This is a genomic window from Acinetobacter sp. TSRC1-2 (assembly GCF_049895885.1).
Classification (GTDB): Bacteria; Pseudomonadota; Gammaproteobacteria; order Pseudomonadales; family Moraxellaceae; genus Acinetobacter.
Genome location: NZ_JAFCTF010000001.1, coordinates 329,766 through 387,436, shown reverse-complemented (window position 1 = coordinate 387,436; position 57,671 = coordinate 329,766). Strand labels below are relative to the sequence as shown.

The window sequence follows — 57,671 nt, the reverse complement described above, 5'->3', positions numbered from 1 at the left end:
GCCGACTTGTTGCGCGACTACTTCACCATTTTTGAACATTAATAGGGCAGGAATGTTACGGATGTTATAATTTACGGCAGTTGCTTCACAAGCAGTTACGTCAACTTTAACAACCTTAACTTTACCTTCGAATTCTGTAGAGAGTACTTCTAATACAGGTGCAATGGCTTTACATGGCGCACACCAGCCTGCCCAGAAATCGACAAGTACAGGAACGTCAGATTGTAAAACGTCAGCTTCGAAGTTTGCATCAGTTGTGTTTACGATATTGCCAGACATGGATATGCTCCAAATAAAATTTTAAGATAGTTTTATAACTATAAGTATTACATAGCCTCGTTTAACTATGTAGTGCGATCTGTAAATTTTCAGTCATTATGTTGAGTTTGTCTAATTGATGCTCACGATATTGATGATCGTGTCATGCAATTGCGGCATCACTTAAAAAAATAAAAAACTCATCTATTTGCCTTGATAAATGGCTTTTAAATTAGAGGTAGGTGAATTACTCTAAGCATAATTCTTATAGGTTCGTTGAATAATGTCGGATTTTTTGATTGATGAAGAGTTACTTGCTGCCATCGATATGGGGTCGAACAGTTTTCATCTTGCTATTGCACGTGTAGATCATGGCGAAGTGAAGAAAGTGGCTTCAATGTCAGAAAAAGTGCAATTGGCTGCAGGTCTGGATGAAAATAAAAACTTGACTGAAGCCGCACAGCAACGGGGATTAGCCTGTTTGGCACGCTTTGTCGGCCGTTTAAGTTCAGTACAAGCAAACCGGATGCGAATTGTAGCCACCAATGCTTTGCGTCAGGCCAAGAATGGTCATGAATTTATTCAAAAAGCTGCTGAAATTCTCCCTAAACCGATTGAAATTATTGCCGGTCGTGAAGAAGCACGTCTGATTTATTTGGGTGTCTCGCATACCATGGCCAATAGTGGCCGTCGTCTGGTGATTGACATTGGTGGGGGTTCTACTGAGCTGATTATTGGTGAAGAATTTGAGCCCATCCATACCGAATCTTTACAAATGGGCTGCGTCGCCTTTACCAAAGCTTATTTTAGCGATGGTGAGATTAATCAGAAAAATTTTGATAAAGCCGTGGTGGCTGCGCGTAAAGAACTTTCAGGTATTGCCAACACCTATAAAACAGCGGGTTGGGATACAGTGGTCGGTTCAAGCGGCACCATTAAAGCCTGTCGTCAAATTACCGTAAATATGGGCTGGAGTGATGCACAAGAAAACTTGACTCGTGAAGGTTTAGAAAAGCTCAAAGAAAAATTACTCAAATTTAAGCACATTTCAGAAGTTGATTTTGATGGTTTAAAAGAAGACCGCCGAGCAGTTTTGCCAGCAGGGGTTGCCATTTTATATGCTGTGTTCGATGTGCTTGAGTTGAACAAGTTGGTGTATTCCGATGGCGCATTACGTGAAGGGGTGATGTATGACTTGCTCGGGCGTTTCCAGCATGAAGATATCCGCGACCGAAGTGTACAAGCTTTGATGGGACGTTATAATGCAGATCCTAAACAGGCTGAACGTGTAGTGGCAACTGCGCAGCATTTGTTTGAGGGTGTTGCTAAGTCGCTGAATTTAAACAGTGAAGATAGTGACCTGTTGCGTCGTGCTGCCTATTTACATGAAATTGGTTTGGCGATTAGTCATGGGGGTTATCATCGTCATGGGGCGTATCTACTACAACATTCAGACATTGCAGGCTTCTCTCAAATTGACCAAAATCATCTTTCACATTTAGTTGCGCATCATCGTCGTAAGCTACGTAATGATGGCCGCATAGATGTAATGCGGGTGGGTGGTAGCAAATTAGTTTACTTAAGTCTATTGCTTCGTCTTGCAGTTTTACTTAATCATAGTCGTAGCGATGAGATGCTTCCTGCCATTGAATTAACTGTCGACAATGAGCAACAATGGCAACTAAGCGTTTCTGGCGATGCCAAACAATGGCCTTTGCTTGTAGCAGACTTGCATGATGAACAAGTGCAGTTTAAGCATTGGGATATTGAATTGAATATTCAGTCGGAACAATTTATCTATTAACAAGTTATTGGTTAACAAACTATTGTTAGTTTTGGGATAATGGTCGACCTATGAAAAATAAAGCTGCTAAATCTAAGGCATGGACAACGGTTCAAATTGCACGTCATCCGGAACGTCCGCAATTTTTGGATTATGTTGGTGAAATTTTCACTGAATTCGATGCTTTACATGGTGATCGGTTATTTGGTGATGATGGTGCAATGATCGGTGGTTTGGCACGTTTTAATGGTCAGGCTGTGATGATTGTGGGACAACATCGTGGTCGTAGCACGCGTGAAAAATTGCAACATAACTTTGGGATGAGTAATCCTGAAGGTTATCGCAAATCACAGCGCTTGCTGGATATGGCTGAACGTTTTAACCTGCCAGTCTTTACTTTTATCGACACCATGGGTGCATATCCGGGTGTAGGTGCAGAAGAACGCGGTCAGGCAGAAGCGATTGCCACCAGCCTTGCACAACTTTCAAGTTTGAAAGTTCCTGTGATTGCCACAGTATTGGGTGAAGGCGGTTCAGGTGGTGCGTTGGGTATTGGTGTAGCGGACCGTGTAGTGATGCTGTCGCACAGTATTTATTCAGTGATTTCACCTGAAGGTTGTGCATCCATTTTGTGGAAAACAGCAGAGAAAGCTGAACAAGCCAGTGAAGCATTGGCATTAACTGCTGAAAAACTAAAAAAAATGGGTATTGTTGAATATGTAGTGGATGAAGGTGAAGGCGCGCATTTGCAGCCTGAACAAGTCATGCAAGATCTTAAAGATGTGTTACAACAGGCTTTAGAAGAATTGCAATCGATGGATGCGAATGAGAGATGCGAAGCACGTTACCAGCGTTTAATGAAGTTTGGCAGCGACAATTTAGGTCTGGCGTCTTAAATCAAATCCAGTGCTTTACTCTCGATAGCACTTTTTTAATTGGATGTAGTGGCGGCATGGATTCCATGCTGCTGCTGCATTTAATGTCTTATTTATCTCCTGAAAAAATTCGTGCGATCTACATAGATCACCAATTGCAAAGTATGAGTGCAGATTGGGGACAGTTTGTGTCTGATCAATGTACTGCGCTGAATATTCCTTGTATTGTTGAACCCGTCGAGGTACAAGCAGGAAACTTGGAACATCAGGCACGTACTGCACGTTATCAAGCCTATTTAAAACATCTAAAACCGAATGAAATTTTAGTTCTGGCGCATCATCAGCAAGATCAGGCTGAAACCTTAATGTTGCGTTTGCTCTCAGGTGCAGGCGTGCATGGTTTGGCTGCAATGAAACAGGTCGATGTGCGTGAGCAATTCACCATTTGGCGACCATTGCTGGATATCTCGCGTGAGCAGATTTGCCAATGGGCTGTCCAACTGAATGTGCAAAATATTCAAGATCCCACCAATTTAGATACCCATTATGATCGCGCCTGGTGCCGTCATGAATTGTGGTCAGTCTTACAAAATCGCTATCCTAAAATGCAGCAGGCACTCAGTCGCACCAGCTATTTAATGCAAGATGCTGACGAAATTCTGCAACAAGTATTACAACAGGATTTAGCACTTTGCGGAACAGCGACTGAACTCGATTTAAAAAAACTGTCGCAACTCTCTACTGCCCGCCAAAGACAACTGTTATCTGCCTGGATGAAAGGGCAGGATATTTATCGCCCCAGTTTTGAAATGGTGGAACGCCTTTTGCATGAAGTGATTGCATCCAAATCAGATGCACAGGCAGCATTGCACTGGAACCAATATTATTATGTGCGTTATCAGCAAAAGCTTTATCGTTTAAGTCCAGAAGAATATCTGGCTGAAAAAAATGAAAGCCATATTTCCGAACAAACCGTCTGTCTGGAATTGGGTCAAAAAATTAATGTCCTTTCAGGAGAGTATCTGGCTGAAACTGCAAAAATAGGTTTGTCAGCATCATTACTGGCTAAAAAACTGAATTTGGTGATACGCAAAGGTGGTGAAAAAATTCATTTATATGGACGAGTGGGGGCTTGGCCGTTAAAAAAAGCCATTCAGGAAGCACAGATTTTTCCTTGGCAGCGTTATAGAATTCAAATATTAAGCATAGATAATGTTATGCTTGGTGTTTTTACACCGAAAGGGTTTTGGTTAGCTCAATCTGAATATTGTGAAGTCGGTGGTTGGCAACCAAATTTGATCTCTTAGTTAAAAAATTCTAATTCGAGTATGATTCATGAATGCAGCTTTAAATTGTAATATTTGTTTTATTGGTGGCGGCAATATGGCTCAAGCCTTAATTGGCGGGCTGATTTCGCGTGGTTTGCCACCAGCACGTATTACAGTTTCTGATCCGGTCGAAAAAGTACGTCTTTTATTAGAAGAAAAAGATGTGCATGTGACCGATGATAATATTGCTGCCATTCGTGATGCCGATATCGTCCTTTTTGCGGTAAAGCCACAGGTGTTGGCAAGCGTATTAAAACCACTCAAAGGTTTATTTGACGGTAAATTGGTGATGTCGATTGTTGCGGGGGCTGAAATTGCCACGATGGCAAATCTGTTGGACACTGATCGAATTGTTCGGGTCATGCCGAACACACCTGCTTTGGTACAAACAGGGGCACATGGTTTGTATGCGACTGATGCGGTGGATACAAAAGATCGTGAGCTTGCAAGCCAGGTTTTGGCTGCAACGGGTTTAACCCTTTGGGTGAATTCAGAAGCACAGATTGATGCAGTCACTGCAGTGTCTGGTTCAGGTCCAGCCTATTTCTTTTATATGATGGAAAGCATGATTCGTGCAGGGAAAAACTTAGGTCTAGATGAGAAAGTGGCGACAGCCCTGACTCTGCAAACGGCTTTAGGTGCTGCACAAATGGCGATCACCAGTGCAAATTCACCTGCAGAATTACGTAAAAATGTGACCTCTCCAAACGGTACAACTCAAGCTGCACTCGAAGTCTTTGATCGTGCACAAATCTCTCAAAATATTCAGGCCGCTTTGGCTGCAGCACAGAAGCGCAGTCAAGAACTTGCTCAAGAGCTAAGTGAAAGTAGCAAATAACCCGTTTTTATTTAGGAAAGTTCCAGTATGGGTGCAAACTCTGCGCTAATTTTTGGCATTATCATTAACGTAGCGATTTTGCTCGTATTCTTCCGTTTTCTCATGCAGTTGGCAGCGGTGAATGCTTATAATCCGGTGGTAATGTCTACAGTAAAAGCCACGAAAATCGTTGATGTCTTTGGTCGTATTTTTCCCACTGTCGCTAAAGGTCGTGTCAATTTAGCGGCTTTAGCTTTGGTGGTGATTTTATATTTACTCAAAATTTTTGGGGTAATGTATCTTTCCGGCGCCATGCCGAATAGTCCTGTGCATCTGGTGATTTTGACTTTTGTCACCATGATTCAGGACTTGATTCGTTTCTGCCGTTATTTAATTTTTGCGACGATTATTTTAAGTTGGGTAGTGATGTTTACCCAATCTCGCTCACCTTATATTGAAGTGATTCAGGAGTTGGCAGAACCTTTACTGGCTCCGTTCCGTCGTATTTTGCCGAACATGGGCATGATTGACTTATCGCCAATCATTGCATTTTTGACTTTGTATATTGCCGAAATCATTATGAATGAAGTCGCAATTGCGCTTTTGACTGGTTTATAAAATTGGCGAAATAAAAAAGGACTCAATGGAGTCCTTTTTTATTGAGAAAAAATATTTTCAAATCAGGATATTGGTAAATGAATAGCGAACTTGAACCCCAATTTATGCTTATTGATCATGAAGCTGACACATATGTGGCAACGACAAAAATCGCAAGAGAATCATTGGACATTTTTAAAGAAAACTTAGAAAAAATATCTGAGGGGGATTTTGCATGTGTCAAATTTTATATTCCAGAAAGCCGAGGTTCCGAAGAGGGTGCGAATATCTGGCTAATGACTCCATTTTTTGAAGATAACTTCTGTTTAGCACGTCCTTTTGAATTACCAGAAGAGTTTACATGGATTCAGATTGGACAGTGGTTGAAACTCAGTGAATCTGATCTTTTGGATTGGTACATTTTAAAGCAGAATGGAGAAATGATAGGAGGATATTCATTACGCCATCAGCGCTCAAAGCTTTCTGCAGAAAAGCAGGTAGAATTTGATCAGCGTGTAGGGGTAAGCAGATTTATTGATTTTTAATCATTTTTCTTTATGAAATGGAAATCACACTAGACTGAATTAAAAAGATTTCTTCATTACATATAGAGTATGTGCTGTAAAGGGAAAAGTTCTTCAGGTTGATTAAAGAACTTCTCCTTTGTGCACTGAAAGTATATTTTGAGGAGACTCATCGTCTATAAAGATAAAAAATGAATCTCCCCCTAACCCCTCTCTATAAAGAGGGGGAACTTTCTGGATTAATGCGCCTCATCCCAGTTCATGCCTTTGCCCACTTCCACAATCAATGGAACAGAAAGTTTCACTACCGATTGCATTACTTCAGCCAGTTTCGGTGCCAGTTCATCGGCAATCTCAGCATCGACTTCAAACACTAATTCATCGTGTACTTGCAGCAGCATTTTCGCCTGATCTTTCGGCAACATTTTATCGACTTCAACCATCGCCATTTTAATGATGTCGGCTGCACTGCCTTGGAGTGGGGCATTGATGGCTGCACGTTCAGCACCTTTACGTACCATCATATTGCGGGCATCGATATCAGGGGTATAGAGACGACGTCCAAAAATGGTTTCCACAAAACCTTGTTCCAAGGCAATCTGACGCGTACGTTGCATGTACTCAAAAATGCCCGGATAACGGTGGAAATACTGTTTGATATAGTCTTGCGATTCTTGGCGGGTGAAGCCCAGCTGACGAATCAAACCAAATTCAGACATGCCGTATAACAGACCGAAGTTAACCGCTTTGGCTTGGCGACGTTGGTCATGGGTCACATCTTCCAGGGCAATGCCCAATACTTCCGCTGCTGTACGGCGATGCACGTCTTGACCATGATTAAAGGCATCGACCAAGGCTTCATCTTGAGAAAGATGCGCCATTAAACGCAGTTCAATTTGTGAATAATCGGCTGCCAGCAAGACCCGACCTGCAGGTGCCACAAAGGCTTTACGAATTTGACGACCAATTTCGGCACGAATCGGAATGTTTTGCAGGTTGGGATCGGTTGAGGATAAACGCCCGGTTGCGGTTAATGCTTGATGATAGCTGGTATGTACACGTCCGCTGTCATTATTGGCTTGTTTTTGCAAACCATCGGTATAGGTACTTTTCAGTTTGGAAAGACCACGGTATTCCAAAATTAAAGCTGTTATTGGATGATCAATTTTTTCTAAAATACTTTCACTGGTGCTGTATTGTCCAGTCGCCGTTTTCTTGCCACCTTTCAGCCCAAGCTTATCAAATAACACCTCACCGACTTGTTTCGGTGAACTGACGTTAAAGCTTTGTCCTGCCATTTCAATAATCTGGCTTTCCAGATTTTCAATGGTATTGGAAAAATCTACACTCAATTGATCCAGAAATTTCAGATCAAGCTCAATGCCGTTTTCTTCCATCATGGTTAGTACACGAGCCACCGGCATTTCAATATTATGCAAAATACTATCAAGTTCCGGCACGGCTTGTAATTTTTTAGACAACACTTCGTAGAGGCGATAGGTGACATGCGCATCTTCAGCGGCATAATGTGCAGCTGTTTCAATCCCGATTTGATTAAAGGTTTTCTGTTTGACCCCTTTACCGGCCACTTGTTCATAGGTGGTGGTCAAATGACTCAGATAAACACGCGCCACATCATCCATGCCGTGACGGGTTGCCACAGAATTTAAAACATAAGAGGCCAGCATGGTATCGAAATACCAGCCTTGTAATTCAATCCCGTGATTGTGCAAGATGTGGGCATCATATTTTAGATGGTGCCCAATTTTTTCAACACTCACATCTTCTAAAATCGGTTTGATTTGCGCAAGGATGGTCTCACGATTCAGCTGTTCAGGCGCGCCTTCATAATCATGCGCAAGCGGAATGTAATAGGCATCATTTGCATCAAATGCCACTGAAAAGCCAACCATCTCGGCAATGCGATAATCCAGACTGGTGGTTTCGGTATCAAAGGCAAAACGTTTTTCAGTACTTAAACGAGTAAACAGGTTGTCCCAGTCAGCCTGAGTTAAAATGGTATGATAATTGGCTTTTCCGAGTTGATCATCAACACTGGTCAGCTCTGCTTCATCTTCGGTATTAATTACCACTGCAGTATCTACAGCGCTTTCAATTCCTTTGGAGGTCTGTTTATAAACTGAATTATTCGGATTATTGGGATGATCGAGCGACTGTAACTGGTTACGGAATTCAAGTTCGGTATACAAGCGGCGCAGTTCTTCGACATTCGGATCACGCAGTTTAAGATCTTCATAGGTCAGTCCCATATCCAGATCACAGACGATACTCGCTAGCTGATGATCGAGAGTAATGCCTTCGACATTGTCTTTAATACTTTGACCAACTTTACCTTTAATCTTATCGACATTTTCTAAAATGCCACCAATGGAGCCATATTCGGTCAAAAGTTTAGCCGCAGTTTTAGCCCCCACGCCCGGTACCCCACGAATACCGTCGGAAGCATCGCCCATCAGGGTTAAATAATCGATAATTTGATTCGGCCACACCCCGAATTTTTCAAATACGCCATCGACATCCATTGGCCTGTCTTTAAAGCTGTCTTCCAAAGTCACTTTGTCGGTGACCAATTGAGCCATGTCTTTATCACCGGTTGAAATCAATACCTGATAACCGGCTTTTTCAGCACGTTTCGCCAAGGTGCCAATCACATCATCCGCTTCAGCCCCAGGCAGGGTATGCAAAGGAATACCCAAAGCGCGGATCAGGTTGTGAAGATAGGGAATTTGTTGCGACAGTTCATCCGGCATACTCGGACGGTCACCTTTATAAATTGATGAAAGCGCATGACGGAAAGTCGGCTCAGGTGTATCGAAAATCACCGCCATATGCGTCGGCTGGATACGGCGCATCAATTTTTGAATCGCAGAAATGGCACCACGAATTGCGTTGGTCTGTAAACCAGTCGAAGTGGTTAGTGGTGGCAGTGCATGGTACGCACGAAATAAAAAATATGAGCCATCGACCAAAACAAATGGTGGCATTGAAAGATTCCTAATTCAAATATCGGGCTTATTGTACGTGATTTTGCGCATGAACATAGACACATCATCAAACAAGCGTGTTACCGAATATCTGATGAATGCTTAAAAATCAAAGCCCGAGCTGTTGTATGATCGGATCAATAAGAATTGAGAACGAGATAAGATGCACAAAGGGCAGAGCGAAATCCGGATGATTTGGCTGATGGTATTGATTATTGTCGGTGTGGGGGCCTGGTTTTTAGATGTACACATTTTTACTTATTTGTGCGGCTTAGCCTTTGTAATGAGTCTGATGCAATATGTCGATGCCATTCAAAAACCGGTAGCCCAAATTGCTGCAGAAACAAATTTTTCTTATCAAGAAGCCTCTAAAGTACCTTTATATCTTTCTTCAATTATTGCCATTGTCGGAGGGGTAATGGATTGGGGTTTTGTGGTGGGCGTGGGGGTTACTTCTTGGATTTTTTTCTTTCTCAGATGGTTACGCCGTTTAGAGGGTTTATTGAGTCAGGTACAAATACGCTTATCTCAGACTGAACCTTTACCTTATTCTGTTGTAACTTCTGTAGAAAATCCGTCTCTTCCACTTCCTAAATCTCAAGCTACACCGCATTCGATCGGGTTAAATGACCAGTTAAAGCAGTGGATCTTTCAAGGGAATCCGGTATTAAAAGCAGCAATATTGGTGCTGGTGATTGGCATCGTATTATTATTACGCTTTGCGACCGAACATTGGCAACTCAGTCTGGCATTGAAACTGGCAATAGTTGCCATGCTCAGTGGAGCCGTGGTCGGACTCGGTTACTGCTTACAGGCTAAAAATCGTAGTTTTGCTTTAGCCTTAGAAGGCTTGGGCTTGGCAGCATTATTTCTGACCTTATTTTTTGCTTATTACAATGCCGTGATTCCGACATTGGGAATCGCGGCAGTGTGTTTTGCGGCAATTATGTCCGTGACCCTGATTCTCAGCCTAAAGCAGCAATCGATTGAACTGGCACTGATGGCCATGATCATTGCCTATATTGCACCGTTTACCTTGCCGGTCCGTAACGCGACAGCAGTTGAATTGATTGCTTATTATGTGGTGATCAATCTGGCTGTTGCGATCTTAAGCACATTACGTCCCTGGAAAATCCTGAATCAGATTGCCTTTTTAATGACAGTAATTGTGGGGGGAGGCTATGCCTTTTATCAGGGTGAGGAAGCAGAACAAAATACTTTGACGCTATTGGTTGCTGTGCATACCGCAATATTTGTCTGGCTGAGTTTTCGTTTTAGCCAGCTCATTGCCAAAGAAGATCTTATCCAGTTCAAACTTAAACCTGCTTTAGATATTGTCCTGATTTTTGGCGCACCCATTGTCGGCTATGTTTTTATTTACTTAATGCATTTTGAAGAGATGCTTTGGCAAGCAGGAGCGAGTCTGGTCTTTGCAGCCGTTTATGCCGGCCTGTATCAACTTTCAAAACGCAATCAGGCAGTGCAGCTGATTTCACAAAGTTATTTTAGTTTAATGCTGATTTTTCTGGCTTTGATTCCACCTATTTTGCTCGCTGAACAATGGAGTGTGATTGGTTGGGCGGTTGAAGGGTTGATTATTTTTAGCTATGCCTTATACCGAAAATCGCAGATCAGTCGTTATCTGGCCATGGGTTTACTGATTGTGGCGGGTTTATCCAGCCTTTATTATCTTGTCGAGCTGAATGAATTTCCACGTGAGATGTATTGGGGATTATGCCTGAGCTATTTTGCTGTGGTCCTAGTCGCCAATAGCCGAGAGACTTTTAGAAATCAGCTGAGCAATTCCACCATCGCTTTTCACTGTTTGCAGATGCTGTCTGCAACCACGATGTTGATTGTGTTATTGCTCGATGAAATTGACGGTCCTCATCAGCAGGTGATGAGCCTGTTCATTGTGAGTGGATTCTATCTGCTGATGAACGAGGTCATGCTACGCTGTAAAGCGACGTGGTCTTGGTTATTTCCTAAATGGCTCGGTTTAATTCCCGTCTTCGTTTTTGCACTGATTATTGTGATTGATCAAAGCAAGCAGGGGATCATTGTTTGGGAAACTACATTCAATCGGGTGGGTTTTGCACTTTCTGGTTTAATGTTAACGATGTTATGGCTGCGCCCGATGTTGGGGGTACGGACTGAAAAAGAATGGGTTAGTTTTGGGACTTTAATCAGTCTTGCCATGACCAGTCTAACCTTGCTTCCGAGTATGCCTTATATCAGTGTCGTGATTTTGCCTTTGCTGTTCTGTGCTTGGTGTTATTGGCAGATAAATAATCCGGACTGGAAAATGTTCTGGCAAGCGCGCAGTACTTTGCTGCTGATGGCAACCTGGATTATTTGTTCGCAACTGTTTACCGAGCAGGCTTTTCAAGGCTATTTCTTACCCATTTTGAATCCATTTGATTTGGTGAGTATTGCCATGCTGGCCGGCTTTATCTGGATGTTGTCCTTGCAGGTTAAATCAGGTCTGGATAAAGGCATTGTAGCGGTGTTGATGGTGCTCAGTCTGCTTTGGCTCAGCAGTTATATTGTGCTACGTGCATTACACATGTATTTGGGCACGCCGTTTAACAAACTGGCTTTATGGGAAAATGGCACGGTCCAACTCAGTCTGACTTTGCTGTGGGTGAGTTTAGCCTTTATGACCATGAGCCTTGCCAGTCGTAAACAATTGCGTTCAATGTGGATTTTAGGGGGCAGTATTTTGGTGATGGTGACCTTGAAGCTGGTACTTTTTGATTTATCCCATATCGGGACGTTGACCCGCGTAATTTCATTCTTGGGTGCGGGTTTTGTGATGCTGATTATTGCCTATATTGCGCCGATGCCTGAGGGGGAAAGAATTTAATATTTTAGCTCTCCCTTGCGAACTCAAAATATATTTTGAGGATCTTCATCTCCTAAAAGAGAGGAATTGTTTCCTTCCCCCTTTGGGATGAGGAATATATTCCGCAAGGGGGAGGACATAATTTAAGAATTATTTTAAATCCGCCTCTCGTTTCGCTTCTTTAGCATTGGCATATTGATCAATATCTTCTTCAGTTAAAGGCTGCACAGTCGCCGGTCGGTCGACAAAGCCCATTTTTGGTACCGGGATTTCAATTTGATTGTCCAAGAAACCATTACGGATGCGTTCCTGGATTTCATCACGAACTTTTAAAAAGTTTTCATGATCACACCAAATCGCAAATAACAGTTCAATGGAGGATTCACGGAAAGCGGTTACTGTCACTGCCGGTTTGGGGTCAGCTAAAACCAGTGAATATTTATTTGCCACATCCAGCAGCACTTCGCGCACTTTAATAATGTCTTCATGAAAGTTGATGGCTAGGGTAATAGGAATACGCCGAATCGGAAATTTGGACAGGTTGTAAACGGGCGCGCGGATCAGCTGTTCATTCGGCACACGCACATAGACATTGTCCTGAGTCAGAAGTTTCACCGAGAGCAGGTCAATGGAAATTACTTCACCTTCAATGGTATGACCACGAATCAGGGTCATTTGTACCGTATCGCCAATTTCGAAAGAACCTTCTCCAATCAAAAATAAGCCACTGATTAAATTTGAGGCAGAGGTTTGTGAAGCAAAACCCAAGGCTACCGTTAAAATACCGGCCGCGCCTAAAAATACACTCAGTTTAAAACCGGCTTCTTTAAGACTTGCCATTACAAAAATCAAGAAGATGAAATAGAAAATACCACGTCGCCAGACCAGACTTTGGTGCGCATTAAAACGTGAACCAATGGTGCGAATAAAGGCATTCGATATAAAGCGGGCAATCAGAAAACCAATCAGCGACAAAATTACGGCCACTAAAATTTCAGTCAGGCGTTCAGTATTGATGTTGGTGAAAATGCCTTTCACGCTTTGAGTAATTTCTTTTGGAATATTGGAATCTGCCATAGTACCCCCTAGAAAAATGAATCAAACATATTAAACAAGGCAATCGCGGGAGCACGAGGCGGATGTACATACATCACTTCACCTGCATGCGGCGGTGTGCGGTTTTCAATACGAATGCGCGGGGGACGATCCAGACCTTCATGCAACACTTTAATTTGTGAGGTCCACAGCCGCCCGGTACTTTCACTATAAAATAGCGGCAAGGCGGGAACAGGCACATTCATCCGGTCAAAGCGTAATTGTTGATGACTGGTATTATGAAATTCAATCGGAGTCACAGCACGAAAGGCGCGAGGTTTTAATTGATGCAACTCTGTACGCCCATCCACCGCTGTGGCATAGCAAATTTCCCCCGTACGATGATTTGGACCAAACCAGGTATCTTTAGGTAAAATCACCGGAATATCAAATAACGGCTCGCGTTGCCCTTCGACAAAACCGGCAATCCATAACGGGGTACTGATATACAGCGTACCGCGTTGTCCGGCAGGAATATAAATCGGATCCACCGGTTTGATCACCACCGAACGGTCAGCTAAACGCGGCATCAATTGAATCTTATTTTTGGTCGATTTGAACATATAGCGTTCCACTTTGACAGGTTGTGGAAAGCCAAAATTCGGATCTTCAATTTCATGCCAACTTTGCTCATAGTCATATTGAACTTGTGGGCGATGAATCTCCATACGCCATTCCTGCAGACCGCGGGTCAGACGAAACAACAGTGAACCAAACTGCCAAGCTTTAGGCTGATTGAGTTCAAAGGTGTATTCACCCCACCATTTTAAATTTGGATATTCCGGTTCGATCAATTCATTGCTTTCAGACAACGGCATATTTCCTTTCTTGCTTAATCGGTAAAAACAGACTTCACGCTGTCTTATGCTTAGAGTACACTCAAATCAATTTATCCATCATTATAAACTTTGATGCAAATACTTAAACAATTACAAATACCCTATAGTTTTGCCAAACGTCACGGCATATTGCTTCGTTACGAAGGGGATCAGGCTTTTATTGTACGCCGTGAAAATACTTCCATGCTGGCGATACAGGAAGCGCGCCGTTATTTAGGTCATCCAGCGCAGCATCAATTGTGTAGCGAACAAGAATTTCACCAACTGCTCAGTTCCAGCTTTGCCGGTGATACTGGTGAATCGCAACAGGTGGCAGCCGGTCTGGAAGATCATCCCGATTTACTCAGTTTGGCAGACTCGGTACCTGAAGCCGAAGACCTGATGGATCAGGAAGATGATGCACCCATTGTCCGTTTGATCAATGCATTATTGTCTGAAGCGATTCGCGTCGGCGCATCCGATATTCATATCGAATCATTTGAAAAAAAATTATCGGTGCGTTTACGTGTCGATGGACAACTTCGAGAAATTGTCCAGCCACGCCGTGAACTTGCGCCACTTTTGGTGTCACGGATTAAGGTTATGGCCAAACTCGATATTGCCGAAAAGCGTGTTCCGCAAGATGGCCGTATCTCTTTAAGACTGGCAGGGCGTGAAGTCGATGTCCGTGTTTCGACTTTGCCTTCGTCGCATGGTGAACGTGTGGTGATGCGTTTGCTGGATAAGCAAGCCGGGCGTTTGAATATGACCCATTTGGGCCTGATGCAGCCTGATTATGAGCGTTTAACCCATTTAGTGCATCGTCCTCATGGCATTATCTTGGTGACTGGACCTACCGGTTCAGGTAAAACCACAACCTTATATGCGGCATTATCTGACCTGAATGATGGCTCAAAAAATATTTTAACTGCTGAAGATCCAATTGAATACCAGTTGGAAGGTATTGGGCAAACCCAGGTGAATACCAAAGTGGATATGACCTTTGCCCGGGCTTTAAAAGCGATGTTGCGTCAGGATCCCGATGTGGTAATGGTCGGAGAGATTCGTGATCTGGAAACTGCAGAAATTGCGGTTCAAGCATCCCTTACAGGTCATTTGGTTTTGTCTACACTACATACCAATACTGCGATTGGTGCGGTCACGCGATTAAAAGACATGGGGATTGAACCATTCTTGCTGGCCAGTTCTCTGATTGGGGTAATTGCCCAGCGTCTTGTCCGCACTTTATGTCCACGTTGTGCAACATGGCATGATGCTGATGCATTTGAAACCGAAATTTTTCGGCATTTAGATGTGTCAACTGAACTTAAACTGCCTCAACCGAAAGGCTGTGATCACTGCTCACATACCGGATTTATGGGGCGTACGGCTATTTATGAAATTGTCCCTGTAGATGATCAAATGCGCCGTTTGGTGCATGGCAATGCTGCAGAATATGAACTGGAAGCTTATGCACGTAAGCAGTCAGGCTCGATTCGTGATGATGGTTTACGTAAAGTATTGGCAGGAAAAACCACTTTGGAAGAAGTACTTCGCGTCACCAATGAAGCAGCAGATTAACGCGAAATACTTTTGCCTTTCATTTTTTGATCAATTGCTGAACTTACCAAAGCTCGGCAATTTTTTTCATCAGTTGTGCACGAAATGGAGCCGTTGGATTACCTGCATTCCGCTGGGTTTCATTTTCATAAAATTTCTGCCAGGTTTGAACCATCTCTAAAGTCACTTCTTGGGTTTTAAGTTTTTCGACATCTTCTTTGGTTATGTTATTTAGTCGCTTTTCTGCACCTGTAGGCCCAGTTCCCCAGCCAATAATCCCTTGTCCAAATTCAGGTAATTTCATGTTGTGCGGTGTAGGAGGAATTTCTAAACGTTGAATGTCTGGATTGACTAGAGATTTGACCGGAGGTCTTATTTTTTCAGAAATACTGATCTCTGCAAAAGATGTGCTTGCGGTAGAAAGCAGGAGGGAGCTAATCAGAAGATATTTAAACATGAAGAAAACTCATTATTGCAAATAGGAATCATTATATATTGCAAGCTTGGCTTTTTATATTTCTTTTAATTATTAAATTGATGAATAAATCCTATCCTAAAATGATCAGGTCGATTTTAGGATAGGATTAGATTTTGCTTAAGTAATCACATTGCGGGTTACATCAATATTGCCACGTGTCGCGTTGGAATAAGGGCAAACAATATGAGCAGCATCGACCAGTTTTTGCGCTTCAGCCTGATCCATACCTTCTAAGTGAATATTCAAGGTTACTTCAATTCCGAAACCTGTCGGGATCGGGCCGATTCCGACTTCCCCCTCAATATAAGCATCTTTGCTGATATTCAATTTATCGCGGTTGGCAACAAATTTCATCGCACCGAGAAAACAAGCTGAATAACCTGCTGCAAAAAGTTGTTCAGGATTGGTACCCCCACCTGCACCGCCCATTTCCTTCGGTACAGCTAATTTAACATCTAAAATTTCATCGGATGATGTTGCACGTCCATCACGTCCGCCTGTTGCTTTCGCTTTTGCTGTATAGACCGCTTTTTCTAAAGCCATTTTTATGATCTCTATGAATTTGATATGAGCTGCTATCGTGTAGGATTTTGATGAAAGAATAAGCAGTGATTTTGTAATTTTTAGATGGAAAAATTTAGCTTTTCAGGAAAAGATAATTAGAAACTCATGATTTTACGATGCTGAATTAAAGGCATGGATGTCCGGACAGCGTCTTGTTCAGCCAAGTCAAAAGGTACTGTAATTAAACTCGCGCCTTCGCTATGGATGATATCTAAAATTTGACCACGACTATTGCTGGCACCCGCATGTCCCCAAGTCTGACGTTTTGCTCCATGCCAACCTTGTTGGGCAGCACCTAAGACATAGCATTGACTATCCATCGCACGTGCCTGAAGGAGCAATTGCCAATGCATTTGACCTGTAGTGTAGGTGAATGCCGCAGGTGCGGTCAGGATATGTGCATCTTGACTACGTAAAGTGAGTGCTAGCTCTGGAAACCGCAAGTCATAGCACACCATTAAACCAATATTACCGAAAGGTGTTTTTGCAACGACAATATCTGTACCAGGTTCAAAGAATTTCGATTCCTGATATCCCCCAACAGCATCACCGACTTGCACATCAAACAAATGAATCTTGTCATAACGCGCTTCAGTACGTTCTGGGCTAATACATAAACTCACCGTACGTACACGACCATCAGTAATAACCGAGCCATCTGGACGGAACGGGCATGGGAGAGTGCCGGCCACAATCCAAATTTGATATTGATGCGCAAGTTTTTCCAGACGCTGTTGAATGACTTCAAACTGCGTTGCTGTTTCACGCTGTTTTCCACCTGCAAAACAAATAAAGTTTTCAGGGAAAACAATCAGCTCTGCACCATCTGCTTTACTCTGTTGTATGAGTGATTCGATCACGACGAAATTGGCTTCAATATCATCTTGGGAATTCATTTGTACAACAGAGAGTAAAGTCATGTGATGGCTCTAAAAAATAATTTTTATACGTTTTGTTGAGACACTCTTTCAATAGTATCTTGTTCTTTTTGTAGTTGCTTAACCAAAGGCTCAAACATGTTTTGGTTATTTTCGTTCAACTGCATCAGGGTTTTATGCGCATCTAAAACAGTGGTTAACATTGCATTATGAGTAATGTGTTCTTCCATTAATTCAAGCGTGCATACTTTCGGATCACCGCAGTAATTCAAGATCACAAAAACCTGCCCCAAGCCCATGCTATTGGCTAAGGTGGTAATATCCGGATTGGTAGATAGCATGACTGCCTGAATTTGGTGAGTTTGCTTCAACTTTAAACCAAGCTTGGCAAGTATGCCTAAAACAGTACTGTCAATGAATGTGGTTTGGGTTAAGTCTACGATTGCCCCAACGACATTTGATTGCTGTTCAATTTTACTAAGGAGTTTGTCTAGACTGATACAAGATTGGGCACGCACTTCGCCAATAAGCTTAAAAATATGCGTTCCATTCAAGCTTGCATATTCAACATGACCTGTTGACATATAAATGCCATTTGCAGAGAAGGATTCTAAAATTATCACATAGGGCCACTACAGACTCAAGTAGTCTAGGGTCGTATATCGCTTACTTGAAAGTTAACGTATTGATTATATGATTAATTCATTCGGCGCAAACTTAGGATCGCAATGTCGTCTGCAACATGTTCCGGTGCCTGGAAGGATTGATTCTGTAAGTGGAAGACTAATTTTTCAAATTGTTCATTCAATCCACCATCAAAAGGTTCAAGAGCGCCATCTGAACAAATAATAAACCGGGCATGACGATTCAACACGCATTCAAACTCTTCAACTTCAAGATCTTCAGTAAGTCCCAGAGGGAAACTGCTGGTATTTAAAATTAGCGGTGGTTGGTTCGGTTCAAAGATGATCGCAGGAGGATAATGTCCGGCACTCGACCAACGCAATTGATGCGTTTCTAAATTTAAAACCCCTGCAATCATGGTAATATGTTTTTCGATATTTTCTTGAACCAGCATTCCGTTGAGCTTTTTAATCAACTCGCGCGGTGTTTTAGAGCGGCCATGAAAAGCAGCCATCCAAGAAGTCAATAAACTACTGGCGACGCCATGCCCAGAAACATCCGCCAGATAAAACATAATTTCTTTATCGCTAATTTTCCAGTAATCATACCAATCACCTGACAGATATGCAGAAGGTTGAAACAAGGTTTCAACTTTATAATTTATCAATTCAATGGGATTGGGAAGCAAGCACTGTTGCAAATATGCCGCTGAGGGGAGGTCCCGACTATCTTGATTACGCTTGTATTGCGCATCAATTTTAAGTAACGAATCTTCTGGATCACTCGGCAATTTATTCCATATCCAGCCCGCTAAAGCACCCAACTCCCAAGCTTGGGCTAAAGGGGTGCCTTCATTTTCAAAAGCCAGCACAATTGTGGGTAGCGACCACTGATGCGTCAGATAGTCTTGTACATCCGCAATCGCTAAAATTGTGGGATCATACAAATCAATATCATCTATGTGAATCATTTGCACACTGGGAAGCGTACTTAGAACCTGATCTAAATAAGGAATATTGCGAGTCGGTTGAATGAAATACATAAAGAAATTGTATGTTCCTTAGGGTGATAACGAATAGCTTTACTATAACAATCTAATCATCAGCAGAGAAAGATGCTCTGCTGATTATATGCTAATAAATAAAAAGACTTATTTGCTTGTTGAATCTACATCTTCTTGTGGTACTTCGTCTTCAGGGGTGTCTAGATCATCTTCAATGAACATGGTTCCAGGTTCGAGTCCTTTCTTTTCAGCAATAGCAAAATTTTTACGTTGCAGATAAATATCACGAATTGCAGCATATTTATCACCTTGTAAAACATCTTCTATATCTAAAAGTTGTGAACGGGCATCAATACCACGTAAAGATTGCTCTGCCCAATAAAGACCATCATGATCTTCCAGAAGGTATTTTTGTGGGCGTGCTTGACCATCTACAACTAAACCAACAGTATCGCGGAAGGTACTTGGGCCGAAAACAGGCAAGACTAAATATGCCCCAGAAGGGATTCCATAATAACCTAATGTTGTACCAAAATTTTCTTCTTCAGTAGATAAACCAAGACGTCGAGCAGGGTCGGCAAAGCCTAAAGTGGTGACAGTGTTAATGGTAAAGCGTCCTAAAGATTGTGCAGCACGAAGAGGGCGACCTTGAATCAGCTGATTTACTACATTCCAAGGTTCACCTAAATTTTTGCGGAACTGGCGATATGAGCCTCGAACGTCAGTGGGTACTTTATTCTTATATTGAACGGCTAAAGGACGAGCCAAATGACGATCTAGAACATCATTAAAAGCAAAAATCTGTCTATTTAAGGGTTGCAAAGGATCTTTCTGGCTGTCCGGTTGAGTAGCATTGGCATTTACTTTTAAATCTTTTGCAGTAACATTTTTTAATTCTTTTAAGGCTTGAAGACGTGGATGCTGAGCAGGCTGGATTTGTTGTGTAGAAGAAGACTCTAAATCTGTTGTAGTAAGAGATTCAGGATTATCAAGTGAATCATTTGCAAATACCGGAGCAATCAATCCAAAAGAGAACAGGCTAGCCCAAAAAAAACAAGTGTGACGCATAAAAAATCCTAGAGCTCGATAATAAGCCGGTGCTTAAAGCTAAAAATACGTAATAAAGTATATTAACAGTTCTTTGAGAGAGGGTATTAAAACAAATTTGATCAAAATGTGTAGGAAAAAAAGATAAAATGATTAAAAAATATCCTGACGATGTGAAAAGTTAAAAAAAGGTATTGCCAGCCCTCTGAAATGCTGTAGAATGCACATCCATTGGCGGTGATGTTGATTAAAACTTGTTGAGAAACAAGGGTTTAGCCTAAAGGGTTTGAATCTGGAAGTCTTGAAGAGGTTTAAAGTAATCAATAAAACCTGTTGACTTTCTTGAGATAGAGAGTAATATAGCCGACCTAGCTTGCTGCTGACGAAGTGGCAAGACACTCATTAAGAGATTATGAAGAACAACTTGTGTGGATTTTTACTGGTTGATCGATCGAAATTATTTTCATTGATTGATGGTAGAAATGACTCGAAGTTTATTTGAGAAATATTTGTCAGAAAATTGATGAGCCAAGATTGGTGCCCTTTAAGGCACTAAGCAATATTAAACTGAAGAGTTTGATCATGGCTCAGATTGAACGCTGGCGGCAGGCTTAACACATGCAAGTCGAGCGGGGAAAAGTAGCTTGCTACTTGACCTAGCGGCGGACGGGTGAGTAATGCTTAGGAATCTGCCTATTAGTGGGGGACAACATTTCGAAAGGAATGCTAATACCGCATACGCCCTACGGGGGAAAGCAGGGGATCTTCGGACCTTGCGCTAATAGATGAGCCTAAGTCGGATTAGCTAGTTGGTGGGGTAAAGGCCTACCAAGGCGACGATCTGTAGCGGGTCTGAGAGGATGATCCGCCACACTGGGACTGAGACACGGCCCAGACTCCTACGGGAGGCAGCAGTGGGGAATATTGGACAATGGGGGGAACCCTGATCCAGCCATGCCGCGTGTGTGAAGAAGGCCTTTTGGTTGTAAAGCACTTTAAGCGAGGAGGAGGCTCCCAGTATTAATACTACTGGAGAGTGGACGTTACTCGCAGAATAAGCACCGGCTAACTCTGTGCCAGCAGCCGCGGTAATACAGAGGGTGCAAGCGTTAATCGGATTTACTGGGCGTAAAGCGTGCGTAGGTGGCCAATTAAGTCAAATGTGAAATCCCCGAGCTTAACTTGGGAATTGCATTCGATACTGGTTGGCTAGAGTATGGGAGAGGATGGTAGAATTCCAGGTGTAGCGGTGAAATGCGTAGAGATCTGGAGGAATACCGATGGCGAAGGCAGCCATCTGGCCTAATACTGACACTGAGGTACGAAAGCATGGGGAGCAAACAGGATTAGATACCCTGGTAGTCCATGCCGTAAACGATGTCTACTAGCCGTTGGGGTCTTTGAGACTTTAGTGGCGCAGCTAACGCGATAAGTAGACCGCCTGGGGAGTACGGTCGCAAGACTAAAACTCAAATGAATTGACGGGGGCCCGCACAAGCGGTGGAGCATGTGGTTTAATTCGATGCAACGCGAAGAACCTTACCTGGTCTTGACATAGTAAGAACTTTCCAGAGATGGATTGGTGCCTTCGGGAGCTTACATACAGGTGCTGCATGGCTGTCGTCAGCTCGTGTCGTGAGATGTTGGGTTAAGTCCCGCAACGAGCGCAACCCTTTTCCTTATTTGCCAGCGGGTTAAGCCGGGAACTTTAAGGATACTGCCAGTGACAAACTGGAGGAAGGCGGGGACGACGTCAAGTCATCATGGCCCTTACGACCAGGGCTACACACGTGCTACAATGGTCGGTACAAAGGGTTGCTACCTCGCGAGAGGATGCTAATCTCAAAAAGCCGATCGTAGTCCGGATTGGAGTCTGCAACTCGACTCCATGAAGTCGGAATCGCTAGTAATCGCGGATCAGAATGCCGCGGTGAATACGTTCCCGGGCCTTGTACACACCGCCCGTCACACCATGGGAGTTTGTTGCACCAGAAGTAGGTAGTCTAACCGCAAGGAGGACGCTTACCACGGTGTGGCCGATGACTGGGGTGAAGTCGTAACAAGGTAGCCGTAGGGGAACCTGCGGCTGGATCACCTCCTTAACGAAAAGATTGACGACCGGTAAGAATCCACAACAAGTTGTTCTTCATAAAGATGTATCGATGGGTCTGTAGCTCAGTTGGTTAGAGCACACGCTTGATAAGCGTGGGGTCACAAGTTCAAGTCTTGTCAGACCCACCAAGTCTACTAACTGAAGAATTGAAAGATGAAAATCTGGAGATGAAGTTACAAACGAAAAGATACATTGATCTCATGATAAGCTGGGGACTTAGCTTAGTTGGTAGAGCGCCTGCTTTGCACGCAGGAGGTCAACGGTTCGACTCCGTTAGTCTCCACCAAATTTTTGGATAAAAAAGCACGGCTTTTTCCAAAAATTTAAAGCAAACAGCGATGCTGTGCGCAGGCACAGATCAGATGGAGCTTTAAGCTAAAGATGACAGAACTTAGTAAGTTAAAGCTTATTAACTTCTGTGATTTATCACGGTATTAAACCTGACCTGACGAAGGCAAGTTTATTCATTAACAGATTGGCAAATTTGAGTTGAAATAAATTGTTTAACTCGTTTCAAACAACCTAGCAAGCAATTGTGAAAGTTGAATGAAATGAGAACTAGCGATTAACTGAATCAAGCGTTTTGGTATATGAATCTAATAGAAGCTGTACTGTAGTTCAATCTACAGGCCACAAACTGTATGGAGAAGATGAGCAATCATCTGCTTCTGTCTTGACACTACTTGTAGAGTGTTAACGACTGTTTGGGGTTGTATAGTCAAGTAATTAAGTGCATGTGGTGGATGCCTTGGCAGTCAGAGGCGATGAAAGACGTAATAGCCTGCGATAAGCTCCGGGGAGGCGGCAAATATCCTGTGATCCGGAGATTTCTGAATGGGGAAACCCACTTAGCATAAGCTAGGTATTGCATGATGAATACATAGTCATGCAAGGCGAACGAGGGGAAGTGAAACATCTCAGTACCCTTAGGAAAAGAAATCAATTGAGATTCCCTTAGTAGCGGCGAGCGAACGGGGAAAAGCCCATTAAGTCATATAAGTTCTAGTGGAATGCTCTGGGAAGTGCAACCGTAGTGGGTGATAGTCCTGTACACGAAAGGGCTTATATGATGATGTCGAGTAGGGCGGGGCACGTGAAACCTTGTCTGAATATGGGGGGACCATCCTCCAAGGCTAAATACTCCTGACTGACCGATAGTGAACCAGTACCGTGAGGGAAAGGCGAAAAGAACCCCTGTGAGGGGAGTGAAATAGATCCTGAAACCGCATGCATACAAGCAGTGGGAGCCGACTTGTTCGGTGACTGCGTACCTTTTGTATAATGGGTCAGCGACTTACATTCAGTAGCAAGGTTAACCGTATAGGGGAGCCGTAGGGAAACCGAGTCTTAATAGGGCGTTCAGTTGCTGGGTGTAGACCCGAAACCGGGTGATCTATCCATGAGCAGGTTGAAGGTTGGGTAACACTAACTGGAGGACCGAACCCACTGTCGTTGAAAAGCCAGGGGATGACTTGTGGATAGGGGTGAAAGGCTAATCAAACTCGGTGATAGCTGGTTCTCCCCGAAAGCTATTTAGGTAGCGCCTCGGACGAATACCATTGGGGGTAGAGCACTGTTTCGGCTAGGGGGTCATCCCGACTTACCAAACCGATGCAAACTCCGAATACCAATGAGTACTATCCGGGAGACAGACTGCGGGTGCTAACGTCCGTAGTCAAGAGGAAAACAATCCAGACCGCCAGCTAAGGCCCCAAAATTATAGTTAAGTGGGAAACGATGTGGGAAGGCACAGACAGCTAGGAGGTTGGCTTAGAAGCAGCCACCCTTTAAAGAAAGCGTAATAGCTCACTAGTCGAGTCGGCCTGCGCGGAAGATGTAACGGGGCTAAAACTATATGCCGAAGCTGCGGATTTACACGTAAGTGTAAGTGGTAGGGGAGCGTTCTGTAAGCCGATGAAGGTGGATTGAGAAGTCTGCTGGAGGTATCAGAAGTGCGAATGCTGACGTGAGTAACGACAATGCGAGTGAAAAACTCGCACGCTGAAAGACCAAGGGTTCCAGTCCAACGTTAATCGGGGCTGGGTGAGTCGACCCCTAAGGCGAGGCCGAGAGGCGTAGTCGATGGGAAATTGGTTAATATTCCAATACTTCTGTGTAATGCGATGAGAGGACGGAGAAGGTTAAGTCAGCCTGGCGTTGGTTGTCCAGGTGAAAGGTAGTAGGCATGCATCTTAGGCAAATCCGGGGTGCTCTATGCTGAGAACTGATAGCAAGCTGCACTTGTGCAGTGAAGTGGCTGATACCATACTTCCAGGAAAAGTCTCTAAGCTTCAGTTACACAGGAATCGTACCCGAAACCGACACAGGTGGTCAGGTCGAGTAGACCAAAGCGCTTGAGAGAACTCTGCTGAAGGAACTAGGCAAAATGGTACCGTAACTTCGGGAGAAGGTACGCTGTCGACGGTGATGGGATTTACTCCCTGAGCGGTTGACAGCCACAGAAACCAGGCCCCTGCAACTGTTTATTAAAAACATAGCACTCTGCAAACACGAAAGTGGACGTATAGGGTGTGATGCCTGCCCGGTGCTGGAAGGTTAATTGATGGGGTTAGCGTAAGCGAAGCTCTTGATCGAAGCCCCAGTAAACGGCGGCCGTAACTATAACGGTCCTAAGGTAGCGAAATTCCTTGTCGGGTAAGTTCCGACCTGCACGAATGGCATAATGATGGGGGCGCTGTCTCCAGCAGAGACTCAGTGAAATCGAAATCGCCGTGAAGATGCGGTGTACCCGCGGCTAGACGGAAAGACCCCGTGAACCTTTACTGCAGCTTGACATTGAACTTTGATCTTACTTGTGTAGGATAGGTGGGAGGCTTTGAAACCAGGACGCTAGTTCTGGTGGAGCCAATCTTGAAATACCACCCTGGTAATATTGAGGTTCTAACTCTGCTCCATAATCTGGAGCGAGGACCATGTCTGGTGGGTAGTTTGACTGGGGCGGTCTCCTCCTAAAGAGTAACGGAGGAGTACGAAGGTGCGCTCAGCGTGGTCGGAAATCACGCGTAGAGTATAAAGGCAAAAGCGCGCTTAACTGCGAGACCCACAAGTCGAGCAGGTACGAAAGTAGGTCTTAGTGATCCGGTGGTTCTGTATGGAAGGGCCATCGCTCAACGGATAAAAGGTACTCTGGGGATAACAGGCTGATACCGCCCAAGAGTTCATATCGACGGCGGTGTTTGGCACCTCGATGTCGGCTCATCTCATCCTGGGGCTGAAGCAGGTCCCAAGGGTATGGCTGTTCGCCATTTAAAGAGGTACGCGAGCTGGGTTTAGAACGTCGTGAGACAGTTCGGTCCCTATCTACCGTGGGCGCTGGAAATTTGAGAGGATCTGCTCCTAGTACGAGAGGACCAGAGTGGACAAACCTCTGGTGTACCGGTTGTCACGCCAGTGGCATCGCCGGGTAGCTATGTTTGGAAGGGATAACCGCTGAAAGCATCTAAGCGGGAAGCCTACCTCAAGATAAGATTTCCCAAGGACTTTATGTCCTCTAAAGAGCCGTTGAAGACTACAACGTTGATAGGTTGGATGTGGAAGTGCAGTGATGCATGAAGCTGACCAATACTAATTACTCGTGAGGCTTGACTATACAACACCCAAACAGTTGGTGTTTCTAAAGATTTCTAAGCAAAATGCTTGATTTGGTAAAGCGCTAGTCAGACAATATTCAACTCAAACAGCCCAGTCTGTCAAGATTTGGAAAAAGCAACGGCATAAGGAACACTGTTCCGCAACTAAGACCCAAGCAAGTATCCATAAACAGTTGTGCTGGCGACAATAGCAAGAGTGAACCACCTGATCCCTTCCCGAACTCAGAAGTGAAACCTCTTTGCGCTGATGGTAGTGTGGGGTTACCCATGTGAGAGTAAGTCATCGCCAGCTCATTATTCCAAAAGCCCCTGCTCTGCAGGGGCTTTTTTTATGCCGGAAGAAAGAGAAAGCGAAAATAAAGCTAAACTAAAAAAGACAAGAAAACTCTATCCGTACGTTCAGCTGATCCCAATCTACACATTCACGCTCCTGTTGAATGATTCTATAGAGACGACAAGTTTTTGTTCAATTTACGTGTATTGTATAAGCCAAATAATACACAGTAAACTTATGCTAATCACTTAAAGGGTTATAGCTATTCAGATATATAATTAATTATTAATCTTTCTTATTAAAGTATTCTTAGAACTTTCAGATAGTTTTAATTTAATGTGTTATAGCAATTTGCTACATCCTGTATATGCTTTGTTTCAAAATGCAGTTTTTGATTTTATTCATAAAAGGTCCTTGTATAACTAATAAGTAAGCTAAATATTGAATAACATAGAGGAAAAATCATGACAAATGAAAATAAACTAGATAACTTAAAGAATAAAGCAACTGATTTAGGTGAAGACCTAAAATACAAAGCTAAAGAAGCAAAATTGCAAGGTGACAAAACAGTTAATGATCTAAAACATAAAGCTGCTGAAATTAAGCTTGAAAGTGAAAAGGCACTTCATAATTTAAACAAGGAAACTGATGCTAAATATACTGAGGGTAAAGTGTCATTTGATGAAAAAATAAATGATGCAAAAACTGAAACTTCAGGGACAGAAAATAGGGTGCAGGATAAATTAGAACATTTAAAAGCCGAAGCTAGCCATAAATTTGAAGAAGCAAAATTAAAAGCGACTGAATTTAAGCAAGAAGCTTCAGTTAAGTTTGATGAACTGAAAGCGCAGGCAAGTACTAAATTTGATGAGTTAAAGAAAACTGCAACAGACACTCTCCACAAATTTAAAAAAGATGACCAAGGTTGATTTGGTTGAGTTTTAATCAAATATTCCAGCTAGATCATTTTTAATTTAGCTGGAATGATTAGAAGTTAAATAAGGATTTTTTAAGAAATAAAAAAAGTTATTGGGTTATTCTATCTTTGATTTCCTGATCAGTATTGAGCCATTCAATTTTCTTTACACGATCGTGGACAATGGTGATGGTATACATCATATTTTCTATTTCATATTTATATTCCATTGCTAAATAACGATTTTCACCTTCTTTGAGTTCACGTGTAATCATTGAGTTTGGAGATAACTTAAGACGACTTTGCATATCTGTAAAAGTATCGCCTAAACTGATTAGTTGTCCTTCGGGCGTATTTATGGAAAAAGTTTCATTTGCTGCATGGGTAAAGGATATAGCAGTCAATAAAATGAATGGAAGCAATTGTTTTAGCAAAATATATTCCCCAAATAAAAAATTGTTAAAAAAATAATGTGTAGATAATATAAAGAACAAAATATAGGCATGTCTGCATAATAATTGTTAAAAAAATAATCGTTATTTATATAGGTCAATCAAAAAATTAAATTTTTAAAACTGTTTCGAATCTATCTAATTTAGCTTGTGCTAGTTGATGATTTAATAAAAGTATATTTATAGATGAATCAATAAAAAGTATTTAAGATCCTTATCAAAATAAAGAGTTAAGCCCTAAAACCTACTAATTAGGTTGGGTTTTTAGCAGCATTCATAAAGCAATGTCGAACTTTGCTTAACCTTCAGTTCATTTAAAGCTAAACTATGATATTCAGTTGTATGTCCGTACTTGGAGTAAACTTATGTCATGGCTTTCTTCGCTTAAATCTGTTTTTTCACCCTCGCAGGAGGTGAAGGAGGAAGACATCCAGAATGTGCTACAAGGCTATATATTGCCAAATTCAAACAATGTATTAAAAGACCGAATTACCCAAGTGAATGTTGAAGGACGAGTATTACAAATAACGATTAATACTTATCCTGAAGAAGTGGATCATTTACAAAAAATCCATGATGATTTGGCTGATGCCTTAGAAAAATGCGGTATCCAAGAACTTAATATGCATGTGATCCAGCAAAAACATGCACAAGGTAAAAGCTGTTCCAATCATGATCATGGAAAAGAAGGCCATAGTTGTTCTAGTAAACCTCAGGGTAAAAATGAAACTTCTCAAGCTCAAAAACTTCCACCTGTAGTGGATGCTTCAGGCAAAACAGCTTCAGCTGAAGTAAAAAATGAGCAAGATGCAAACAATCCACCGATTCAAAAACCAGCACCACAACAAAGAGATGTACCTAAGCATCCTCGTATTCAAAATGTTATCTTGGTTTCTTCAGGTAAAGGTGGTGTGGGGAAATCGACTACCACTGTAAATCTTGCATTAGCATTGCAAAAACTAGGTCTAAAAGTTGGTGTTTTAGATGCCGACATCTATGGTCCAAGTATTCCGACCATGTTGGGTAATGCAGGACGTACTCCGATGATTGAAGCGGAAAATTTTGTTCCGATTGATGCTTATGGTATGCCGGTTCTATCGATTGGACATTTAACGGGAGATAACAATACTCCAGTGGCTTGGCGGGGTCCGAAAGCAACAGGTGCCTTGATGCAGTTGTTTAACCAAACATTATGGCCTGACTTAGACGTTTTAATGATTGATATGCCACCAGGCACAGGTGATATTCAATTGACACTGGCACAGCGTATTCCTGTGACGGCTGCTGTCATTGTCACTACTCCACAAAATGTGGCATTAATGGATGCGACTAAAGGAATTGAACTATTTAATAAAGTTCAGATTCCTGTCATGGGTGTCATAGAAAATATGTCGACCCATATTTGTTCGAACTGTGGTTATGAAGAGCAAATTTTCGGTACCGGTGGTGGTGATAAATTATCTGAACAATACAATATTCCTTTACTGGGTCGTTTGCCTTTAAATGTTCAAATTCGCGAAAATGCAGATGCAGGTAAACCGTCGGTGATTGCAGGAGATGATGCAGCAGAGAGTTATATGGCTATTGCTCAAAAAATTGCAGATCAATTGCCAAAAGTAGAAAAGCCGCAAAATAGAATTTTCTAAATATCAAATACAGTTAAATATTCATGTAAAAGTCCAGCCTACGTTGGACTTTTTTATGCTGTATTATTTTGGTCGTATTCATTCGGCTTACACTAAGAAGCTAAACTCAAAAATAGTAAAATAAAATTATTTTATAATTATCTAATTTTTAAATAAGTGTATAGATAGCATTTCTAATCAATTATTCAGTTCTATGGGGTAGATCGACGACGTTTATAATGTTAAATAATATTCCAGCGCCAAAACAACCGTGTAATCACAAATAATATGACGGCAAAAATTAGCGCTTCTAATAATAGACCAGATAATAAAATTTTCGCCAAACTGAAGTCAATATGTCCATTTCCAAAGTGGGTAATCCAGTGACTGATCTAATGCAGAACACCCAAGATCATATCTTGATCAATCATATTTACTTGGAACACTTTTGCCCCTAACCAAAAACCAATATATAAAATGGGGACAAGCGTGAAGGGATTGGTCAGCCAAGCGAGACATAAACTTATAGGTAAGTTGACTTGAAAAAGTAATACCGTCAAGACAATCAAAATGCTGTGAAAAGGCAAAGGCAGCATACCCCAAAATGTGCCAATAAAAATGGCTTTTGAAATAGACTTTCTGTTCACATACCATAACAAAGGATTTAAGGTGCGTTGACCAAAAATCTTCATTAGTTTCATCTCTGCGACTTTATGAGGAGAGGGAAGCCTGGATTGAAAGAATTGTTTTGTCATAAATATATGATACTTAAATAATAATGTATTTTACTCGAATTGGTTACCTCGAAGCAGAACAAGTATGACTGAATGTCAATATTAGTGCTTAAAAAAGTGCTCCCTGAAATTTTTTATAACAAATGACTGTCTAGTTGTGTTGAGGTATTTGACGTATAGATTTATGATTTATATATATTTTTTAGATTAATTTTAGAATTTCTGGAAACATATGAAAAAACGTATTTGCTAAGTACAATAAACTCATTTACTCTTCGCGCACTCTATAGAGAGGTCGCATATGATTTCATGGCTGTTTATCGGTTTAGTCGTCACTATTTTATTGACACCTGGCCCAACAAATACATTGCTTGCATCTTCTGGTATACAGGTAGGTGTGCGTCAATCATTACGGCTTATCCCGGCAGAATCAATTGGTTATTTAATTTCAATTACTGTTTGGGGAATTATTATTGGTACAGTTTCAAGTCGATTTCCTATTCTCCCCATATTTTTGAAGTTATTAAGCGCGCTGTATATTATTTTTCTGGCTATTAAACTCTGGAAAACAGCAGATATTCAAGCCAGTTATAATCAGCCGACCATTCGTGCACGTGAATTGTTTTGTGCAACTTTATTGAACCCTAAAGCATTACTCTTTGCTTCTGCTGTTTTTCCAAGTTCAGCATGGCTAACAGTGCATAATTACTTAGTTCATATTGGCATATTTCTCATTTTAATTGTGCCAATTGCCTTGTTTTGGACTTTTATCGGTTCTATCTTGGCCACTAATAAAGTACGTTGGCTAAATCAAGCTAACTTACAAAAAACAGCTTCTTTGGTTTTGGTCAGTTTCTCTATTCCACTGGGTTATTCTGCTCTTTTAAGTCTTTAAGTTAAGATGATGAAAATATGCATGGGGTAAAAAATGATGTCATCACCTGATCATCATTTCCATTGCAGCCAATTTCAGTTAAAGTACAGCGCAATAATTGATTTAACTATTTTTGGATATAGAAATAATGGCAATTAAGTCTGATCGTTGGATTCGTGAAATGAGCGAAAATCACGGCATGATTGAACCGTATGCAGAAAACCAAGTGCGTTATGATGAAACAGGTGAAAAACTCATTTCTTATGGTGTTTCAAGCTATGGTTATGATGTTCGTTGTGCGCGTGAATTTAAAGTATTTACCAATGTCCATTCAGCAATTGTCGATCCAAAAAACTTTGATGATAAAAGCTTTATCGATATTGAATCGGATGTATGCATTATTCCGCCAAACTCATTTGCATTGGCCCGTACAATAGAATACTTCCGTATTCCACGTAATGTTTTGACGATATGTTTAGGTAAATCGACTTATGCACGTTGCGGTATTATTGTAAACGTGACTCCGCTTGAACCTGAGTGGGAAGGACATGTTACCTTGGAATTTTCAAATACAACTAACTTGCCTGCCCGTATTTATGCAGGTGAAGGTGTGGCCCAAATGTTGTTCTTTGAATCAGATGAAGTATGTGAAATATCATATAAAGACCGTGGTGGTAAATACCAAGGTCAGACTGGTGTGACTTTGCCAAAAGCATAAACAGTATAAATAATTGAATAAGCGGATCATTTTGGTCCGCTTATTTTTTATGAAATTCATTCATCGGAAACTGGGTTCATTCGCCCATTTTTTTTTGCAATTGAGTAAATATTCAGCATAATAAAAAGTTATACAAACTTGGTAAGAACATTGTTGTAATGACAAATAAATAAAAGAGATATACCAAGCCTAGGATGAATTAAAAATAATGATGCGGAGCATCTGATAAAAAGGAAGGTCGTGATGACTCAGAGTTGGAATAATGCAAGATTTAAAAAGTCTTGTTTGGCGGGTCTAATCGCAGTTTTACTTAGTCCGTCCATTTATGCGCTTGAATCTTTGTCAGATAATAACCTTTCTGAAACTACCGGTGAGGGGATCGCATTATTGCCTGAAAATTTTAAGATGGTTTTTCAGGGACCGAATGATATTTCTACTGCTTCAAGTTATAACAATGCCACTATTTCTGCGGTGGATAAACCTAAATACGATACTGGTTTTATTCGTATTATTCCAACAGGTGAAAATTACGAATTACTGTATCAACGTGCATACGATAAAATTTATAAACAGAATTACAATTCAAACTATGCGTATGCAAAAGCCAACTTATATCAGGGTAGTTATAACTCGACCTATGATACTGTTTATAATGGAATTTATCAAAATGGCAGTACCACTACAACAACCTATACAACGACTTATGCCCAAGTAAAAACAAAAAATGAAACCACGTATCGTAATCAGGAAATTTCACCTTATTTAAAACAAAAAACTTATACAGATTATTATGATCAACGTTACGACCAATATTATTGGAACGCTCCAGCATTAGTTCCTAATGATGGTACAACAAGATATAGTGGTGGCTGGTTAAATGAAGAGAAGGCAGCAGAAAATGCTCGGTTAAATACCATTGAAAAGATTGAGGCAGCATATGGCTCCACCATTACTACCGCAGTTAATAATCATTTAAAAGAAACTACCCTTGCTGAGATTAGAGCATCAGCAAATAGTACTGCTACTCAGCAAGCAACCTCTGCTGCAAATACCACTGTCGACAATTATGCAAAAACCAATGCGATAAATGTGGCAGATACAACAGCAACTGGCGTTATAACCAATGCCCGCACTAAAGCCGATGTTTTTATTTATGGTTTGGCCTTGTCTAAAAGTAATGGGAACTTAAATCAGCGTTATAGTAATGTAGGTTTAAATTGGGGAAGTGCGGCTAATCCTTGGTTATTCCGTGCAGGTACAGCAAAAGACATTCAACAATTTTCAGGTGCGAACAAAAGTGATATTGGTTATCTGGCTTTAGAAGCACCTTTGGCTCAGGATGGCGTCGACACAACAAGTGACCGAATCAAATTGGGTTTTTGGACCGATATTTTCTCTCGGTCTTTTGATTCAATTCGTATAATTAATGCTGTTACAGGTGCACCAACGAGTGGGCTAGATAAAGACTATCGCTTAAGATCACAATTTGTGGCCAATGGCCTGAGTATTAATGGTTCACAGCTAAGGTTATTCCAAACTCAAAATGATGATGTCAATAAACTCTATGATGAAACATTAGGGATAGCTGCACTATTACGGATAAATACTAATGATAATCCGTCCACATTAAAATTTACTGATACGAACCTGGATGAAAAAGGAATTCGTATCAGTACTGCTGCTAAAACTGATGCAGATGATGGTACAGCAGTAACGCCAGCAATAGATGGTTCTTTGGCTCCACTGTTCAACGATAAAGACGGTCTATATCTATATAGTACTAATATAAACCTTGTATTGGGGAATATGTATCAACCTTTTATTCTGGCATCAGAAGGCAATAATATTATTCTGGAAGTGACACGCATTCCTAAAATACCTGCCATATATTCACAAATTTATACCTTATATGCAGATACAGATCCAAATCCTCAATTTCAAGCAGGTACAGGGCTAACGGCAGCATCTTTTAAAGGTTCGACCTGTAACGTAAGCTACTGCGGTTCAAATTTCTCAGACATTACAACGGGAACCAATACTGTTAGATATCAGGGGACAAATGCGACGCACAGTAGTATTGCAATTGGTAGTGTGACCCGAGATGTATCAACGAATCTTCTAAAAGCGAATAGAGGGGCGGACGCGACAGGTATCGTATTTAAAAGTCCGTCAGGTTCAGCTGTCAATTTAGGTTCGGCTGTAATAGATGGCGTTCTGATTCAGCATCTTAAGTTTAAAACTACGGGCTTATAGGAGTATAAAAATGTTAAATAAAATATCTATTTCCGTCGTTTTATTTATGGCTTGTGCAGCACATGCAGAATTGGTAGGTTTGGATAATGGTGCATTACTAGATGTTACAGGGCAAGGGGGGGCTGATTTAAGCTGGACTTTGTCATTAAACCATCGCTATGCAAATGATTTAAGTATTAAAAATATCTCTGATCAGCAAGGCGTATATTACACATATGACTGTGTCTCGGATGTGCAATGCCGTTTTGCATTTTCACCCAGTAATCATGCGGACGCAGCCGGTAATCAAAGATGGTTGGTCTTTAAGCAAATTCAAGGCACCATTCAGGTGGATAAGTTTTCTTTAGCGGGAAGCACGATTATCAATAAGGATATGATGCCTCAAACAGCAATGAAACTTTCATTTTTTGATGATAAACCTTTAAAAATAAGAAATTTAGGTTTTAGTAGTCTGTCAGTTGAAACGGATGATGCAGCTACCAAAGGGTATTTAAAAGATGAAAAATATAATCAATATAATGCCTATACAGTCAATGCTCAAGGTACAAAAGTTTATAGCAGTGTAGATGTTCCTACTTTTGATAAAGGGGCTGAAAAAGGATTTATGGGCTTGAACGTACACGGAAATTTACATATGTCGGGAGATTTGAAAATTTTTAGTTATAACTGCGCAGGTACTGGAACCAGTCGTTGTTAATTAAATAAAAATTTTTAAGAATAAGGATGTTGTAATGAAAAAAATAATAAAACTAAATTTGCTCACGGCTTGTGTATTAATGGCACAACAATCCTTTGCACTTCAGCAGTTAACAGATCAGTCTTTAAGTGTTGTGACAGGTCAAGATGGTATTTCTATTACTCATGAAGTCTCAAAAATAAATGTAGATCAGATCAACTGGGTAGATTATACCGATACAAGTAGCATGAAGCTAGGAATGCACAATGTTGAAGTCAAAGGTGTAAATAACAGTACGATTAGAAGTACGCTCGATTTTGATGTAGGCACAACGGATATAGGTACTGGCGTGAAAATTCAAGCCAGCATTTCCCCATTTCAGGCCACAGTAGAAAAGCTTATGCTGCTGTGCGATGCTGCAACTTGTACCACGGCTGAACAGAATTTAGGTTCTTTAAGTCTTTCAACGACTTCACCTTTAAAATTTTATCTGGAAACTACCCATGGTCTATTTAACCGCGATGACAAAGCACATTTAGATTTTCAGCTACAAAATGCAAGTATTGGTTATGGTTTAAATGGCAAAAATTTAACCTTAAAAGATTTTAACTTTAATTTTTCTGCCGATGGTTATATGTATCTAGACCCGAATGAGGGGATAGTAATGACCACTAAAAGCCGTGATGGAAACACAGATCATATTGTGAACTTAGCCCGAGTTGCTGATTCAAGTGATGTCGATTCCAGTCGAGTAAATGCAAAAAATCCTGGGGTAAATATTGATTTGCGCTATGGGGCAGATCCCGATAACCAGAAAAATGTAATGCGTATGGGAGCATCGGGGGCTGTTACAAATGCTAAAATATTTTTAAATGCAAATCAGGCCGGCCTTAAAGATTTTAATACTGTTAATCGGTCTGGAACAGATTTAACAGAAACAATAAAGTCTGCTTCAGGTTATGGGTTTGCAGGCGCTGGTGGTTTACATTTTGGTGTTTCTGCTGAGTTTACACGTGAGGGAAACCCGCTATTAGGTCAAAATGTTGCTCCAACAACTTTGGAAATAGGTCATACGGGGCATGGTAGCTACGCTATTGAATTTTCAAACTTATCTCCTTTAATTATTCGTAATTCAACCAATGCTACGAATTTGAATACTAAAAATGCATATATTGATTTTGGTGATATTTATATCAATACCGCACAAGTTAAAAGTTTAAATTTTATTATCAATGAAAATGTTAAAAAGATACTCGGTGCCGCAAGTAATGAATTAACCTATTACATGATGCCAGTGGATAAAGGACAAAATGTAGCACTGATTGCAATCCGTGGGATGGATTTTCAAGCGATCGCCCGTAAAGCACGTTTTATTTCAGATAACTCAATTGCTGAAATAACCAGTCCCTCAGGAGAGTGGGGTTTAGGTATACCTATCTTTAATTTAAATGCCAATCTGGCTCTATTTTCTAAAAACTATACTTATAAAGGTGTGACAAGCGCAGGCTTAGGTTATAACTTGGCGATGTCTACAGAAGGTTATGGTATTGATAAAAAAACTGGAACACCAAGTACGACTTCTATCATTGTTGTGGATGGGGCAAAGGGAGTATATAACGAAGAAGTCAATTACTATGCAGGTCTTCGAAATATCGATTCATATTTAAAATCTGATGGTGTAATTGGTTTTGAAGATGAAGGAATTTATATTAAAGCAGACAATTTATTATTTGCAGCAAAAGCTGAAATTGCAATTGGGCAATTGCCAGGATCTTTATATAACTGTACAGCAGCAACTGGCGGTATGAATTGTGATAACAAAGTTGTACCTATTGATAATTTTGCCAAAAAAGATGATGTATTGTCTTCAATTGCTTTTAAGCTTGACGGTCAAGGTGAATTACTGATTGTTCCGGGGTTGAATGCACCAAATGCAACACCAGATTCCAACTATTTGTCTTTAAAAGGGAATTTTAAGTTTAAAGATATCGCAGGTCCCACGGATAGAGGCAGTTTCTTAAGCATCATTAACGAAGATGTCAAGACGACTGGAACAACTGAATCTAGTATCAATTTAAATAAGCTTCAAGGGCATATAGGTTTTGAATCAAGAATTCAGATGAAACAAGATACTGTTGTGTTAGACAATCAGGTCAAGTTCAATCATTTAGCTAATGCAAATTCTCAAGGTAAGGTTTTTACCGCAGAAATGGCAATGTCTCCAGCAGGCAATATGCAAAAAATTGCGGATCTTGCCATTACAGGAGGGGCAATGCGTAGCACTTTGGGTATTACTCCGCGATAAAAAAATTATAGGGAATGAAAATGAAAAAATTATTATTGCCAGCATTAATCTGTTGCATTTGTTCAGGCACACATGCAACAGGATTTAAAAGTTTATCCGATACCGAATTGGCTAAAGTAGATGGTCAGGCATTGCTAAATTTTTCCAAAGATGCTTATAGCTACACAACAGCAGGCAGCGAGACGGTCAACTTTTTTAAACTTGGTCTTGATGCTGAAATGGAATTGAATACCAATATCAAATCCTTACAGTTAGGTTGTGGTGGAGTGAATGGCGCAAATGGCTGTGATATTGATATTTCGAATTTAGCTTTAAGTGGGTTACCTACGAGTTATGATAGTTTGGGAAATCCCGTGTTTGCCAATGACCGTGCCTCGACAAGTGCAAAAATAACCAACCCTTTTGTTGAGTTTGCAATAAAAAATAGCGATAAGGCATCTACTCGGGAAATAGTTGGATTCCGTTTGGGGGCGCAAGAAATTTTGGGTTTATTAACCACGGGTATTGCCAATACACAATCCCCTACGGATGGTATTCAATCTTTCAGTGGTTATATGAAAATTGCAGATACCACAGGTTCTACTAATACTGCAGCAGCAAAATTTGGTAAGGCGGCGAATCAGCAAATTTCAGGATTATTGGATATTGCTTTGTTTGGTGATCATGATTTTACCAGTGATCCGTTAAATTCAGCAACGACAGGAATTACCGTACCGCAGTTAAATAATGTGAAATTTAATGTTCCTGGATTTACCGTTACAGGTAACCGGCAAACTCAGGCAAGTGCAACAAATATTATGGTAACTATTCCAGTGATTCCTTTGGCAAAAGGTACAGCTGAGGATAATGCAAATTATGATGTGTATAATGGCTTAAATACAACGCAATTTAATAATGATCAGTTACTGGTTAATATCGAGCCATGCGTTGGCTTAGGACCACTTTGTTTAGTGAGTACCTCAAAATTCAAAATGGGAGAGGGCTCTAAACTGACCAACCTCAATATGAATGTGACCTTCAATCAATTGTTAAGTATGGTGCATAATGTGCCATTAACCGGTTCAGGTGGTTATTTGGCCTTGCAACAGCTTGCTTTACATTGGCCTGGAGCTGATGCAGCAGATGTTGCGCAAAGAGGTTGGTGGATGTCATTTGCTGATCCTGTACAATTAGGACAGCTAAATGTAGCAGGGGCTGTAGATATTTCTGCAGTACTCCCTCAGGTTGCAACAAATATTACAAATTCCCTTACCCAGGAAAATATGCGAATTGAAATTGATTTTGGTAATGCAATTCAAGCATTGGTGGGTACACCCATTGTAAAAACCTTGCAAATTGATGTTGGTCAGTGGACTCAAGCTAATCCTTCAAAGTTGACGTTAAATAACCAAATTTTAAAAAATCAAGAAGTTACATCAAACTGCTACGGTGGTCTGAAATTTTGCTAATTACATTATAAAAAAATCCCGCTTAAGCGGGACTTTTTATTTTGCAGAAAAATTATTTAGCAATTTTTGCTAATAATTCTTCTTTAGAAATATTTACAGATTCAGCATCACGACGACCTTTATATTCAAAGGTGCCTGCATCCAAACCTTTTTCACCAATCACGATACGATGCGGAATACCCGTGATTTCAAGGTCAGAGAATTTAACCCCTGGACGTTCGTCACGATCATCTAAAATCACATCGTAACCTGCTGCCTGAAGCTCTGCATATAGTGCTTCAGCGGCCTCAAGGGTGCGTGGTGATTTGTGTGCGTTCATAGGCACAATTGCAACTTCAAATGGTGCAATGGCTAAAGGCCAAATAATGCCTTTATCATCGAAGTTTTGTTCAATGGCAGATGCAACTACACGTGTTACTCCAATACCATAGCAACCCATCGTTACAACCGTTGGCTTACCGTCTTTACCAAGGACTTTGCAGCCCAAAGCTTCTGAGTATTTTTTACCTAACTGGAAGATATGACCGACTTCAATACCACGTTTAATTTGTAGTATGCCTTTACCATCTGGTGAAACATCACCTTCAACCACGTTACGGAGGTCATAGACTTCTGTGTACTGTGCATCACGTTCCCAGTTGACGCCAGTTGCATGTTTGTCTGCTTCATTTGCACCAGCAACGAAATCGGACAATACAGACGCTGCACGATCCACAATCACGGTTAAGCCTTTTTCAACTAAACCTTGCGGTCCAATGAAACCAGTAGTTAAGCCGAGTGCAGCAATTTGTTCTTCTGTTGCAAAAGTTAAAGGCGCAGCAATAGCAGCATGCTTTTCAGCTTTGATTTCGTTCAGTTCATGGTCACCGCGAAGGAATAAAGCAACCACAGGAACATTACCTTTTTCGTCTGCTACACCTTGAACAAGGAGTGCTTTGACTGAGTCTTTTGTATCAGTGTTCAAGAATGCTGAAACATCAGCAATAGTTTTTTGGTTTGGTGTTTCGACCAATTTTAATTCTTGTGTAGGTGCAGCACGTTCACCGACAAGCACTGCTTCAGCCATTTCAACGTTGGCAGCATAGTCTGATTCAGTTGAGAAGGCGATATCATCTTCACCGCTTGATGCCAACACATGGAATTCGTGTGAACCTGAACCACCGATTGAACCGGTATCTGCTTGAACTGGACGGAAATTTAAGCCTAGACGAGTAAAGATACGGCAATATGCATCGTACATTGTATCGTAAGTTTCTTGTAGAGAGTCTTGATCGATATGGAAAGAGTAGGCATCTTTCATGATGAATTCACGTGAACGCATCACACCAAAACGTGGACGAATTTCGTCACGGAATTTGGTTTGTACTTGGTAGAAGCTTGCTGGAAGTTGCTTGTAACTTTTCAGTTCGTTACGCGCAAGATCGGTAATCACTTCTTCGTGTGTCGGTCCAAGCACAAAATCATTATTATGACGGTCTTTGAAACGTAGTAGTTCAGGACCATATTGTACAAAGCGACCTGATTCTTCCCATAGGCCTGAAGGTTGAGTTACAGGCATCAACACTTCGAGTGAGCCAGCACGATTCATTTCTTCATGAATAATCGCTTCAACTTTATTTAGCACACGTACGCCCATCGGCAACCAAGTGTATAAACCTGAAGCCAATTTACGAATCATACCCGCACGTAACATCAGCTGATGTGAAATAACTTCAGCATCGTTCGGGGTTTCTCTTAACGTAGCAAATAAAAAGCGACTCGCGCGCATGGAAGCTGTCCTAAAAATTAAGCCTTGAAAGCCAAGATTATACAATAAAAAATGAGGTGAACATTTCTGAATGTCACCTCATTGTGATGCTATAAATTATGACATGATTTTGCGCATTTGGCGCGTCATAAAATTCTTTAAGTCATCCAGGTAAGTGAAGATCACCGGCACCACCACTAAGGTTAACAGGGTGGAGGTAATTACACCGCCAATTACCGCATGAGCCATGGGCGCACTTTGTTCTCCTCCTTCGCCTAGACCCAATGCCAGTGGAATCATACCCATGACCATGGCACTTGTGGTCATGAGGATCGGACGGAGTCGGGTTTTACCTGCAGCAATAATGGCATCAAAACGATCTTCACCGCGATCCATAGCTTTCTTGATGAAGTCAATCAACAGAATGGCATTTTTAGTCACCAATCCCATCAGCATGATGATGCCAATGATTGAGAATAGATTCAGGGTTGAATTAAACAGGAATAAGGCCAGAAAGACCCCAATCAGTGAAAGGGGGAGGGAAGCCATAATGGCAGCGGGGTGAATAAAGCTATTGAATTGTGATCCGAGTACGATATAGATAAACACAATCGAGAGGGTAATCGCAGTCATGGCATAACCTGCAGACTCAGCCATATCTTTATTCGCGCCTTGGGTGACGAAACTATAACCCGGTGGTAAATCAAAATTATCTTGAATCTTTTTAATATCTTGCCCAATATCACCTGCAGGACGACCTGCAGTGTTGGCTTCTACCAATACTTCACGTGCCAAGTCACGACGGTTAATCTGTGATGCACCCAGACCTTCTTCAAATGATGCGACAGTTGCCAGTGGCACTAAAATAGGCTGACCGGATGCATCGGTTTTTTGTGAGTTTAAATAAAGGTTTTCAATGTCACTTGGCAAGCTCCGTTTATTTTCGGTCAAGCGAAGATTGACATCATACGTTTCTCCTCTTTCATCTTGCCAAGTCGTGACATCATCACCTGCAAGCAATGGACGGATGACATTGGCAATTTGATTGACGGAAAGACCTAAATCACTGGCAAGCATGCGGTTAATATGAACGGCCAAGGTCGGCTTTGGTTCTTTGAGTGAGCTTTCCAGATCGACAATACCCTTTACTTTAGAAATTTCAGCAAGAAAGCGATCCGAGATTTTCTGCAATTCATCCAGTTCAGGGCCTTTAATCGAAATAAGAACCGGCTTTTGACCCCCTGAAACGGTTTCATCGGCAGAAGCAACGGAGGTAAGGGTAATACCGGCTACACTTTGTAAGCGTTGACGAAATTCATTGTTGAGCTGTGTCAGGGTCTTATTACGCTCTAATCGAGGAGTTACGCTGACCCGGATACTGACATGATTTTTACCACGGTCAGTCACGCCGTTAATAATGCTATAGGTACCGCGCACGTCAGGGTGTTGGCGAATAATATGCTCAACTTGCAATAATTTGGCTTGTGAATATTCGAGTGATGCATCCACAGGTGTTTCAAACTTAATCCGAATTTCGCTTTTATCAGGCACCGGCACAAATTCTGTACCCACCAGTTTGGATAGTCCTAATGCACCAAAAAGTGAGGCGACGGCAATCATGAGCGTAACAATGCGGAAACGCAGCGCCAGTTTTAACAGTTTTTCGTAGTAGTGACTTAAGTTATCGAGTTTGTTGGAGATCCATTTAAAAAAGCGTTTGATTTTCCCCGGTTGCTTATTGGGATCAGGTTTTTCAGTCCAATGTGCCGAAAGCATGGGATCGAGGGTAAAACTGACAAACATGGATATCAGCACTGCAGCACTGACCGTTACCCCAAATTGATAGAAAAATTTACCAATAATCCCGCCCATGAAAGCAACTGGCAAGAATACCGCTACAATCGTCAGCGTTGTGGCTAAAACCGCAAGCCCAATTTCTTTGGTGCCATCCAGTGCTGCTGTAACGTGGTCTTTGCCCATATCGGCATGACGAACAATATTTTCCCGAACCACAATCGCGTCATCAATCAGTAGGCCAATACTGAGTGAAAGCGCTAATAGCGTCATCATATTAATCGTAAAGCCAAATGCCCAAATAAAGGTAAGGGTTCCGAGTAAGGCAATTGGAAGGGTTATGCCGGTAATGGCAGTAGAACGAAATGAACCTAAAAACAGCAATACAATCAGAACGGCTAAAACAGCCCCTTCAATAATCGTACGCGCAACATCCTTAATACTACCGCGAATACTTTTAGAGCTGTCCACCACGACTTTGGCAACGGTGCCTTGAGGTAATTGTTTTTCAATCTTTTTCATGGCTTTATAGGTGGCATCCACCACTTCAATCACATTGGAATCAGAGCTGCGCAAAATATCAATCGCTACCGCTGTTTTACCATTTAAATAGGCACTGGATTCTAAGTCAGCTTGGCTGTCTTCAATTTTTGCTACTTGTTTTAGAAAAATAGGCGCGCCATTTTTATTAGCAATAATTAAATCACCAAACGATTGTGGATGAATCACCTTGGATTTGATTTCAACCACCAGTTCCGAGGTAGGTTGTTTTAAAGTTCCGCCTGGAACTTCAATATTTTCACTTTTTAAGGTATTGATGACCTGATCAATACCAATGCTGAAGCTTTGTAATTTTTGTGGTTCTATTTCAATACGAATTTGCCGTTGTGCATCACCGAGTAAATTGACCGCGCCTACGCCGGGAACGGTTTGTAATTGTGGGACAATCCTCTGATTTAAATAGGAGCTCAAATCGCGTAACGGCATTGTTTCTGATTCAAAAACAATGGACATGATCGCATTGGCTGTGGGGTCATAACGCTCGACCACTGGATCCTGAATTTCATCACGAAACCCGGCGGTGACCGAGGAGATTTTATCGCGAATATCCTGTGCGGCGACAGCAGAAGAAACGTCTAGATTAAACTCGACAATAATGGTCGAAAGCCCTTCACTCGATTGTGAAATCACCTGTTTTAAACCTGAAATGGTATTGATCTTTTCTTCCATTTTTTTGGTGACTTCAGATTCAATTATTTCAGGCGATGCACCGGGATAGCTGGTATAAACCACCACAAACGGGAAGTCTACATCGGGGAATTCTTCAACGCTCATCCGTTGCCAAGACGCTAACCCCAACACCAGTAAACACAACATCATCATGATGGTGAAAACAGGATACTTAACACTAATTCGGGTGAACCACATAAGAACAATCCTGTGCTTATTTTTGAGTGATTATGACTTCCTGATCAAGGTCTTGGTCATTAAATTTAATACGGCTGATTTGGTCACCGGGTTGCAGTCCTTGCACCACGGCTAAATTGTCGCGATAACGTTGTTCTAAAATTACTAGATTTACTTTTTCAATTTTTTTCTGGCGGATCACCCATACATAGGGAGTTTCTTTTAAATTTTGGATGATATTCAGCGGAATCAACTGACCGCTAACTTGGGTAGAAGAAAGAATATTACCTTCAACAAAAGAGCCAATACTGAGTGATTTGATGGTTTCATTCGGGGTTGCAAAGAATTCAATTTGACGACTTGCAGGATCGGCAATCGGGGAGATACGGGTGAGTACCGCCGTAAGTTGGGCAGGATTACCTTGAATAGTATATTCAATTTTTTGCCCCACTTTTAAAGCCGCCTGCATGTCACTGGGGAGTTTGGCTTGAATTTCTAAATGATTTGGATCAACGATTTCAAACAGGGTTTGACCTGCAGCAACGGTTTGTCCCGATTCAACCTCACGTTTGGTGATGACCCCTGAGATAGGGCTCAAGATAGTTCCATCACGCTCGGCTTTTTGAGCAATATTGACGTTGGCCTGTTGTGCACGCACGTTTTCAAGTTGCGCCTGATAATCAACCGCTGCCTGCTCATATTCGACTTTGGAAATAAATCCTTGATCCAGCAACCGTTTTTTTCGTTGCATCATGTTTTTAGCCAAAGTGGCTTGGGCCTGAGTCGAGCTAAGGTTGGCTTGGGTTTGTGCAAGCCGTGCAGCATTATCCTGATTATTTAAACGAACTAAAACCTGACCTTTTGAAACCGCTTGGCCCACTTGGGCATTGACAGCTGTTGCGGTTGCAGTCACTTGCGCCTGTATGCTGCTTTGATTTACTGCACGAAGTGTGCCGGTAAATGCAGTTTTAGCGATAGAAACCCCATCTTTGACTAAAACTAAATCTTGTTGAATTAATTCTATTTTTTGTGTGTTTTCAGCGGGTGCTTCTATTTCTTTTTTCTCACAAGCCCCCAGTAGTAAGCTCAAGCAGAGCGTACTACAGATTAAATATGACTTATGGTCGCTTAATTTAGTTTTTTTTATACGCTGTCCAAATGGCATGCGGGTAAATCCTTTTATTTATCGTGACATAAGCTCAGCCCTGTTATTAATAAATAAAATTTATTCAAGAGCTTTTAAACGAGCGATGATTCTGTCGTATTGTGCTTGGGTATTTCGATAGTGTATTTGTAACGAATTAATACTTTCTTTTTTTGATTCAATATTTTTTTGATTGTTATCAAGATTATTTTTTAAAGAGGTTGGAACGTTTTCAGCTTTACGTAAATATTCAATTTGTTGACGTTTAAAGGAGATGCGGTCATTTTGTAGCTGTTTTAGCTGGTCCTGCTGAAAGGCAATCTGTTTTTTGATGTGCATCAATGCATCATTGCGCTTGGTTGCTGCAACCTCAGAATTAGTATATGCAGTTTTGAGTTTTAGGTCAGCTGCATTTTTTTTGGCTTGTGCGGCACGTAGCGGTGCTTTTTTTATATCCGCTTCGGTATCGTAGCCACGATTACGTTGAATCACTTGCATGTTTTGGTCTAATGCTTCATAACCATGACGAATGTGATTTGGCGTTACACTGGTACTGATATTGGCGATACCTTTACTGTCATAGTAACGATACCATGTGGCTTTAGGTGGAGGCTCTGCAAAAATATACATCGTTTGAAATGTCAGCAAAAATAGAAAAATGAATTTTCCAGTCATTTTTTTTTGTGCAATGAAAGCAAGTTTTTGTTTAAACTGACTTTGCATTGTAACCCCCGATTTAAAAGTAGACTAAATTACTTATTTTAAAGTAATAAAACGGGTATATTAGACTCAAAATCCTTAATAAAAAACCTCTCTTAGTCAAAAAAAAATCATTGACCGATGGAAAGTGTGAAGCTGTTACTGAAAAAATAAGAAAATGCGTCTTTGTGTGGAAATGTTCATTGGAAATGAAAGTAAAGATATGTTAAAAATGTTAGTAACTTGTAATCAAACTTTCTACTCAAATTGTTTGTACACTCTAAAAATGGGAAGGGTCATTAAATGGACGATAAATTCCAAAATCTAAAAGTCATGGTGATTGATGATTCAAAAACCATTCGTCGTACAGCAGAGACATTACTACAGCGTGAAGGTTGTGAAGTGGTAACCGCAGTAGATGGTTTTGAAGCATTGGCAAAAATTGCTGAAGCCAATCCAGATATCGTTTTTGTCGATATTATGATGCCACGTTTGGACGGTTATCAAACTTGTGCATTAATCAAAAATTCTCAAAATTATCAAAATATTCCGGTCATCATGCTGTCAAGTAAAGATGGTTTGTTTGATCAGGCTAAAGGGCGTGTTGTCGGTTCGGATGAGTATTTAACTAAACCTTTTAGTAAAGATGAATTGTTAAACGCAATCCGTAATCACGTAACAGCATAAGTTTATTTTTTGGGGGAAAGCATGGCACGTATCCTTATTGTTGATGATTCACCAACAGAAACATTCCGTTTTAAAGAAATTTTAACTAAACATGGCTTTGATGTGATTGAGGCTGCGAATGGGGCTGATGGTGTCACAATGGCACAAGCAGAGTTACCGGATCTTGTGTTAATGGATGTGGTAATGCCTGGGGTAAATGGTTTCCAAGCAACACGTCAAATTGCACGTGGTACAACGACCAAACACATTCCGATTGTGATTGTCAGTACCAAAGATCAAGCAACTGACCGAGTTTGGGGGAAACGTCAAGGGGCAAGTGATTATTTAACCAAACCTGTAGACGAAAAACAATTAATTGATGTGATTAAACACCACCTCAATGCAGGATAAGCTCTATGGCAGCTAATGGATTTATCGAATTACTTCGGCTGGCTAAACGTGGCAACAAAAACTACGTTACCACTGAAAATGAAGTAAACCGATGGTCAGGCATTGCTTTTGAGATGATGGGGCAATATTTTGTGGCTCCTTTAGGTGAAGTGTCGGAAGTGATTTATCCACCTAAATATACGCCGGTTCCGAATACTCAAGCATGGGTGATGGGGCTGGCTAATATTCGGGGGCGGTTACTTTCAGTGGCTGATTTGGCTCAATATATTTCCGGGCACCGAACTCAGTTTTCACCCACTCAAAAAGTACTGTGTATTAGTCATAATGACCATTATGTCGGTTTGGTTGTAGATCAAGTTTTGGGGATTCAACACTTTAATAAGAAGAGTTTCTTTTCTAAACACAGTGAATTAGACAGCAATTTGCAAGAATATTGTCAGGGATATTTTTATCAACATAATCAACACTGGCATGTTTTCTTATTTAGTCGTTTATTGCAAAACCCAAAATACATGAATGCATCTATAAAATTTATAAATTAATATTCGCGCGCTGAAGAATGATGGCGAAAGTCGGGGAGAAGCTGGATGGGCTTTAAACTTAAAAAGAAAAATACAGGTGAAGGCAGCAACCGTAAGGTTGGTAATGCTTTATTGGCTAAGATTCAATCACAAACTGATCAATTATCACGTGTATTTGGTGACAGTGAGAAGTCCAAACCCTTAATTTTGGGTGCAGCATTCTGTCTGGTCGTCGCACTATTCCTGTTGCTGTACTTATTCTATAGTGTGCCGCGTAACAATGAATTAACACGTAGTGTGGGTGATTTACGTCTTTTATCACAGACGATTTCTCGTCAGGCAACTGAAGCAACCGCTTCAGGGACCAAAGAATCAATTGAGAAATTAGTACAATCTCAAAAAGGTTTTACAGAAAACCTTGAAACAGTGAAGGATATTCATCCGCATACTCCAGCGGTGGATGAAGTTGAGAGGCAATGGAAAACAGTCTCAGAAGGGATTGACTTAATTTCTTCCCAACAAAAAATGATTAACCAGCTTTATGATACCAATATTGCCATTGGTGAAACCATTCCTGGTATTCAGGCTGAATATAACTTGATGGTTGACCAAATGGCACGTCAAGACATGCCGAGTAACCAGGTGGTCATTGCGAAAAACCAGGTATTCATTGCAGAACGTATTCTTCGTTCCATTAGTTCGGTATTAACGGGTAGTGATAACTCTCGTGAGTCAGCAGACGACTTTAGTGCCGATACTGAAACATTTGGTTCTTATCTTGAAGCACAGTTGAATGGTAGTGCTGAACTTGGTGTGGAGCGTATTACTGATCCAGCTTTACGTGCATCACTGGAAGGCATCAAAGCTGAATATGACGATGTATTAAAATCTGCGTCCGCAACGATTCTTAAAAACTCGACTCAAATTGTAAAAGTACGTCAGGCCTCATCTTCAATTTTTGCCCAATCAGATGAGCTATTGACTAACCTGAATAAGTTATCTGCCGGTTCAAGTTGGTCGGTTGCTATTCCTGCACTATTTTTAATTTTGTGTTTAGTTGGCTTTTTGATCTGTGTATTTAAATTGCTTACATTACGTGGTCAGTCAGATAAACAGCGTGTAGCTAACCTGCAAGAAGAATATGACCGTAACCAGAATGCGATTTTACGTTTACTGGATGAGATCGCTGACTTGGCAGATGGTGACCTTCGTTCATACGCAACGGTATCAGAAGACTTTACCGGTGCGATTGCCGACTCGATTAACTTCGCGATTGACCAATTACGTGACCTAGTATCGCGTATTACCGAAACTTCTCAAGAAGTTGCGCAATATACTGCCAATACGCAGGGTATTACTAACCAGCTAGCGGAAGCATCTGAACACCAGGCACAAGAAATTGCCGGTGCCTCTGCTGCAATTAACGAAATGGCCATGTCGATTGACCAGGTATCTTCAAATGCAACCGAATCTGCAGTCGTTGCAGAGCGTTCAGTGCAAATTGCTGCCAATGGTGCGGATGTTGTAAACCGTTCAATTGAAGGCATGGACATGATTCGTGAGCAGATTCAGGAAACCTCAAAACGTATTAAACGTTTGGGTGAGTCTTCTCAAGAAATTGGTAACATCGTTGCGTTGATTAACGATATTGCCGACCAAACCAACATCCTGGCATTGAATGCGGCCATTCAGGCATCGATGGCAGGTGAAGCAGGCCGTGGTTTCGCCGTGGTAGCCGATGAGGTACAGCGTCTTGCTGAACGTTCAGCATCTGCAACCAAACAGATTGAAGGCTTGGTAAAAACCATTCAGACAGATACCAACGAAGCGGTTATTTCCATGGAACAAACAACCTCCGAGGTTGTACGTGGTGCGAACTTGTCTAAGGATGCCGGTGTAGCACTGGATGAAATTCAAAACGTATCCAGCAACCTGGCGAAATTGATTGCCAACATTTCTGATGCGGCAAAACTGCAGTCTGCTTCTGCAGGCCATATTGCAACCACGATGAATGTTGTACAGGAAATTACTTCACAAACCACAACAGCAACTTTCGATACCGCACGTTCAGTATCTGAATTGGCAAATATGGCCGAATCGCTACGTGAATCTGTAACTGACTTTAAATTACCGGACTAAGGTAATACGAAAGCTTTGGGGTGATGTGTCTGACTTTAGGGTAAGGCACATCAATAAATCACAGATAAAGCATCGACAAGATGAACTTAACCTCAAAGTTAGGTCTCGCGTGATGGTGACAATTAAGTTTGAGCACCCTTCTTGGTGGCAGATAAACGTAAGAAGCCTAAACTATGAAAGAAATATTAAAAAATTTAGTTGAAACGACTACGCTTCCTGAAGATAGTTATCTTGATCAAGATACAGAAATTTTAGAAATTTTTGTTGAAGAAATCGAAGAAATCTTCGTTGAGTTAAGTACTTTATTTACGACTTGGCTTGAAAATCCCAATGACCAAGAAATCTTGAATACTATTCGCCGCCATTTCCATACGCTTAAAGGCTCTGGACGAATGGTGGGAGCAAAATCTGCCGGTGAATTGGCCTGGACTGTTGAAGATACTTTAAATCGTGTCATTTCGGGTGCGGTTCCATTGGATACAGTGGTTCAACGCTTCGCTCAAACTGTATTCAAAATTTATCAATATAAGTTATATCCAATTTTCAAAACCGTTCAGCTGGCTGATATTGATTTACGACCTTTGGTTTTACTGGGTCAGCAAATACAGCAAAAACTAAGCTTAGAACCTGCTTTGGAAGAATTACTGGATCTTTCTACAACCTTGACTGCTGAAGATGGTATGACTGGTTTAGAATTGCATGAAACAGGATCCAGCGCAGTAGAGCAAGAAGCAGCAATAATAAAAGCTTCAGAACAGACTGTTGAAATAGCCGCCAATAATGATATTGAAGAAACAGTTGCGATCTTTATTGAAGAAGCTGAAGAGCACTTGTTAACGATTGACCAGTTCTTGAAAAATGAACATGAAAATAAACAAGATTATAACGCTCTCATTCGTGCATTACATACCTTGCGCGGCAGTTCATCCATGGCTCAAATCGAGCAGGTTTTTGAAGCCAGTACCAAGGTAGAAAATTTATTTAAAACCTTATTACAAGAAGAAATTGGTTCGACCTCTAAACAAATGGCTTTGCTGATTCAGTATGCTGAGTTTGTGGGTGATTATTTGCATACCCTCAGACAGGGTGAAATGCAAAAACTTGATGTGATATATGAAACCTTTAATGATGCATGGAATAACTATGGCTTTACTTCAGCTGAAGTAGATGAAGGGGTTAATCCTCAAGGTCTGGTTTCTAAGCTGATTGCATTAAATATTGATTTGTTACTCGATGCTGAATTCGAATTTGAAAAACGTGTCAAGGTTGAATACCCGGAATACATCCAGGCCTTAAGTGAACAGGCTCAACATTTACTAGATCATACTGATAATCGTGCTGCGGCTGGCATTCATCAATTTACCCATGAATTAAAGTCAAGTTATGAAGAATTGGTATTAAAGCCAGAATTACTCAATACCGATTATGCATATGAGTTGTTTGGACAAGCGCACCAAGAATTCATTCATTTGTTTGATACTTTGGCCGCAGGACAACGTGTCATTTTAACTGATGAAGTACAGAAAATATTGAGTGATCTTTCTGCCTTTGTGCAGCAAGACCTTGAACAGTTTGAAAGTGCGGAATCTGTAGTTGAAGAATTGCCTGTAGCTGTAACAAATCCAGTATTAACTACGACAGTAGATCTTGCACAAATTTCACAAAGAATGCGTTCTGATCGTGCTCAAATGCATGCAGCTGAGGCAAACAGTGATTTCGATGCAGATTTACTGGATATCTTCCTGGAAGAAGCAGAAGAATTGTTGGGTGGGATTGACCAAGATTTAAATACTTGGAGCAAGAACCCGGCCAATACCACTGCACTGAATAATTTAATGCGCTATCTGCATACCCTGAAAGGGGGTGCAAATATGATTCAAGCGACTCATATTGGCTTAATTTCCCATGAATTAGAGTCAATTTATGAGCGTGTGATTCGTCAACAAATAACAGTTACGCCACAACTGATTAGTATTATTCGTTTAGTTCAGGATGATGTATCAGATCGAATTCAAATTATTCGTGAAGACAATATTGACTACTCTGGTGCTGAATCGATTGAGATTTTGCGCAATATTCAAGAAATTTCGCAAGGCAAGTCTGCAAGCATTGCTGTGCTGGATACGGTTGCAGTTGAAAATGTTGCAGCTGAAACCGATGTGTATGAATTAGCAGAACCAGTAGCGGAGAAACTTGCTTTAGATGATGAAATAGAACAAGAATTTATTTCGCAAAATGTAGCAGTTGTTGACGATCCTGAGGATAGTATTCGCTTAATTGCAGAAGAAACATTCTTGGAAGAAGCGGAAGAGATTTTAGAATCTACAGATGATCTATTAAAACAATGGTTTGATCAACGAAGCGATCGTAGCTTACTGCTTCAATTACAACGTGCCGCCCACAGTCTTAAGGGTGGTGCACGTATGATTGAAAATGAACCTGTAGCTGCCATTTCATATCAACTAGAAACCACTTTTGAGCAGTTTGCGGTTCATCATTTTAACTCGAATGTATACGACCTATTATTACAGACCACGTTTGCATGGTTAAAACAGGCCATCTTCCAAGGTGATTACAGTAATTTTGATAGTCTAAAATTAAGCTTGGAGTCGATTGGATTTGTTGATGTAACCGCTCGACTACCAAATCGTGTGACTCAAGCCGATCTATTATCTGCGCCAAAAACCTTTGAATTTGTTCAGGGTGATGGTACTGAACCACCTGCAATGTTGGGTGAGTGGGACTTAAGTTCACAACAAGATAACAGCAATGAAATGATCCGTATTTCTGCCGAATTGGTGGAAAAAATGATCGATTTGTCTGGTGAAAATGCAATTAACCGTTCACGTATCGAAATGGACTTGGGCCAACTTGGTAATACCTTGAATGAGATGGAATTGGCGATGAAGCGTTTAGCTGACCAGTTACGTCGAATGGAAGGTGAGTTAGAGTCACAAATTATTGCAAAACATGGTTCAGAAAATTCACGTTATGCTGATTTTGACCCATTAGAGATGGACCAATATTCATCTTTAAATCAATTGTCAAAATCATTGGCGGAATCTGCATCTGACTTAGTGGACTTTAAAACCACCTTGGCGGAAAAAATTCGTGATACAGAAGGTCTATTGTTACAACAATCACGTATTCAAGCCGAGATTCAAGAAAGCTTGATGCGTACGCGTCTGGTACCATTTGATCGCCTGTTGCCACGTTTACAGCGTATCGTGCGTCAAACCTCATCCACATTGAATCGTCCAGCAGAGTTGATTGTACAAAACACTGAAGGTGAATTGGACCGTACCATTCTTGAGCGTTTGGTGACGCCATTTGAACATATGCTTCGTAACGCGATTGACCATGGTCTGGAAGACACTGAATTACGACGTGAAGTTCAGAAGCCTGAAATAGGACGAATTGTCTTAAATATCAGCAGTCAAGGTACAGATGTACTGGTCTCTTTTAGTGATGATGGTAAAGGGATTGATGAATCGAAGATTAAAGAAAAGGCCTTAAATTTAGGTTTAATTAAAGCCGATCAATTCCTCGATAAACAAGAAATCCTGCAATTGATTTTCCATCCCGGATTCAGTACTGCGAAAGAAATCACCCAGATTTCTGGTCGTGGCGTAGGCTTGGATGTGGTGCAAAGTGAAATTAAGGCACTCGGTGGTCATGTCTCTGTTGATTCAAATCTTGGAGAAGGAACCACCTTTACTATTCGCGTACCAACCACAGTAGCGGTAAGTGATGCCTTGATGGTAAAAGCGGGTGATCAGCAATTTGCGATTTCATTGGCTCAAATCGACCGTATTGTTCGAATTGCGCCTTCTACATTGGAAGAGTACTTCAATAGTAAAGATGACTTCTTTAAAATTGATAACACCAATTACAAACTACGTTATTTATCCGAGTTTGTTGCAAACCAGCCGTTACCACGTTTAAGTAATATTGCGCATTCTTTACCAGTGCTATTAATTAAAGGCAATAGTGGTCAAACCATCGCGTTATTGGTCGACCAGTTGATTGGTTCACGTGCACAAATTGTGGTGAAACCGATTGGTCAGCAATTCTCGAGTGTTGGGGTTGTTGCCGGAGCCACCATTCTGGGTGATGGTCAGGTCTGCCTGATTCTGGATGGTCAAAATATTGCGCGTCAAATTCAAACCACCCAACGTACTAAACATCTGTCAGATCAGCGTGATCTGTCCCGTCATAATAATGCACGTCGCTTAATTATGATTGTGGATGACTCGGTTACTGTACGTAAGGTGACATCACGTTTACTTGAACGTCAGGGTTATGACATTGTGACGGCTAAAGATGGTGTCGATGCGATTGAACAACTTGAAAATGTGAAACCAGACTTGATGTTGCTCGATATTGAAATGCCACGTATGGATGGATTTGAAGTAACTAACCTTGTTCGTCACCATGAAGTGCATCGAGATTTACCAATTATCATGATTACTTCAAGAACAGGTGAGAAGCACCGTGAACGTGCATTCAGTCTGGGTGTAAGCCACTATATGGGTAAACCATTCCAGGAAGCAGAATTGTTGAGCAATGTTGAAAACTTGTTAGAGACCAGTCAGGGGTAAATAAATGAGCCAAAATAGTGTTTCAAACTCTGCTTTGAATCAAATTACACAACAAGAGTTACATCACCTTATTACCGTGTCGACTGGATTTATCGATGCTTATATTATTGATTGTCATGGTAAGGAGGCGATGGTATTACCACAAAATATCGTTTTGTCAGCACTGGATAGTTCCACGAAAGTTCCATTTGTGGAATGGCATGAACTTAAGCTACCTGTCTATGCGGTGAATAATCCTGAACAGAAAGCAGGTGTGGCTTTGGTAATTGAAGGAGATGAGGTGAGTCAACGTTTTGCCCTGATGTGCAATGAGATGCCAAAAACTATTCGTCTACGTATTTCTGAAGTGGTTGACGATGAACGGGATTTAAATGATCCGGCTGTATTTCAATATGTACGTATGGCAGATCAAGTTTTTCATATCCCTAATCTAGCTCAAATTCAATCTTCTTTAGGATTGTAATTTTAACGACTTGCTCAAATATGAGTCATAAAAAAAGGAACTTTAAAAGTTCCTTTTTTTATTTATTGGAGTTTTAGTGGGCCAATAAGCCTTCTAAAATCTGTTCATAAATTTCAGCAAGCGGCTCCAAATCAGCAACATTTACATGCTCATCAATTTGATGAATACTGGCATTTAAAACGCCTAACTCAAGCACTTGAGCACCGGTAGGGGCAATAAAGCGACCATCTGACGTGCCGCCACTGGTCGAAAGTTCAGTTTCAATACCCGTCACATTACGAATCGCATTCTTTGCCGCATTCACCAGTTCACCGACTGGAGTCAGGAAGGGTAAACCTGAAAGCGTCCAGTTAATATCATAGTCAACATTGTGGCGGTCAAGAATTTCCAAAGTACGTGCCTTGAGTTGTTCCGCTGTAACCTCAGTTGAATAGCGGAAGTTAAACAGTAAGTTCATTGTGCCAGGAACGACATTGGTTGCGCCTGTACCGGCATTGATATTTGAAATTTGGAAAGACGTTGCAGGGAAGTATTCATTGCCATTATCCCAAACGGTATCGCAAAGCTCAGCCAAAGCTTTAGATGCGGTATGAATAGGGTTAATCGCAAGGTGAGGGTAGGCCACATGCCCTTGTTTGCCTTTAACGGTTAAATTGGCATTTAACGAACCACGACGACCATTTTTAACAATGTCACCTAATTGATTGGTACTTGAAGGCTCACCCACGAGGCACCAGGTCATTTTCTCATTACGTGCTTCTAAGGCTTCCACGACTTTTACCGTTCCGTTGATCGATGGACCTTCTTCATCAGAAGTAATCAAAAATGCAATGGAACCCTTATGATTGGGATGTTTTGCAACAAAGCGTTCAGATGCAACTACCATGGCTGCAAGTGCAGTTTTCATGTCTGCACTGCCACGACCATAAAGCTTGCCATCACGAATTTCGGGTACAAATGGATCCGAGTTCCAGTCATCTAAGCTGCCTGTTGGGACAACATCGGTATGACCTGCAAAACATAAAACCGGAGCTTCGGTTCCTTTACGTGCCCATAAATTATCGACATCTTCAAAACGCATCGGTTCAATATTGAACCCAATTTTTTCTAAACGATCCGCCATAATGGTTTGGCAGCTATGATCGATCGGGGTTACAGAAGGCTGACGTAACAGTTGCAGGCTTAAATCAAGGGTAGCGGAAGATGTCATGCGATTTTCATAAGTCGATAAATTTGTCAGCACTATAATAGGCGAATATGCCCTTGAATGTGAACGACTGCGATAAAATTGCCATAAAAAAAACCCTATCTAGGATAGGGTTTCATATGTACTAATAACGAATTAGTTTTTGCGGATTTCGTCAGAAGTTTTTTCAGCAGTATGGGTTACGGCATCTCCAGCTTTGGATACATCTTTACCCATGCCTTTAAATGTATTACAACCAGTTAAAACAAATGCCATAATAAGGGAAGTTGCTAGAATTTTTTTCATCATCATCTCCAAGTAATTCATTATTTTGATGTGAGTTTAGGTTAAATAATACCTGACGTAAAAAATATGAGTTTTTGATGGTAGAAAAGTAATCAATTGTTATAAAGGTAGACATTTCTCATAAAGTTAATCATTCAACTCTTTGGGAAAGCAGCGGTGCATGTCTGAACATATAGAAATTGGGCTTATCTTTTTGCAGATATAAACCATTGATCCACCAGTGCGCAGTTTCACTACTCAAATGAGAGGCTGGGCAGATCCACTCTTGTCGTTGCAAACGATAAAAATGTGAATTTTGAGGAGGAATATGACTTCCCCAATAGCCTAATCGCCGTTTGAGATTGACCCAGGGTGGAATGACTTGCTGTGTAGGTTCAACAGGAAGATAGAGTTGACCTTTTAACACTGCATAGCGTCGCTCAATCTTATATTCAAGTGCATCTTCAAATTGAAATTGTTTTTGGCTAAAGTGATTTAATTTTCGAATTAAGGTGTCGCTACGGTTTAAGCCATACCAATACGCCAAAGAAAAATCCCGTTCAGCCAAGTAATATTTTAAAGCCACTTCCCAATGTTCAACTTGATTGGTTTCGGTATTCAATACCAGAAAATCGAGTTCGCCCAAGGTTTTAGGTCCCGCTATTTTTTGAATGCTGTGACCGCGTAATTCATAGGGATGATAGTTTTGATCCAGCAGCCAAAACCAGATAAACATTTCAAAGCGTAGGCCTAAACGGGTACTTTTAAGCTGTTGTAAAAAGACTTGTAATTCTTGAGGATGTTGATCTAAATAAAGCAATCTTGAATGATAATGCTGAAAATGCTTTGCCCATGTTTCATTGGCATGTAATTGAAAAGAATGTTTGAGCACGAGTTCTGGTGGAATAGCAGCTAAAATATTCGGGCTGGCTAGACAAAATGCCAGTTGTCGAACCAGTAAGTTTTTAAATTGAAGCCAAGGTTCATCAAGATCAGACGCTTGATTTAAAGCAAACATAGAAACACCCAGCGCTAAATTAAAAAGTGCAGAATTACAACGGATAATATGCAAAAACACTTTATACTACCGCAATTAGTCGTATAGGACAGTGCTATGAAGATGTTGTTTTGGCGGAGTTTGGTGATGATTTTTGTCATCCTGGGCTTTATCGGTGCACTTTTGCCGGGTATGCCAACAACAGTATTTCTTATTTTAGCCGCCTGGTCTGCCTCAAAAGGTTGGCCGCAAATGGATGTCTGGCTACTCAATCATCCTAAATATGGGGCGACCTTGCGATCATGGCGTGAAAATGGCACTGTGCCGCGTAAAGCGAAATGGTTTGCCAGTATCATGATGCTGATTAGCGCCATGATTATGCTGTTTACCAATGCGCCGTTATTGGTCAAAGTATTTACCAACTTGACCATGCTTTCGGTTTCCATTTGGCTGTGGCTACGTCCTGAACCTTCGAATGAACCGATCAAAGAAGCAGAGTAGTACACATCATGTCATATACTTTAGCACAAGCAGATGTCTGGATTGATTTAGCCGAGCAAACCTTAAGCTTGCCAAACCATAATAAGTTTTATGTGATTTCTTCAGGTAAGAACGGTATTGGTGAACAAGAAAACTCAGGCAAGACACCTAGAGGCTGGCATAAAGTTGCACTCAAATTTGGTTACAGCGCACCTAAAAATGCAGTTTTCAAAGCGCGACAGGAAACGGGTGAAGTCTATGATGAGTCGCTTGCAGCACAATTTCCTGAACGGGATTGGATACTCTCGCGTATTCTCTGGTTAAGCGGTTTGGAAGATTGCTTTAATCAGGGCGAGGGCTGTGACACATTTAAGCGCTATATCTATATTCATGGCACCCCAGACACAGAGCCGATGGGTATCCCCATGTCACATGGCTGTATCCGCATGCGCAATCAAGATGTGATTGAATTGTTCGATCTTATTCCTGAACAGGCATTGGTCTTTATTTCAGAACACAGTTTGAATTTAATTGATTGTAAAACAAGCACAACTTAATAGAAGCATATCGTAAGAAATGAATAGCGAAGATATTGTTATATAGATCGTGGCTAAAAAATCGTATTATTTCCCAGTTGTTCAAAAAATCTAAGAAATTTTGAGTCAAAATGACAGGATGAATTTATAAATTTTTGCAAGAAATTCTAAATAAATTGCAGAAATTGTTTGTTTTTATAGCGATTAACCTATTTTTTAATCACTCAAACGTAAAATACCAAAAACAGGCAGAAAAGCGTTTGACAGGCTGCATAGATTCTCTATAATGCACCACACAAACGATGAAGTCGTAAAGGGCGCTTAGCTCAGTTGGTAGAGCGTCTGCCTTACAAGCAGAATGTCGGCGGTTCGATCCCGTCAGCGCCCACCAAGCCTTTACGTTAAATGTTTTAAGTGCAGCGGTAGTTCAGTTGGTTAGAATATCGGCCTGTCACGCCGAGGGTCGCGGGTTCGAGTCCCGTCCGCTGCGCCATCCT

Annotated in this window: 42 protein-coding genes, 4 tRNA genes, 3 rRNA genes and 1 pseudogene (1 of these 50 only partly in view); 31 read left to right on the top strand and 19 right to left on the bottom strand. The window is 41.2% G+C overall.

Annotated features, from left to right (window positions below; all coding sequences use genetic code 11):
• Positions 1-279, bottom strand: the 5' portion of a protein-coding gene (gene trxA / locus ACP69Y_RS01795) for a thioredoxin (RefSeq protein WP_086175779.1). It extends 48 nt beyond the left edge of the window; 279 of the gene's 327 nt are visible here — the first part of the coding sequence; it begins with the start codon at positions 277-279; the stop codon falls past the left edge of the window.
• Between the two features lie 262 nt (positions 280-541).
• On the opposite strand from trxA, the gene ppx reads away from it, so the two are divergent.
• The 6 genes from ppx (at position 542) to ACP69Y_RS01765 (ending at position 6,203) form a co-directional block, all read left to right on the top strand.
• Positions 542-2,062 carry an exopolyphosphatase gene (gene ppx / locus ACP69Y_RS01790; RefSeq protein WP_425915624.1) on the top strand — a complete coding sequence of 507 codons (1,521 nt, stop codon included), beginning with the start codon at positions 542-544 and terminating at the stop codon, positions 2,060-2,062.
• A gap of 50 nt (positions 2,063-2,112) precedes the next feature.
• The gene (locus ACP69Y_RS01785) at positions 2,113-2,937 is read left to right on the top strand and encodes an acetyl-CoA carboxylase carboxyltransferase subunit alpha (protein WP_425915622.1); all 825 of its coding nucleotides are present in this window, start codon (positions 2,113-2,115) and stop codon (positions 2,935-2,937) included.
• Positions 2,874-4,223 (top strand): tRNA lysidine(34) synthetase TilS, encoded by a 1,350-nt coding sequence (gene tilS / locus ACP69Y_RS01780; protein ID WP_425915620.1) that lies wholly within the window; start codon positions 2,874-2,876, stop codon positions 4,221-4,223. The genes ACP69Y_RS01785 and tilS overlap by 64 nt, the downstream gene beginning before the upstream one ends.
• Positions 4,224-4,251: 28 nt before the next feature.
• Positions 4,252-5,082 (top strand): pyrroline-5-carboxylate reductase, encoded by an 831-nt coding sequence (gene proC / locus ACP69Y_RS01775; RefSeq protein ID WP_425915618.1) that lies wholly within the window; start codon positions 4,252-4,254, stop codon positions 5,080-5,082.
• Positions 5,083-5,109: 27 nt separating this feature from the next.
• A complete protein-coding gene (locus ACP69Y_RS01770; protein WP_425915616.1) occupies positions 5,110-5,679 on the top strand; it encodes a YggT family protein in 570 nt (189 codons plus the stop codon).
• 77 nt (positions 5,680-5,756) lie between these two features.
• Positions 5,757-6,203, top strand: coding sequence for a DUF2314 domain-containing protein (locus ACP69Y_RS01765; RefSeq protein ID WP_425915614.1), 447 nt, complete (start codon positions 5,757-5,759; stop codon positions 6,201-6,203).
• Positions 6,204-6,421: 218 nt separating this feature from the next.
• Here ACP69Y_RS01765 and polA read toward each other — a convergent pair whose 3' ends face one another.
• Positions 6,422-9,187 (bottom strand): DNA polymerase I, encoded by a 2,766-nt coding sequence (polA, locus tag ACP69Y_RS01760; RefSeq protein WP_425915613.1) that lies wholly within the window; start codon positions 9,185-9,187, stop codon positions 6,422-6,424.
• A gap of 163 nt (positions 9,188-9,350) precedes the next feature.
• On the opposite strand from polA, the gene ACP69Y_RS01755 reads away from it, so the two are divergent.
• Positions 9,351-12,053 carry a DUF2339 domain-containing protein gene (locus ACP69Y_RS01755; protein ID WP_425915611.1) on the top strand — a complete coding sequence of 901 codons (2,703 nt, stop codon included), beginning with the start codon at positions 9,351-9,353 and terminating at the stop codon, positions 12,051-12,053.
• 129 nt (positions 12,054-12,182) lie between these two features.
• On the opposite strand, the gene ACP69Y_RS01750 is transcribed toward ACP69Y_RS01755, so the two are convergent.
• Positions 12,183-13,109, bottom strand: coding sequence for a mechanosensitive ion channel family protein (locus tag ACP69Y_RS01750; protein WP_425915609.1), 927 nt, complete (start codon positions 13,107-13,109; stop codon positions 12,183-12,185).
• A gap of 8 nt (positions 13,110-13,117) precedes the next feature.
• Entirely contained in the window at positions 13,118-13,945 is an 828-nt protein-coding gene (locus ACP69Y_RS01745) for a hypothetical protein (RefSeq protein ID WP_425915607.1), read from the bottom strand.
• Positions 13,946-14,038: 93 nt separating this feature from the next.
• Between ACP69Y_RS01745 and gspE the strand changes: the two genes are divergently transcribed.
• Entirely contained in the window at positions 14,039-15,526 is a 1,488-nt protein-coding gene (gene gspE, locus ACP69Y_RS01740; protein WP_425915605.1) for a type II secretion system ATPase GspE, read from the top strand.
• A 43-nt stretch (positions 15,527-15,569) separates the two neighbouring features.
• On the opposite strand, the gene ACP69Y_RS01735 is transcribed toward gspE, so the two are convergent.
• From ACP69Y_RS01735 to ACP69Y_RS01710, 6 genes are all read right to left on the bottom strand, one after another.
• On the bottom strand, positions 15,570-15,962 hold the full coding sequence (locus tag ACP69Y_RS01735) for a DUF4951 domain-containing protein (RefSeq protein WP_425915603.1): 393 nt from the start codon (positions 15,960-15,962) through the stop codon (positions 15,570-15,572).
• Between the two features lie 138 nt (positions 15,963-16,100).
• A complete protein-coding gene (locus ACP69Y_RS01730) occupies positions 16,101-16,526 on the bottom strand; it encodes an organic hydroperoxide resistance protein (protein WP_425915601.1) in 426 nt (141 codons plus the stop codon).
• A gap of 116 nt (positions 16,527-16,642) precedes the next feature.
• Complete coding sequence (locus tag ACP69Y_RS01725) at positions 16,643-17,467, bottom strand: carbon-nitrogen hydrolase family protein (protein WP_425915599.1); 825 nt, start codon at positions 17,465-17,467, stop codon at positions 16,643-16,645.
• A 23-nt stretch (positions 17,468-17,490) separates the two neighbouring features.
• The gene (gene gigB / locus ACP69Y_RS01720) at positions 17,491-18,009 is read right to left on the bottom strand and encodes an anti-anti-sigma factor GigB (RefSeq protein WP_425915597.1); all 519 of its coding nucleotides are present in this window, start codon (positions 18,007-18,009) and stop codon (positions 17,491-17,493) included.
• A gap of 113 nt (positions 18,010-18,122) precedes the next feature.
• Positions 18,123-19,091: an RsbU family protein phosphatase GigA gene (gene gigA, locus ACP69Y_RS01715; protein WP_425915595.1), complete on the bottom strand. Its 969-nt coding sequence runs from the start codon at positions 19,089-19,091 to the stop codon at positions 18,123-18,125.
• 108 nt (positions 19,092-19,199) lie between these two features.
• Positions 19,200-20,120, bottom strand: a complete 921-nt coding sequence (locus ACP69Y_RS01710; RefSeq protein WP_425915593.1) for an MlaA family lipoprotein — start codon at positions 20,118-20,120, stop codon at positions 19,200-19,202.
• Positions 20,121-20,663: 543 nt separating this feature from the next.
• On the opposite strand from ACP69Y_RS01710, the gene ACP69Y_RS01705 reads away from it, so the two are divergent.
• The 6 genes from ACP69Y_RS01705 to ACP69Y_RS01680 all read left to right on the top strand — a co-directional run bounded on the left by ACP69Y_RS01705 (position 20,664) and on the right by ACP69Y_RS01680 (position 27,026).
• Positions 20,664-22,201: ribosomal RNA gene (locus ACP69Y_RS01705) — 16S ribosomal RNA — on the top strand.
• 62 nt (positions 22,202-22,263) lie between these two features.
• Positions 22,264-22,340: transfer RNA gene (locus ACP69Y_RS01700), tRNA-Ile, on the top strand.
• 82 nt (positions 22,341-22,422) lie between these two features.
• Positions 22,423-22,498 (top strand) — tRNA-Ala (locus ACP69Y_RS01695).
• 430 nt (positions 22,499-22,928) lie between these two features.
• Positions 22,929-25,822: ribosomal RNA gene (locus ACP69Y_RS01690) — 23S ribosomal RNA — on the top strand.
• A gap of 178 nt (positions 25,823-26,000) precedes the next feature.
• A 5S ribosomal RNA gene (rrf, locus tag ACP69Y_RS01685) occupies positions 26,001-26,115 on the top strand.
• The 16S, 23S and 5S rRNA genes sit together here with 2 tRNA genes alongside, the layout of an rRNA operon.
• 446 nt (positions 26,116-26,561) lie before the next feature.
• A complete protein-coding gene (locus ACP69Y_RS01680; protein WP_425915591.1) occupies positions 26,562-27,026 on the top strand; it encodes a hypothetical protein in 465 nt (154 codons plus the stop codon).
• 97 nt (positions 27,027-27,123) lie between these two features.
• Here ACP69Y_RS01680 and ACP69Y_RS01675 read toward each other — a convergent pair whose 3' ends face one another.
• Positions 27,124-27,447 (bottom strand): hypothetical protein, encoded by a 324-nt coding sequence (locus ACP69Y_RS01675; protein WP_425915589.1) that lies wholly within the window; start codon positions 27,445-27,447, stop codon positions 27,124-27,126.
• 383 nt (positions 27,448-27,830) lie between these two features.
• Here ACP69Y_RS01675 and apbC point away from each other — a divergent pair, with 383 nt between their 5' ends.
• Positions 27,831-29,111, top strand: a complete 1,281-nt coding sequence (gene apbC / locus ACP69Y_RS01670; RefSeq protein ID WP_425915587.1) for an iron-sulfur cluster carrier protein ApbC — start codon at positions 27,831-27,833, stop codon at positions 29,109-29,111.
• 221 nt (positions 29,112-29,332) lie between these two features.
• Here apbC and ACP69Y_RS01665 read toward each other — a convergent pair.
• Positions 29,333-29,845 (bottom strand): annotated as a pseudogene (locus tag ACP69Y_RS01665) (DUF2062 domain-containing protein).
• 280 nt (positions 29,846-30,125) lie between these two features.
• On the opposite strand from ACP69Y_RS01665, the gene ACP69Y_RS01660 reads away from it, so the two are divergent.
• The 6 genes from ACP69Y_RS01660 to ACP69Y_RS01635 all read left to right on the top strand — a co-directional run bounded on the left by ACP69Y_RS01660 (position 30,126) and on the right by ACP69Y_RS01635 (position 38,098).
• Positions 30,126-30,719: a LysE family translocator gene (locus tag ACP69Y_RS01660; protein ID WP_425915585.1), complete on the top strand. Its 594-nt coding sequence runs from the start codon at positions 30,126-30,128 to the stop codon at positions 30,717-30,719.
• 127 nt (positions 30,720-30,846) lie between these two features.
• On the top strand, positions 30,847-31,416 hold the full coding sequence (gene dcd, locus ACP69Y_RS01655) for a dCTP deaminase (RefSeq protein ID WP_425915583.1): 570 nt from the start codon (positions 30,847-30,849) through the stop codon (positions 31,414-31,416).
• Positions 31,417-31,659: 243 nt separating this feature from the next.
• Positions 31,660-33,669 (top strand): hypothetical protein, encoded by a 2,010-nt coding sequence (locus tag ACP69Y_RS01650; protein ID WP_425915581.1) that lies wholly within the window; start codon positions 31,660-31,662, stop codon positions 33,667-33,669.
• A gap of 10 nt (positions 33,670-33,679) precedes the next feature.
• A complete protein-coding gene (locus ACP69Y_RS01645) occupies positions 33,680-34,366 on the top strand; it encodes a hypothetical protein (protein ID WP_425915580.1) in 687 nt (228 codons plus the stop codon).
• 34 nt (positions 34,367-34,400) lie between these two features.
• A complete protein-coding gene (locus ACP69Y_RS01640; protein ID WP_425915578.1) occupies positions 34,401-36,650 on the top strand; it encodes a DUF6160 family protein in 2,250 nt (749 codons plus the stop codon).
• Positions 36,651-36,670: 20 nt separating this feature from the next.
• Positions 36,671-38,098 (top strand): hypothetical protein, encoded by a 1,428-nt coding sequence (locus ACP69Y_RS01635; RefSeq protein WP_425915576.1) that lies wholly within the window; start codon positions 36,671-36,673, stop codon positions 38,096-38,098.
• 52 nt (positions 38,099-38,150) lie between these two features.
• Here ACP69Y_RS01635 and ACP69Y_RS01630 read toward each other — a convergent pair whose 3' ends face one another.
• The 4 genes from ACP69Y_RS01630 to ACP69Y_RS01615 form a co-directional block, all read right to left on the bottom strand.
• Positions 38,151-39,866 carry a proline--tRNA ligase gene (locus ACP69Y_RS01630; RefSeq protein ID WP_425915575.1) on the bottom strand — a complete coding sequence of 572 codons (1,716 nt, stop codon included), beginning with the start codon at positions 39,864-39,866 and terminating at the stop codon, positions 38,151-38,153.
• Positions 39,867-39,962: 96 nt separating this feature from the next.
• Complete coding sequence (locus tag ACP69Y_RS01625) at positions 39,963-43,067, bottom strand: efflux RND transporter permease subunit (RefSeq protein WP_425915573.1); 3,105 nt, start codon at positions 43,065-43,067, stop codon at positions 39,963-39,965.
• A 16-nt stretch (positions 43,068-43,083) separates the two neighbouring features.
• Entirely contained in the window at positions 43,084-44,211 is a 1,128-nt protein-coding gene (locus tag ACP69Y_RS01620; RefSeq protein ID WP_425915571.1) for an efflux RND transporter periplasmic adaptor subunit, read from the bottom strand.
• A 60-nt stretch (positions 44,212-44,271) separates the two neighbouring features.
• Positions 44,272-44,913 carry a hypothetical protein gene (locus ACP69Y_RS01615; RefSeq protein WP_425915569.1) on the bottom strand — a complete coding sequence of 214 codons (642 nt, stop codon included), beginning with the start codon at positions 44,911-44,913 and terminating at the stop codon, positions 44,272-44,274.
• A gap of 279 nt (positions 44,914-45,192) precedes the next feature.
• On the opposite strand from ACP69Y_RS01615, the gene pilG reads away from it, so the two are divergent.
• The 6 genes from pilG to ACP69Y_RS01585 all read left to right on the top strand — a co-directional run bounded on the left by pilG (position 45,193) and on the right by ACP69Y_RS01585 (position 53,690).
• A complete protein-coding gene (pilG, locus tag ACP69Y_RS01610) occupies positions 45,193-45,576 on the top strand; it encodes a twitching motility response regulator PilG (RefSeq protein ID WP_067723812.1) in 384 nt (127 codons plus the stop codon).
• Positions 45,577-45,597: 21 nt separating this feature from the next.
• Positions 45,598-45,966, top strand: a complete 369-nt coding sequence (locus ACP69Y_RS01605) for a response regulator (RefSeq protein WP_425915566.1) — start codon at positions 45,598-45,600, stop codon at positions 45,964-45,966.
• A gap of 5 nt (positions 45,967-45,971) precedes the next feature.
• Entirely contained in the window at positions 45,972-46,508 is a 537-nt protein-coding gene (locus ACP69Y_RS01600) for a chemotaxis protein CheW (protein ID WP_425915564.1), read from the top strand.
• A 45-nt stretch (positions 46,509-46,553) separates the two neighbouring features.
• On the top strand, positions 46,554-48,626 hold the full coding sequence (locus ACP69Y_RS01595) for a methyl-accepting chemotaxis protein (RefSeq protein ID WP_425915562.1): 2,073 nt from the start codon (positions 46,554-46,556) through the stop codon (positions 48,624-48,626).
• A gap of 173 nt (positions 48,627-48,799) precedes the next feature.
• Positions 48,800-53,227, top strand: a complete 4,428-nt coding sequence (locus ACP69Y_RS01590) for an Hpt domain-containing protein (protein WP_425915560.1) — start codon at positions 48,800-48,802, stop codon at positions 53,225-53,227.
• 4 nt (positions 53,228-53,231) lie between these two features.
• Entirely contained in the window at positions 53,232-53,690 is a 459-nt protein-coding gene (locus tag ACP69Y_RS01585; protein WP_425915559.1) for a hypothetical protein, read from the top strand.
• Positions 53,691-53,763: 73 nt separating this feature from the next.
• On the opposite strand, the gene dapE is transcribed toward ACP69Y_RS01585, so the two are convergent.
• From dapE to ACP69Y_RS01570, 3 genes are all read right to left on the bottom strand, one after another.
• Positions 53,764-54,900, bottom strand: a complete 1,137-nt coding sequence (dapE, locus tag ACP69Y_RS01580; RefSeq protein WP_425915557.1) for a succinyl-diaminopimelate desuccinylase — start codon at positions 54,898-54,900, stop codon at positions 53,764-53,766.
• Between the two features lie 132 nt (positions 54,901-55,032).
• Positions 55,033-55,182: an entericidin A/B family lipoprotein gene (locus tag ACP69Y_RS01575; RefSeq protein WP_131215624.1), complete on the bottom strand. Its 150-nt coding sequence runs from the start codon at positions 55,180-55,182 to the stop codon at positions 55,033-55,035.
• A gap of 130 nt (positions 55,183-55,312) precedes the next feature.
• The gene (locus tag ACP69Y_RS01570) at positions 55,313-56,179 is read right to left on the bottom strand and encodes a DUF1853 family protein (protein ID WP_425915555.1); all 867 of its coding nucleotides are present in this window, start codon (positions 56,177-56,179) and stop codon (positions 55,313-55,315) included.
• A gap of 96 nt (positions 56,180-56,275) precedes the next feature.
• On the opposite strand from ACP69Y_RS01570, the gene ACP69Y_RS01565 reads away from it, so the two are divergent.
• The 4 genes from ACP69Y_RS01565 (at position 56,276) to ACP69Y_RS01550 (ending at position 57,667) form a co-directional block, all read left to right on the top strand.
• Positions 56,276-56,659 carry a YbaN family protein gene (locus ACP69Y_RS01565; protein ID WP_425915553.1) on the top strand — a complete coding sequence of 128 codons (384 nt, stop codon included), beginning with the start codon at positions 56,276-56,278 and terminating at the stop codon, positions 56,657-56,659.
• Positions 56,660-56,667: 8 nt separating this feature from the next.
• Positions 56,668-57,195 (top strand): cell wall-recycling L,D-carboxypeptidase ElsL, encoded by a 528-nt coding sequence (gene elsL / locus ACP69Y_RS01560; RefSeq protein WP_425915551.1) that lies wholly within the window; start codon positions 56,668-56,670, stop codon positions 57,193-57,195.
• Between the two features lie 294 nt (positions 57,196-57,489).
• Positions 57,490-57,565: transfer RNA gene (locus tag ACP69Y_RS01555), tRNA-Val, on the top strand.
• A 25-nt stretch (positions 57,566-57,590) separates the two neighbouring features.
• A tRNA-Asp gene (locus ACP69Y_RS01550) sits at positions 57,591-57,667 on the top strand.
• Positions 57,668-57,671: the final 4 nt, after the last annotated feature.

Bases quoted from the DNA above. Each gene is read 5' to 3' on its own strand.
- gigB (WP_425915597.1), bottom strand. From the start codon at position 18,009: ATGTCAACAGGTCATGTTGAATATGCAAGCTTGAATGGAACGCATATT.
- ACP69Y_RS01735 (WP_425915603.1), bottom strand. From the start codon at position 15,962: ATGTTTAAATATCTTCTGATTAGCTCCCTCCTGCTTTCTACCGCAAGC.
- proC (WP_425915618.1), top strand. From the start codon at position 4,252: ATGAATGCAGCTTTAAATTGTAATATTTGTTTTATTGGTGGCGGCAAT.
- ACP69Y_RS01745 (WP_425915607.1), bottom strand. From the start codon at position 13,945: ATGCCGTTGTCTGAAAGCAATGAATTGATCGAACCGGAATATCCAAAT.
- ACP69Y_RS01765 (WP_425915614.1), top strand. From the start codon at position 5,757: ATGAATAGCGAACTTGAACCCCAATTTATGCTTATTGATCATGAAGCT.
- ACP69Y_RS01635 (WP_425915576.1), top strand. From the start codon at position 36,671: ATGAAAAAATTATTATTGCCAGCATTAATCTGTTGCATTTGTTCAGGC.
- ACP69Y_RS01595 (WP_425915562.1), top strand. From the start codon at position 46,554: ATGGGCTTTAAACTTAAAAAGAAAAATACAGGTGAAGGCAGCAACCGT.
- gigA (WP_425915595.1), bottom strand. From the start codon at position 19,091: ATGTATTTCATTCAACCGACTCGCAATATTCCTTATTTAGATCAGGTT.
- ACP69Y_RS01650 (WP_425915581.1), top strand. From the start codon at position 31,660: ATGACTCAGAGTTGGAATAATGCAAGATTTAAAAAGTCTTGTTTGGCG.
- apbC (WP_425915587.1), top strand. From the start codon at position 27,831: ATGTCATGGCTTTCTTCGCTTAAATCTGTTTTTTCACCCTCGCAGGAG.
- ACP69Y_RS01625 (WP_425915573.1), bottom strand. From the start codon at position 43,067: ATGTGGTTCACCCGAATTAGTGTTAAGTATCCTGTTTTCACCATCATG.
- ACP69Y_RS01640 (WP_425915578.1), top strand. From the start codon at position 34,401: ATGAAAAAAATAATAAAACTAAATTTGCTCACGGCTTGTGTATTAATG.
- ACP69Y_RS01600 (WP_425915564.1), top strand. From the start codon at position 45,972: ATGGCAGCTAATGGATTTATCGAATTACTTCGGCTGGCTAAACGTGGC.
- ACP69Y_RS01585 (WP_425915559.1), top strand. From the start codon at position 53,232: ATGAGCCAAAATAGTGTTTCAAACTCTGCTTTGAATCAAATTACACAA.
- ACP69Y_RS01710 (WP_425915593.1), bottom strand. From the start codon at position 20,120: ATGCGTCACACTTGTTTTTTTTGGGCTAGCCTGTTCTCTTTTGGATTG.
- ACP69Y_RS01630 (WP_425915575.1), bottom strand. From the start codon at position 39,866: ATGCGCGCGAGTCGCTTTTTATTTGCTACGTTAAGAGAAACCCCGAAC.
- elsL (WP_425915551.1), top strand. From the start codon at position 56,668: ATGTCATATACTTTAGCACAAGCAGATGTCTGGATTGATTTAGCCGAG.
- ACP69Y_RS01750 (WP_425915609.1), bottom strand. From the start codon at position 13,109: ATGGCAGATTCCAATATTCCAAAAGAAATTACTCAAAGCGTGAAAGGC.
- ACP69Y_RS01660 (WP_425915585.1), top strand. From the start codon at position 30,126: ATGATTTCATGGCTGTTTATCGGTTTAGTCGTCACTATTTTATTGACA.
- dapE (WP_425915557.1), bottom strand. From the start codon at position 54,900: ATGACATCTTCCGCTACCCTTGATTTAAGCCTGCAACTGTTACGTCAG.
- ppx (WP_425915624.1), top strand. From the start codon at position 542: ATGTCGGATTTTTTGATTGATGAAGAGTTACTTGCTGCCATCGATATG.
- dcd (WP_425915583.1), top strand. From the start codon at position 30,847: ATGGCAATTAAGTCTGATCGTTGGATTCGTGAAATGAGCGAAAATCAC.
- ACP69Y_RS01575 (WP_131215624.1), bottom strand. From the start codon at position 55,182: ATGAAAAAAATTCTAGCAACTTCCCTTATTATGGCATTTGTTTTAACT.
- tilS (WP_425915620.1), top strand. From the start codon at position 2,874: ATGCGAAGCACGTTACCAGCGTTTAATGAAGTTTGGCAGCGACAATTT.
- gspE (WP_425915605.1), top strand. From the start codon at position 14,039: ATGCAAATACTTAAACAATTACAAATACCCTATAGTTTTGCCAAACGT.
- ACP69Y_RS01570 (WP_425915555.1), bottom strand. From the start codon at position 56,179: ATGTTTGCTTTAAATCAAGCGTCTGATCTTGATGAACCTTGGCTTCAA.
- polA (WP_425915613.1), bottom strand. From the start codon at position 9,187: ATGCCACCATTTGTTTTGGTCGATGGCTCATATTTTTTATTTCGTGCG.
- ACP69Y_RS01770 (WP_425915616.1), top strand. From the start codon at position 5,110: ATGGGTGCAAACTCTGCGCTAATTTTTGGCATTATCATTAACGTAGCG.
- ACP69Y_RS01565 (WP_425915553.1), top strand. From the start codon at position 56,276: ATGAAGATGTTGTTTTGGCGGAGTTTGGTGATGATTTTTGTCATCCTG.
- pilG (WP_067723812.1), top strand. From the start codon at position 45,193: ATGGACGATAAATTCCAAAATCTAAAAGTCATGGTGATTGATGATTCA.
- ACP69Y_RS01605 (WP_425915566.1), top strand. From the start codon at position 45,598: ATGGCACGTATCCTTATTGTTGATGATTCACCAACAGAAACATTCCGT.
- ACP69Y_RS01785 (WP_425915622.1), top strand. From the start codon at position 2,113: ATGAAAAATAAAGCTGCTAAATCTAAGGCATGGACAACGGTTCAAATT.
- ACP69Y_RS01590 (WP_425915560.1), top strand. From the start codon at position 48,800: ATGAAAGAAATATTAAAAAATTTAGTTGAAACGACTACGCTTCCTGAA.
- ACP69Y_RS01725 (WP_425915599.1), bottom strand. From the start codon at position 17,467: ATGACTTTACTCTCTGTTGTACAAATGAATTCCCAAGATGATATTGAA.
- ACP69Y_RS01730 (WP_425915601.1), bottom strand. From the start codon at position 16,526: ATGGCTTTAGAAAAAGCGGTCTATACAGCAAAAGCGAAAGCAACAGGC.
- ACP69Y_RS01615 (WP_425915569.1), bottom strand. From the start codon at position 44,913: ATGCAAAGTCAGTTTAAACAAAAACTTGCTTTCATTGCACAAAAAAAA.
- ACP69Y_RS01680 (WP_425915591.1), top strand. From the start codon at position 26,562: ATGACAAATGAAAATAAACTAGATAACTTAAAGAATAAAGCAACTGAT.
- ACP69Y_RS01755 (WP_425915611.1), top strand. From the start codon at position 9,351: ATGCACAAAGGGCAGAGCGAAATCCGGATGATTTGGCTGATGGTATTG.
- ACP69Y_RS01645 (WP_425915580.1), top strand. From the start codon at position 33,680: ATGTTAAATAAAATATCTATTTCCGTCGTTTTATTTATGGCTTGTGCA.
- ACP69Y_RS01620 (WP_425915571.1), bottom strand. From the start codon at position 44,211: ATGCCATTTGGACAGCGTATAAAAAAAACTAAATTAAGCGACCATAAG.